This is a genomic window from Paracoccus thiocyanatus (genome assembly GCF_900156255.1).
Taxonomy (GTDB): domain Bacteria; phylum Pseudomonadota; class Alphaproteobacteria; order Rhodobacterales; family Rhodobacteraceae; genus Paracoccus; species Paracoccus thiocyanatus.
Genome location: NZ_FTMK01000002.1, coordinates 225045 through 280896, shown reverse-complemented (window position 1 = coordinate 280896; position 55852 = coordinate 225045). Strand labels below are relative to the sequence as shown.

Below are 55852 nucleotides of genomic sequence, written 5' to 3'. Positions count from 1 at the left end.
TTCACCATCCTGCGCCCGCCGGACAAGATGGATGCCGTCCCGGTGGACGAGATGTCGCTGATCGCATTTCCCACCCACGAACTGTTCATGGAGCGGATCCGGGATTTCGACCTGATCATCTTTGACCGCTACCGGGTGCGGGGCATCCTGCTGCCGCAATATTACGACAATATCCGCCGCTATGTCGAAGAGGGGGGCGCGATCCTGGTTTCGGCGGGACCCGAGATGTCCTCGGTGGAAAGCCTGAACCTGTCGCCCCTGGGCGCGATCCTGCCCGCGCGTCCGACCGGGCGGATCTATGCCGAACCCTTCCTGCCCCGCCTGACCGAGGATGGCGCGCGTCATCCCGTCACCGCCGGCCTGCCCGGCGCCCCGGCCGAGGGCTCTGACAGCCATTGGGGCCGCTGGCTGCGCATGTCGCAGGTGATCCCGGATCCCCGCGCGCAGGTGGTGCTGAGCGGCGCGCAGGACCAGCCGCTTTTGCTGTTCAGCCGCGTCGGCAAGGGACGGGTGGCGATGCTGACCTCGGACCAGGTCTGGCTCTGGGGCCGCGGCTTCGAGGGCGGCGGGCCGCAGCTCGAACTGCTGCGCCGCATCGCGCATTGGTCGATGCAGGAGCCGGAATTGGAAGAAGAGGCGCTGCTGGCCGATGTCGGCGGCGAGCTGACGGTGACGATCACCCGCCGCACCATGAACCCGACCGCCGGCCCGGTGACGATCACCCGCCCCGATGGCCGGACCGAAGAGGTGGCGCTGGCCGAGGCCGGCCCCGGCCGCTTCACCGCGCGCTGGACCGCGCCGGGGCCGGGCCTCTACCGGCTGGCGGATGGCGAGATCAGCCGGGTGCTGGCGCTCGGCCCCGCCGCGCCGCGGGAGTTCGAGGAAACCGTCGCCTCGGGTGCCGTGCTGGGCCCCTTGGCCCAGGCGACGCAGGGCGCGGTGCTGCCGCTTTCCGACGGCATGCCCGGCCTGCGCACGGTGCGCGAGGGGCGGCCGGCACATGGCCAGGGCGTGGGCGGGCCGTGGATCGCCATCACCCCGCGCAATGCGGCCTCGGTCAGCGGCATGACCCATCGCCCGCTGCTGCCCGGCTGGGCATGGCTTGCGCTGATCGCCGGGCTGGCGCTGGCCGGCTGGCTGGCCGAAGGCCGCGGCCGGCTGCGCGCCCAGGCGGCGGCAGGGGGCTGACGCGCGAAACTTGCCAAGATCGCGCGCCGTTGCTAGGCAAATGAAAACATTCCAAGAGGACCGCATGGCCGCCGCCCCGAACGATGACCAGACCGCCTATATCCCGCCGACCGAAGTCGATCTGGCGATGGTCAAGCGCATCCTGCCGCATCGCTATCCCTTCCTGCTGGTGGACAGGGTGCGCGACATCGTGCCGGGCGAAAGCTGCGTCGGCGTCAAGAACGTGACCTCGAACGAGCCGCATTTCGAAGGCCATTTCCCGCAGGAGCCGGTGATGCCCGGCGTGCTGATCATCGAGGCCATGGCGCAATCGGCCGCGGTGCTGGTCGGTGTCACGCTGGACCTCGCCGACAAGGGCATGGGCACCTATTTCATGTCCATCGACAAATGCCGCTTTCGCCAGAAGGTGGTGCCGGGCGACGTGCTGGAGCTGCACATGAAGACCCTGCGCGGCGGCGGCAAGATCTGGAAATTCGAGGGCCGCGCCCTGGTGAACGGCCAGCTCGCCGCCGAGGCCGAGGTCATGGCCATGCTGAACCGTGGCGAGAATGGCTGAGACCCGCATCCATCCCTCGGCCGTCGTGGACCCCGCCGCGAAGATCGGCGCGGGATGCGAGATCGGCCCCTTCTGCGTCCTCGGTCCCGAGGTCAGCCTCGGCCGGGGCGTGGTGCTGAAATCGCATGTCGTGGTGGCGGGTGAAACCGCGATCGGCGACGAAACGGTGGTTTTCCCCTTCGCCTCGCTGGGCGAGGTGCCGCAGGACCTGAAGTTCCGCGGCGAACGCACCCGGCTGGACATCGGCGCCCGCAACCGCATCCGCGAATATGTGACGATGAACCCCGGCACCGAGGGTGGCGGCGGCGTGACCCGCATCGGCGATGACGGGCTTTTCATGGCCGGCAGCCATGTCGCGCATGATTGCCGCATCGGCGACCGGGTGATCCTGGTCAACAACGCCTCGGTCGCCGGCCATTGCGTGCTCGAGGACGACGTGATCGTCGGCGGCCTGTCGGGCGTGCACCAGTTCGTGCGCATCGGCCGCGGCGCGATGATCGGCGCGGTGACCATGGTGACGGCCGACGTGATCCCCTTTGGCCTGGTGCAGGGGCCGCGCGGCCACCTGGACGGGCTGAACCTGGTGGGGCTGAAGCGCCGCGGCGCCTCGCGCGAGGAAATCCACGCGCTGCGCGACACGCTGGCGCAGTTGGGGCGCGGCAGCTTCCGCGACACCGCCCGGCATCTGGCCGAGGCCGAGAACGGGCCGATGGTGCGCGAGGTGCTGGACTTCATCCTCGGCCCCTCGGACCGCAGCTTCCTGGCGCCCCATCCATGAGCCGCATCGCCCTGATCGCCGGCGAAGGCAGCCTGGCCCCCGCCATCGCCGCAGCCCTAGACCAGCCGCTGGTCTATGCGCTGGACAATCTCGATCCGCAGGTCGAGGCGAAACCCTTTCGCCTGGAACGGCTGGTGCCTTTCCTGGACGAGCTGGCCGACCAGGGCGTGACGCAGGCGGTCTTCGCCGGCGCCATTCGCCGCCCCAAGATCGAACCCGATCTGTTCGACCCGCGCACCCTGGCCATCGTGCCGCGCATCCTCATGGGAATGCAGTCAGGCGATGACGCCGCCCTGCGCGCCGTCCTCGATGTTTTCGAGGAATTCGGAATATCCATCTGTTCCGTCGACCAGATCCTGCCCGACCTGGTTCCAGGCGAAGGCGTCCTGGCCGGCGAGCCAAGCCCGCGCGACCAGAAGGACGCGGCCCGCGCCGCCGAGATCGTCGCCGGGCTCGGCGCCCTGGACATCGGCCAGGGCGCGGTGGTGGCGCAGGGGCTTTGCCTTGCGGTCGAGGCGCTGCCGGGCACCCAGGCCATGCTGGAATTCGCCCGCCTCCATGCCGGGCTGAAACCCGATCCCAAGGGGGCGGGCGGCGTGCTCTACAAGGCGCCGAAACCCGGCCAGGACCGGCGCATCGACCTGCCGACCGTCGGCCCCGACACCGTGACCCAGGCCGCCGGGGCCGGGCTGGCCGGGATCGCCTGGGAAGCGGGCAGCGTCATCTTGCTGGACCGGGCCGAGACGATCCGCCGCGCCGAAGCCGCGGGGCTGTTTCTTTGGGCGCGGGTGACATGAGTATTTGAAAAACGGTGAAAGAGGCTTGCTTCACCGTTTCCCAAATACTCAAGTGACGGTGCCGCGAAAGCGGCGGGAGGGTATTTTGGGAACGAAGAAGTCCGGTTTGCTTCTTGGTTCTTCAACTACCCATGTCGGGGCATGGCAAGCGGAGCGGCGCGATGAAATTCTTCCTGATCGCGGGCGAACCTTCGGGCGACAATCTGGGCGGCGCCCTGATGGCCGGGTTGAAGAGCCTTGATCCGGCGGCCCGGTTCATGGGCGTCGGCGGTCCTGCCATGGCGGCCCAGGGGCTGGAGAGCCGCTTTCCCATGGAAGAGCTGAGCCTGATGGGCATCTGGGAGGTGCTACCGAAATATCGTGCGCTCAAGGCCCGGATCGCCGAGACCGCCCGCGCCGTGGCCGAGGCCCGGCCCGATGCGCTGATCACCATCGACAGCCCGGATTTCTGCCTGCGGGTCGCGCGCCAGGCGCGGGCGCTGCATCCCGGCCTGCGCACCATCCATTATGTCGCGCCCTCGGTCTGGGCCTGGCGGCCGGGGCGGGCCGCGAAGATGGCCGAGGTGATCGACCATGTGCTGGCGATCCTGCCCTTTGAGCCGCCCTTGATGCGCGCCGCTGGCATGAGCTGCGATTTCGTCGGCCATCCCATCGTGGCCGAGCCGCTGGCCGGCACAGCCGAGGCGGCCGCCTTTCGCGACCGGCACGGCATCGCGCCGGATGCGACCCTGGTGCTGAGCCTGCCCGGATCGCGCCGGACCGAGGTGGGCCGGCTTGGTCCCCGCTTCGACGAGGCCCTGATCCGGCTGCGCGACCGGGTGCCCGAGATCCGGGTGGTGGTCCCGACGGTGCGCGGCGTCTCGAACCTTGTGCGCGACATGGCGCGGCGCTGGCCGACCGCGCCGGTGGTGGTGGAAAGCCCCGAGGAGCGGCGCGCGGCCTTTGCCGCCGCCGATCTGGCCCTGGCCGCATCGGGCACCGTAAGCCTGGACCTGGCCGCGAACGGCGTGCCCATGGTCATCGGCTATGACGTGGCGCCGCTTAGCCGGCTGGTCATCGGGATGCTGCTGAAGACCGATACCGTGACGCTGGTCAACCTGGTCAGCGAAACCCGCGCCGTCCCGGAATACCTGGGCCGCAACTGTCAGCCGGGGCCGATGTCGCAGGCGCTTTTCCGGCTGGTCGAGGACGGCGATGATCGTGCCGAGCAACTGGCCGCGATGGCGCTGACCATGGAGCGGCTGGGGCGCGGCGGCGAGGCTCCGGGCCTGCGCGCCGCGCGTTCGGTGATGGCGGCGATCAGTTCTGCGCCGCGGTCACGATGATCTCGACCTTGTAATCGGGCGTCGCCAGCGCCGATTCGCCGGTGGCGCGGGCCGGGGCATGGCCGGGGGCGACCCAGCCGTCCCACACCGCGTTCATCTGGGCGAAATCGCCCATGTCGGCCAGCCAGACCTGCGCCGACAGGATGCGGGTCTTGTCCGAGCCGCATTCCGCCAGCAGCCGGTCGATCTGGGCCAGAACCTCGCGGGTCTGCTCGGCCACGGGGTCGCCGGGCGTGCCGACCTGGCCGGCCAGGTAGACGGTGCCGTTATGGATGACCGCCTGGCTCATGCGGGGGCCGGTTTCGATGCGTGTGATATCGGACATGGGAATCCTTTCGGGTTGGGCCGGCGTCAGAAAAGCCGCCAGAAGAACAGCGCCGTCATGCCAAAGCCCACGGCCGCGATCAATGCCCGCAACGCGCCGACCGGGATGCGCCGCGCCACCGGCGCGCCCAGATAGCCGCCCAGGATGGTGCCCGCGCTCATCAGCGCCGCCGGCCCCCAGGCGACCTGGCCGCCCGCCGCGAAGATCGCGAAAGAGATCATCGAAAGCGCGAAGGACAGCCAGTTCTTCAACCCGTTCATCTGGTTCAACTGCGTCATGCCCCACAGCGCGAACAGCGCCAGAAGCACGATCCCCAGCCCGCCGTTGAAATAGCCGCCATAAACCGCGACCGGCAGCATGGTTCCGGCGCCGAAGGGCGCCACCGCATTGCGGTGCCGGCCGGCCCATTCCCTGACCTGCGCCCCCCAGATGAAGACCGAGGTCGCGCCGAGCAGCAGGAAAGGCACCAGAAGCGCAAAGGCCTTGTTGGACGAGACGAGCAGCAGGCACGAGCCGACGACCCCGCCGGCCAGCGTCCACAGCGTCAGCCGCAGCACCAGCGCGCGCTCGATCTGGGCGATCTCGTGGCGAAACCCCAGCACCGAGGCCAGATAGCCGGGCAGGGCGGCGACCGTGCTGGTGGCATTGGCCGAAACCACCGGCACGCCGCTGGCCACCAGGGCGGGAAAGGTGATGAAGGTGCCGCCACCGGCCACGGCGTTCAGCATTCCGCCCAGAAATCCGGCGGCAAGCATCAGCAAGGTGTCGGTCATCGGCGCGGCTCCTGATCCTGGCGGGGGCCCACGTTTAGCCTTGCGGCTGCGGGGCGTCCAGCCATGGCGGCGCCAGCGAGGGGAAACACCCGGCAAGATCGAAACGCCCGGAGGGATCCCTCCGGGCGCTGCGCTTGGCGGTGTGCCTGACTGGTCAGAAGATGCCGGTCAGATACAGCAGGATGATCACGAAGATCGGAACGCCGAGAAGCCAGGCGACGATGCCCTTCATTTGCTATACCCCCTTGTTTTACTGGTCGCTAGCGGAACGCGACCTGGCGGGGTTGGTTCCCCGCCGCGATGCGGCCGCACGGGCGTCCGACACCGTCCGAAGGCCGCCCCCGCTGGCGCGCATCAGCCGGTGCGGCGCAAGCGGGCTTTCAGATAGGCGGTCAGGTTCTTCTTCCAAAGCGACAGGGAATATGTCGGCTTATCGGCAAAGCCGTCCTGCTGCGCGATCAAGCCGATTTCCGGCAGCAGCCGGCAGATATTGCCCAAGGGAAGCCTGGAAAGGGTGTCGTGGGGCATGTCCCACCAGCGCGACGCCAGCAGTTCGGCCCTGATCGCGCCGGAAAACCGATATCTAAGCGGAACGGACGACGATCCCGCCATTACCGCATAGGGTTCGACGTCGCGACGGACGATGGTATTCGCGCCGATAACGGCGCCGGTGCCTATCCTGACCCCCGGAAAGATGACGGCTCCGTCGCCGATCCAGACGTCGCTTTCGATGATCGTGGGCATGTCGATCCGGTGCGGGCGCGCCCCGATCCGCTCCAGCTCGCTGGCGGTATAGGTGCCGTCCTGGCCGCGCTTTGCAAGCCTTGGGCTGGTCGTCAGGCCGGTCATGTCATGGGCGGCGGCGCCGATGGACACCCTTCTGCCGATGCTGCAATAGCGGCCGACGAAGACCTGGCCATGCAGATAGCCGCCAGCGTTGATATAGCTATAGGCGCCGAAGAATATCCGGTTGCCGGGGCCGACCGCGCCCGAGTCGATGCTGACGCGTTCCTCAAACAGCAGATGCTTCAGATGCGCCGGCCGGCGGATCCCGATCTTTCGCAGAGCCCCTGGCGACAGCGGCTGGTCGGCTTGCAGCGTCCGGGCGATAAAGCGTTCGAGCTTGGCAGAAAGCATGTTCCCCGTCACGATCACGGCAGGCCGCTTGTCCGTGACGGCCGGCGTCCAGTTTCTATCCGACCGTTTGGAAAGCGATGCCGGTTCGCGCGGCCAGGCGCGCCGGGCCATGCTGCTGGCAAAAGATCGGGAAAATGGTGCTGTGAGAGAGGATTGAACTCTCGACCTCTCCCTTACCAAGGGAGTGCTCTACCACTGAGCTACCACAGCGTCGTGGACGGGGCTTTAGACCGACTGTGCGGGGGGTGCAAGGGGGGAAGTTGGAAAAAATCCGCCTTCGCCATTCATCGCCGACGGGGGCGGGCGCGACCGCGCCGCCGCTGGACGCAAGCCGGCCGGGGCGCTAACAGGGGGCATGACGAAAACGCCCCGAGATCCTCAGGACGACACACGCGAAGCGCGGCTGAAAGCCGCGCTGCGGGCCAATCTGGCGCGGCGCAAGGCGCAGGGCCGCGCGCGGGCGCAGACGGGCGAAGACAACGAGCAGCACGGGCCAGAGACGCCGCCAAACGGACAGCCGCCCGGAAACGAGGACTAGATGGATCAGATCATTGTAAGGGGGAACGGGCCGCTCAGGGGCGAGATCCCGATCACCGGCGCCAAGAATGCCTGCCTGGCGCTGATGCCGGCGACGCTGCTGACCGACCAGCCGCTGACGCTGACCAATGCGCCGCGGCTGTCGGACATCCGCACCATGACCGCGCTTGTGCAATCGCTGGGGGCCGAGGTCGCCAGCCTTCAGGACGGGCAGGTGCTGGCGCTGTCCAGCCACGACCTGACCAGCCACCGCGCCGATTACGATATCGTGCGCAAGATGCGCGCCTCGATCCTGGTGCTGGGGCCGATGCTGGCGCGCGACGGCCATGCCGTCGTGTCGCTGCCCGGCGGCTGCGCCATCGGGGCGCGTCCGGTGGACCTGCACCTGCGCGCGCTGGAGGCGATGGGGGCGGAACTCGACCTGCGCGACGGCTATGTCCATGCCAAGGCGCCCGCGGGCGGGCTGAAAGGCGCGGTGATCGACTTTCCGCTGGTCTCGGTCGGGGCGACCGAGAACGCGCTGATGGCGGCGACGCTGGCGCGCGGCACCACCGTCCTCAACAACGCCGCGCGCGAGCCCGAGATCGTCGACCTGGCGGAATGCCTGCGCCGCATGGGCGCGCAGATCGAGGGCGAGGGAACATCGACCATCACCATCGAGGGCGTGCAGACGCTGGGTGGCGCCACGCATCCGGTGGTGACGGACCGGATCGAGCTGGGCACCTATATGCTGGCCCCGGCGATCTGCGGCGGCGAGGTCGAATGCCTGGGCGGCCGCATCGACCTGGTCGCCGCCTTTTGCGAAAAGCTGGACGAGGCCGGCATCGAGGTGGTCGAGACGGCGCGCGGGCTGAAGGTCTCGCGCAAGAACGGCCGGGTGCGCGCGGTGGACGTGGTGACGGAACCCTTCCCCGGCTTCCCGACCGATCTTCAGGCGCAGATGATGGCGCTGCTCTGCACCGCAGAGGGCACGTCGGTCCTGGAGGAGCGGATCTTCGAGAACCGCTTCATGCATGCGCCGGAACTGACGCGCATGGGCGCCCGGATCGAGGTCCATGGCGGCCACGCCACCGTCCACGGCGTCGAAAAGCTGCGCGGCGCGCCGGTGATGGCGACCGACCTGCGCGCCTCGGTCAGCCTGATCCTGGCCGGGCTTGCCGCCGAGGGCGAAACCATCATCAGCCGCGTCTATCACCTGGATCGTGGTTATGAGAAGGTGGTGCGCAAGCTGCGCGGCGTCGGCGCCGATATCGAACGCATCAAGGAGACCCCTGTCGATGGCTGACGCCCGTTTCACCGACGCCGATCCCGCGCCGCTGGCGCTGCTGGCCAGCGATGCCGACGATCTGACCGTGATCTCGGCGCTGGTGCAGGACGCGGTCCTGCCTGTGACCGAGATCGCCTATGACAGCCGGCACCGGCAGTTGGCGCTGCTCTTGAACCGCTTTCGCTGGGAGGATGCCGAACTCGCCCGCCGCGACGGCCGCCCTTATGAGCGGGTGCAGGCGGTGCTGCTGGTCTCGGACGTGCAGCGGGTGCAAAGTGACGGGATCGCCCGCCAGGACAAGGACCTGGTCCTGGAACTGCTGACCCTGGCATGGCAGCCGGGCGAGGACGGCACCGGCCGGCTGCTGCTGGAATTTTCCGGCGACGGCACGCTGGCGGTCGATGCGGAATGCCTGAATGTCGAGCTGCGCGACGTGACCAGGCCCTATGTCGCCCCCTCGCGCCGCGCCCCCCGGCATCCCGACAGCTGATCTCGCGGCGCCCCTTCCCGAACGGAGCGAGGATTGCGCGGCTGCGTGAGTATTTGAAAAACGGTGAAGCGCCAGGTTTGCTGGTCTGGGAAGCGTTTTCACCGTTTCAAAAATACTCGAATCCGGCCTTGCATCCCGCGCTGAACGGGCAGGTTCAGCGGCGCCATAGCCGCTTGAGCCCCCTGTCCGCAGCGGCTAACAAGGGCGCGTCATTGAAGGCCCAAGCCATGCCCATCCATCTTTCGACCGCCCAGCCCGATTTCGCCGAACGCTTCGCCGCACTTCTTTCGATGAAGCGCGAGGATGCGGCGGACGTGAACGATGCGGTGGCGGCGATCATCGCGGATGTGCGCGCCCGCGGCGACGATGCGCTGGTCGAGCTGACCGAACGTTTCGACCGCTTGGCGCTGACGCCGGAAACGCTGGCCTTCTCGCGCGAGGAGATCGCCGCGCAGACGGCCAAGGTCTCGCCCGAGGATCGCGCGGCTCTGGCCACGGCCGCAAGCCGCATCCGCGCCTATCACGCCCGGCAGATGCCCGACAACCTGAGCTGGACCGATCCCGAGGGCGCGACGCTGGGCTGGCGCTGGACGCCGGTTTCGGCCGCCGGGCTTTATGTGCCGGGCGGGCAGGCGAGCTATCCCTCGTCGGTGCTGATGAATGCCATTCCCGCGCGGGTGGCGGGGGTCGAGCGGCTGGTGGTCTGCGTGCCGACCCCCGGCGGCGTGGTGAACCCGCTGGTGCTGCTGGCGGCCGAGCTTGCCGGGGTGGACGAGATCTATCGCATCGGCGGGGCGCAGGCGATCGCCGCCATGGCTTACGGCACCCCGACCATCCGGCCGGTGGACAAGATAACCGGACCCGGCAATGCCTATGTCGCGGCGGCCAAGCGCCAGGTCTTCGGCCGTGTCGGCATCGACATGATCGCCGGCCCTTCCGAGGTGCTGATCATCGCCCAGGGGGTGCAGAACCCGGAATGGCTGGCGCTGGACCTGCTGGCGCAGGCCGAACATGACGCCGATGCCCAGTCGATCCTGGTCACCCCCGACGCTGGCCTGGCCCGCGCCGTGGCGGCCGAGGTCGAGCGCATCCTGCCGACCCTGCCGCGGGCGGCGGTGGCGGGGGCAAGCTGGCGCGATTATGGCACGGTGATCGTGACGCGCGACCTGGACGAGGCGGCGGCGCTTTCCGACCGGCTTGCCCCCGAACATCTGGAGCTTTGCGTCGACGATCCCGAGGCGCTGGCGGAAAAGACCCGCCATGCCGGGGCGATCTTCCTGGGCGGCTGGACGCCCGAGGCGGTGGGCGATTATGTCAGCGGTCCGAACCACGTCCTGCCGACGGCGCGTTCGGCGCGGTTCTCGTCCGGCCTGTCGGTCATGGATTTCCTTAAGCGCACCACCCTGGCGCGGCTTTCGCCCGAGGCGCTGGGGGCCATCGGCCCCGCCGCGGTGCGGCTGGCGCAATCCGAGGGGCTGTCGGCGCATGGCCGCTCGGTCGCGGCGCGGCTGGCAATGCTGAACGGGGAGCAGGGATGAGCGATTCCCCGAACCGGCTGTGTCGGATCGACATCGACGACAGCGCGCTGCCGCCCCCTTCGCCCGAGATCGAGCAGGAGCGCCGGGTCGCGGTCTTCGACCTGCTGGAAGACAACAGCTTCACCCTGCCGGGCCGCGATGGGGTCGAGGTGCCGCCCGGACCCTATGCCCTGGCGCTGGCGGTGCGCGAAAAGCGGCTGGTTTTCGACATCGCCGACGAGGCGGGGGGCAAGGTGGCCGAGTTCCACCTGTCGCTGGGCCCGTTCCGGCAGACGGTCAAGGATTACTTTCAGATCTGCGCCAGCTATTTCGATGCGGTCAAGCGCCTGCCGCCGGCGCAGATCGAGGCGATCGACATGGCGCGGCGCGGCATCCACAACGAGGGTGCCCGCACCCTGCAAGAGCGGTTGGAGGGCAAGGCCCTGGTCGATATCGACACCGCCCGGCGCCTGTTCACCCTGATCTGCGCCTTGATTCCGGGGTGATTCGTGGCCGGACCGATTCCCCCTTCGGTGCTGTTTTGCTGCGACCACAACGCCATCCGCTCTCCCATGGCCGAGGGGATGATGAAGAAATTCTACGGTCGCGCCGCCTATGTGCAGTCGGCCGGGGTCAAGAACGACATGGAGATCGACGGCTTCGCCATCGCCGTCTGCAACGAGATCGGCGTCGAGCTTTCGACCCATCGCGCCCGGTCTTTCGAAGAGATGAAAGCCTGGGGCGACGACCTGACCAGCTTTGACCTGGTGATCGCGCTTTCACCGGCCAGCCAAAGGCAAGCCCTTGAACTGACGCGGGTTTCGCATCTGGACGTTGAATATTGGCCGATCATGGACCCCAGCGGCCTGGCCGAGGGCCGAGAGGCCAGGCTGGCGCTTTACCGCACGGTGCGCGACCAGATCCGCGAGCGGATGATCCAACGCTTCGGCCCGCCGACAGAGGCATGAGAAATCCGCGCCCGCTAACGGAATCTTAGCCTATTGGCGCGATGCTGCCTGAAATCCCTTGGCAGGAGCGTCCGGCATGACCCAAATCCAGCGGCTTCACCACGATCTTGAATGGGCCGCGCAGGCGATGGGCTCGCATCGCGCGGTGCTTGTCCTGGATCTAGCGGGCCATATCGTAGCGGTGAACGACAGCTATCTGGGCATGTGCGGCTATCGGCGGCAGGAATTGATCGGCCGGCCGGTCGCGATGCTTCTGGACCCGTCGGAAAAGGGGCCGGGCCAGCTTTCGCGGATGCTGGACGCGCCGGATGGCGGTCCCGCGCTGCTGCACGGATTGGTGCAGCTTGCCAAGTCGGGCAGGCGCTTTCGGGCCGACGGGCGCATCTGCCCGGTGCGCGACGGCGAAGGGCAAATGTGCCTGAATGTGGTGTTCCTGCGCGAATCGGCCGGAGAGGCCGGGCCGCCGCGTCTTGCCGGGCCGGCATGGGCGCCGGTGCTTCGCCTGCCTGAGCCTAAGGCCAAAGCAGCGGGGCAAGATGGCTGGCGAAACCATCGCACTGCGCCATGGCCCTGGTCCGGGCGCGCGCCGTGACAGAGCAAACGGCGCAGCCCTGTCCTAGACAACCACCGCAGCGCCTTCGGTTGCCGGTCCGACATATTGGCGAAAGGCGGCGAAAAGCTCTCGGCCCAAGCCGTGTGACGAAGCCGAGGGGTCGTGGGCGACGGGGGCGCGATCCTCGAAGCCGGGAGCAAGACAGGTCAGCGTGCCCGCCACCGCGTCAAGCCGGATGGGATCGCCGTCGCGCAGCCGCGCCAAGGGTCCGCCATCGGCCGCCTCGGGCGAGATATGGATCGCGGCCGGGACCTTGCCCGAGGCGCCGGACATGCGGCCATCGGTGATCAAGGCCACCCGCAGCCCGCGATCTTGCAGCACGGCCAGGGTGGGGGTCAGCGAATGCAGTTCGGGCATGCCATTGGCGCGGGGGCCCTGGAAGCGGACGACGACGACCACGTCCTGGGTGAACTCGCCGCGCTTGAAGGCGGCCTTCACCTCTTCCTGGTCGGCAAAGATGCGGGCCGGGGCCTCGATCACATGGCGTTCCGGCGCCACGGCCGAGACCTTGATGACGCCGCGGCCCAGATTGCCCGAAAGCTGCTTCAGCCCGCCGGTCGGGGCAAAGGCATTGGCGGCCGGGCGCAGGATCTTGTCGTTCAGCGTCTCGCGCGCGCCGCCGACCCATTCGACCCGGCCGTCCCTCAGTTGCGGCTCGCTGGCATAGGCGTCCAGCCCGCTGCCGGCGATGGTGCGCACGTCCTCGTGCAGCAGCCCCGCCTCCAGCAGCTGGCCGATCATGAAGCCAAGGCCGCCCGCGGCATGGAAATGGTTCACGTCGGCCAGGCCGTTGGGATAGACGCGGGCCATCAGCGGCACGGTTTCGGACAGGTCGTGGAAATCCTCCAGGTCCAGGATCACCCCGGCCGCGCGCGCCATCGCCGGCAGGTGCAGCACCAGGTTGGTCGACCCCCCCGTCGCCATCAGCCCGACGATGCCGTTGACGAAGGCGCGTTCGTCCAGCACCTCGCCCGCCGGCAGGTAGTCGTTGCCCAGACGGGTGATCGCGGCCGCGCGCTGCACCGCCGCGGCCGTCAGCGCCTCGCGCAGGGGGGTGTTCGGGTTGACGAAGCTTGACCCCGGCAGGTGCAGGCCCATGAACTCCATCAGCATCTGGTTGGTGTTCGCCGTGCCGTAGAATGTGCAGGTGCCCGGCGCGTGATAGCTGGCCATCTCGGCCGCCATCAATTCCTCGCGCCCGATCTCTCCGGTGGCGAATTTCTGCCGGATCTTGGATTTTTCGTCATTGGGCAGGCCCGAGGGCATGGGGCCGGCCGGCACGAAGACCGCCGGCACATGGCCAAAGGTGGCGGCGGCGATGATCAGCCCCGGCACGATCTTGTCGCACACCCCAAGGTAAAGCGCCGCATCGAAGGTGTCATGGCTTAGCGCCACGCCCGAGGCGAGCGCGATCACGTCGCGGGAAAACAGCGACAATTCCATCCCCGGCCGGCCCTGGGTCACGCCATCGCACATCGCGGGCACCCCGCCCGCGACTTGGGCCGTGGCGCCGGCGGCATGGGCGGCCTGCCGGATCAGGTCGGGATAACGCTCATAGGGCTGGTGGGCCGACAGCATGTCGTTATAGGCGGTGACGATGCCAAGATTGGGCTTGCGCGTCTGGGCGAAATCCTGCTTGTCGGGCATGGCGGCATAGGCATGGGCCTGGTTGCCGCAGGACAGGTGGGCGCGGCGCGGCCCCTCTTCGGCGGCTTGGGCGATCCTGGCCAGATAGGCGCTGCGGCTGTGGGTCGAACGCTCGCGGATGCGGTCGGTCACCCGGTCGATGGTGGCGTGCAGGGTCATGGCTGGCGTCTCCTTTGCTGCCAATGTAGCCTGTTAGCGATAACAGTTCAACCGGCCCGCTCTTGCCGGCGCCGGCGCATCGTGGCAATCCTGCGCCGTTTTGCACGAGGCCGCCATGACCGCCGATCTGCCCATCATCCGACTGCGCCCGAAATCCAAGCCCCAGGCGATCCGCCACGGCTTTCCCTGGGTCTTTGCCGACGAGCTTGTGACCGACCGTCGCACGCGCGCCATCCCGCCCGGCAGCTTCGCCCTGCTGGAGGATGCCGAGCGCCGCCCGCTGGGACTGGTCACGGTAAACCCCGAATCGAAGATCATTGCCCGCATGATGGACCCCGACCCGCAGGCGCGGATCACCCGCGACTGGATCGCGGCGCGGCTGGTCCGGGCCTTGGCGCTGCGAGAGCGGCTGTTCGACCGGCCGTTTTACCGGCTGGTCCATGCCGAGGCCGACGGCCTGCCCGGCACCATCATCGACCGTTTCGGCGATGCCGCGGTCATCCAGCCCAACGCCGCCTGGGCCGAGCGCATGATCGGCGACATCGCCGCGGCGCTTGGCGACGTCACGGGGGTTTCGACGGTGATCCTGAACGGCCAGGGCCGGGCGCGGACGCTGGAGGGGCTGGATGAGCGGACCGAGATCCTGTCGGGCACCCTCGACGGCCCCATCGAGGTGCCGATGAACGGCGCGATCTACCTGGCCGACCTGGCGCAGGGGCAAAAGACCGGGCTGTTCTATGACCAGCGCCCGAACCATGCCTTTGCGCAGCGGCTGGCGCAGGGGCAGCGCGTGCTGGACGTGTTCTCGCATGTCGGCGGCTTTGGCCTGGCCGCGCTGGCGGCGGGGGCGGCCCATGCCACCTGTGTCGACGGCTCGGCCGCCGCGCTGGCGCTGGCGCAGGGCGGGGCGCGCGCCATGGGTGCCGAATCGCGGCTGGCCACCCGTCGCGGCGACGCTTTTGAGCAGATGGAGGCGCTGGCCGGCGAAGGGGCGCAGTTCGACCTGGTGATCTGCGACCCGCCGGCCTTTGCGCCCTCGAAACCGGCGCTGGAGGCGGGCTTGCGCGCCTATGAGCGGGTGGCGCGGCTGGCCGCGCCGCTGGTCGCGCCGGGCGGCTATCTGGGCCTGTGTTCTTGCAGCCATGCCGCCGATCTTGGGGCTTTTCGCAATGCCAGCGCCCGCGGCATCGGCCGCGGCGGGCGGCGGATGCAGTTGATCCATACCGGCCAGGCCGGGCCGGACCATCCCACCTTGCCGCAACTGGCCGAGACCGGCTATCTCAAGGCGCTGTTCTTCCGGCTGGACGGATGAAGGCGGTCCTGGACGCCTGCGTGCTGTTTCCGACCGTGCTGCGGGAAATCCTGCTGGACACGGCGGCGGCGGGGCTGTTCCAGCCGCTTTGGTCGCGCCGCATCCTGGACGAATGGCGCCATGCCGCAACCCGGCAGGGCATCGATGCCGGGGTCGAGATCGCGCTGCTGGAATCGCGTTTCCCGCTGGCTCTGGTCGGGCCGGGGCAGGGGGTCTTTGGGCTGGACCTGCCCGATCCGGCCGACCGCCATGTCGTGGAATGCGCGCTGGCCGCCGGCGCCCAGGCGATCGTCACCGCCAATCTGCGCGATTTTCCGCATCGCGCGCTGGCCCCGGTCGGGCTGCGGGCGATCCATCCCGACGAGTTCCTGCGCGACCTGTATCTGCGCGCCCCCGATCCGGTGCTGGCCGCGGTCGGCGCGACCCAGGCCCGCGCCCGCGCCGCAGGCGGCGACATGACCCGCAAGGAACTGATGCGCCGCGCCCGCCTGCCGCGCCTGGCCAAGGCCATGGCGCGTCTTGACGCAACCGGAACCGCGCCTTTTCCGTTGCATGGCGCAACCCCGCGGGAACAGGACTGAGAGGGGACGGAACTTGAAGGACTTGATGTTATCGCTAACAAACGCTAATCGGCAGGCCTGCGATAAGGAGGCAGCGATGGTTTCACGCATCATTCCGGTCGAGGATTTCGATCTGGTGATCTTTGGCGCCACCGGCGACCTGGCCCGGCGCAAGATCGTGCCCGGTCTTTACCGCCGCTTCGTGGCCGGGCAGATGCCGGCCAGCGCCCGCATCATCGGCGCTGCCCGCACCCGCCAGGACGACGACGCTTTTCGTGCCGAGGTGCGCGCCGCCATCGAGGAAGTCGCCGGCCCCGATCAGGACCCTGCGCAGCTTTCCGCCTTTCTGGCCCTGCTGGGCTATGTCGCCATCGACGCGCGCGGCACCGAGGGTTGGGCCGAACTCAAGGCAAGGGTGCGGCCGGGTTCGGTGCATGCCTTTTATTTCTCGGTGGCGCCGGCGCTGTTTGGCGACATCGCCGAACGCCTGGCCGGCAACGGCATCGCCGATGCGGACAGCCGCATCGTGGTGGAAAAGCCATTCGGCCGCGACCTGGCCACCGCCCGCGCGCTGAATGCGACGCTGGCCCGGCATTTCGATGAAAACCAGATCTATCGCATCGACCATTACCTGGGCAAGGAAACCGTCCAGAACCTGATGGCGGTGCGCTTTGCCAATATCCTGTTCGAGCCGCTGTGGAACGCGCAATATGTGGACCATGTCCAGATCACCGTGGCCGAAACGGTGGGCGTCGGCGGGCGCGGCGAATATTACGACCATTCCGGCGCCATGCGGGACATGGTGCAAAACCACCTGATGCAGCTTCTGTGCCTGATCGCGATGGAGCCGCCCTATCATTTCGACCCCGATGCGGTGCGCGACGAAAAGCTAAAGGTGATCCGGGCGCTGGAACCGCTCGCGTCCCAGGACATCGTGCGCGGGCAATACCTGGCCGGCCCCGACGGCCCCGGCTATCTGGAGGATGCCGAGAACCCGGCCTCGCGCACCGAAAGCTTCGTGGCGCTCAAGGTGCGGATCGCCAATTGGCGCTGGACCGGCACGCCCTTCTACCTGCGCACCGGCAAGCGGCTGCGCGCCCGCACCAGCGAGATCGTCGTGACCTTCAAGGAGCCGCCGCATTCGATCTTCGACGACGGCGGCACGCATAAGGCCAACCAGCTTGTCATCAAGCTGCAACCCAACGAAGGCATGCACCTGACCGTGATGATCAAGGAGCCGGGGCCGGGCGGCATGCGCCTGGTGCAGGTGCCGCTGGACATGAGCTTTGCCGTCGCATTGGGGGCCGAGGGTTCGGACATGCCCGACGCCTATGAGCGGCTGATCATGGATGTGATCCGCGGCAACCAGACCCTGTTCATGCGCGGCGACGAGGTCGAGGCTGCCTGGGCCTGGACCGACCCGATCATCGCCGCCTGGGAAGCCGCCTCGCGGCGCCCCGAGCCCTACGATGCCGGCTCAAGCGGCCCCGAAGAGGCGCTACGCCTGCTGCATCGCGACAACCGCCGCTGGAGGGAGATCCGGCCATGACCCTGGAATTCATCGAATATCCCGACCGCGAGATGCTGTTTCTGTCGCTGGCCGACCGGCTGGCGGGCCAACTGTCGCAGCATCTGCGGGTCAATGACAGCGCCAGCCTTTGCGTGCCGGGCGGCACCACGCCGGCGCCGCTTTACGACTATCTTTCGGGCAGCGAGATCGACTGGCCGCGCGTCACCGTGCTGCTGAACGACGAACGCTGGGTGGATGGCGAGCATCGGCGCTCGAACGGCCGGCTGTTGCGCCGCCACCTGCTCAAGGACAAGGCGGCGGGGGCGCATTACCTCGACCTTTATACCGGCGACGAAGGCCCCGAAGACGCGGTGTCGGCCCTGGCCGAGGCGATCGCCCCGCATCTGCCGCTGACCGTGCTGCTTTTGGGCATGGGCACCGACATGCATACGGCCAGCTTGTTCCCCGCGGCTTCCGAAACCGTGCGGGCGCTGGCGCCCGATGCGCCGCCGGTGATGGCGGTGGCCAGCGTCAAGGACGAACCGCGCATCACCCTGACCGCCTCGGCGCTGAAGGGCGCGATCAACACCCATCTGCTGATCGCCGGCGCCGACAAGCGCGACGCGTTCGAACGCGCGCAGGGCCTCGACCCGACCGAGGCGCCAATCCGCGCCTTCCTGGGCGACATCACCGTGCATTGGGCCAAGTGACATGAGCGCCTGGACCCGCTTGCAGGACCACCGCAAGGCACAGGGCGCGCTGCGGATCGAGGCGCTGTTCGATGCCGATCCCGCCCGCGCCACCGCCTTCTCGACCAGCGCCGACGGGCTGGTGCTGGACTGGTCCAAGACCACGATCGACGCGGGCGCGCGCGCGTTGCTGCTGGAACTGGCCGCCCCCGTGCCCCAGCGCCGCGAAGCCATGTTCGCCGGCGCGCGCATCAACGAGACCGAAGACCGCGCCGTCCTGCACACCGCATTGCGCAACCTGGACGGCAGCGTCCTGCTGGACGGCCAGGACGTGATGCCCGAACTGCGCCGCACCCATCGGCGGATGTGCGATTTCGCCACCGCCATCCGCGACGGCCGCTTCGCGGGGCAGGGCGGCCGCATCACCGACGTGATCAACATCGGCATCGGCGGCTCGGACCTTGGCCCCGCCATGGCCACGCGGGCGCTGTCGCCCTGGCATGACGGGCCGCGGGTGCATTTCGTCTCGAACGTGGACGGGGCGGACATCGCCGATACGCTCCAGGGGCTCGACCCGGCGACCACGCTGGTCATCGTCGCCTCCAAGACCTTCACCACCATCGAGACGATGACCAACGCCAAGACCGCGCTGGACTGGATGGCAAGGACGGTGGCGCAGCCGGCGGCGCAATTCGCCGCCCTCTCCTCGGCGACCGGGCGCACCGCGGAATGGGGCATCGACGCGGACCGCGTCTTCGGATTCGAGGATTGGGTCGGCGGGCGCTATTCCATGTGGGGCCCCATCGGCCTGTCGCTGATGATCGCCATCGGGCCCGAAAATTTCGACCGCTTCCTCGCCGGCGGCGCGGCCATGGACCGGCATTTCCGCCAGGCGCCGCTGGCGGAAAACCTGCCGGTGATCCTGGCCCTGGTCGGCATCTGGCACCACCAGGTCTGCGGCTACGGCACCCGCGCCGTCCTGCCCTATGACAACCGCCTGGCGCGGCTGCCAGCCTATCTGCAACAGCTGGAAATGGAATCGAACGGCAAGCGCGTCGCCATGGACGGCAGCGACTTGGTGCTGCCCTCGGGTCCGGTGGTATGGGGCGAGCCGGGGACGAACGGCCAGCACGCCTTCTACCAGTTGATCCACCAGGGCACCGCGGTGGTGCCTTGCGAATTCATCATCGCCGCCCGCGGCCACGAACCCGAACTGGCGCATCACCACCTGCTCTTGATCGCCAATTGCCTGGCGCAGTCCCAGGCGCTGATGCGCGGCCGCTCGCTCGACGAGGCGCGCGCGCTGATGCGGGCCAAGGGCCTCGCGGGCGCGGAACTGGAACGCCAGGCCCGCCACCGGGTCTTTCCGGGCAACCGCCCCTCGACCACGTTGCTGATCCCGCAGCTCGACCCTTTTACGCTGGGCCAGATCGTCGCGCTTTACGAACACCGCGTCTTTGCCGAAGGGGTGATGCTGGGCATCAACAGCTTCGACCAATGGGGCGTGGAACTTGGCAAGGAACTGGCGCTGAAACTGGCGCCGCTGCTTCAGGGCAAGCCCGCCCCCGGCCACGACCCCTCGACCCGGCATCTCGCGGAGCTGATCCGCGACGCGCGCGGCTGAACGCTTCACCGTTTCCCAAATACTCATGGGACGGCGCCACCCGCGCCGCCCCCGCCGATTTGATCCCGATGCGCATTCCGGGATTGACCCCCGGCGCATCCCGGCTAGCCTTGACCTCGCGCAGACAGGAAGGAAAGCCATGGATCTTCTCGCCAGGGCGACGGCCGCCATCGGCGGCGCGATGGTGCTGATGCGGCGGATCGGCGCGCCGCGCACGGCGGCCTTCGGGCCAAGCCCCGCCATCCCCGAGGCCAGGAAACAGGGCGTCATGACGCTGAAGATGCCCACCGCCCGCGGCTGGGCGCCCGGCCAGCGCCCCATCGCCGCGCCGCGCCTGCGCGTCGATGCCTTTGCCCGCGACCTGCGCCCTCCGCGCTGGATCGAGGTTCTGCCCAATGGCGACGTGCTGGTGGCCGAGGCGCGGCAAGAGGCCAGCCCGCCGAAATCGCTGCTCGACCGCGCGGCCCAGGCCACCATGCGCCGCGCCCGCGCGCTGGGAAGCAGCGCCAACCGCATCACCTTGTTGCGGGACGGCGATGGCGACGGCGTGGCCGAAACGCGCGAGGTCTTCCTGGAAGGCCAGCGTCAGCCCTTCGGCATGGCCCTGGTCGGCGACACCTTCCATGTCGGTAATACCGACGGCATCGTCGCCTTTCCCTACACGCCCGGCGCCACGCGGCTTGAGGGGCCGGGCCGCCGGCTGCTCAAGCTCAAGCCCGGCGGGCATTGGACGCGCAGCCTGATCGCCTCGCCCGACGGCAAGCGGCTTTATTGCGGCGTAGGCTCGCTGAGCAATATCGCCGACGAGGGCATGGAGGCAGAGCAAGGCCGCGCCGCGATCTGGGAACTGGAGCTGAAGACCGGCCAGGCCCGTATCTTTGCCTCGGGCCTGCGCAACCCGGTGGGCATGGCGTGGGAACCGGCGACGGGTGCGCTTTGGACGGTGGTGAACGAACGCGACGGCTTGGGGGACGAGACGCCGCCCGACTACCTGACCTCGGTGCAGCAGGGCGGCTTTTACGGCTGGCCCTGGTGCTATTGGGGGCAGATCGTCGACGACCGCGTGCCCCAGGACCCGGCCGAGGTCGCCCGCGCCATCACCCCCGATTACGCGCTTGGCGGCCATACCGCCTCGCTTGGCCTGTGCTGGATGCCCGAAGGAACGCTGCCGGGCTTTCCGGCCGGCATGGCGATCGGCCAGCACGGGTCCTGGAACCGCTCGACGCTGTCGGGCTACAAGCTGATCTTCGTGCCCTTTCGCGATGGCAGGCCGTCGGGGCCGCCGCGGGACATCCTGTCGGGCTTTCTGTCCCCGGACGAGCGATATTCCTATGGCCGCCCGGTCGGCGTGGCCGTGGGCCCTGACGGCAGATCGCTTCTGATGGCTGATGACGTGGGCGACGTGATCTGGCGGGTCGCGGCCGCCTGATCGGGCCGGGTCAGAACCACTGGCCCGGTTCCATCAGCCCCAGGTCCATCAACTGCTGCGCGTTCCAGCGGAAAGGGTGCGAATTGCGCCAGCGAAAGCCGCGGATATGCCCGCGCGATCCGGGATTGCGGGCCAGGGCCTTGGCCACCCGGAACGAGGCGATGGCTGCGGTCAGGTTGTTGTGCCAGGGACAGGAATAGGTGTTGTATTCCTCGACATTGAAGCGGTGGTCGGGCAGCAGCCGCAATCCGGGCTGGCTGCGGAACAGCGCAATGCGGTCGATGCGCCGCCGGTCGGCCGGCATATGTTCCTCGAAGCGCCAGCGCAGCCCGCCGTGGAAATCAAGCTGCCGCTCCTTGTAGCGGCCCTCGCGGTCCATGCGGCCAAGCGCGTAATAGCCGGTGCGGTCGAACATCGCCTCGTTCAGGCTGACGGCATCGGGAAACCGCTCCAGGTCCGGCGCGTAAAGGTCGATGACATAGGTCAGCATCGCCCGCCGCCGCTCTTCGGCGTGAAAGGCCAGCATCTCGCCCACCGTGCGGCTTTCCGAAAACGGGTGGAACAGGAACTCGGCATTATAGCCGTAATAGATCCAGGTGTCGGGCGGCGCCGCGTCGATCAGGGCGTTGACGCCCGCCACATGAGCCTGGCCGCGCCGGGCATCGTGGCGCAGGTTGACGATCCGCTTCTCGCCCCCCTCGGGCATGACATGGGCCGGCAGCGGTTCGGGCGACAGGGCCAGGATCAGCTTGAACCCGGCCCTGAGATGATGCGCCAGCGTCTGGTGCACCGCCGCCTCGTCCTCGATCAGCAAAAGCGCGATCGGCCCTTTTGCCAGCCGGTCGCGCGCCCCGGCAAGGAAATCGCCCAGGCTGGGAAAGCTCATGGCAGCGATGCCTTGATCCGCGCCAGGGCCGCCGCCCGCGCGGCCGGGTCCAGCGCCGCCTGGTCCAGCAGCGCCGCCAGCTCGGCCTTGCGCTGGGGCGAAAGCTGCGAATCGGCGATCATGGCGCGGAGTTTTTCGGCGTCGAAGCCTTGCGGGGTCAGGGCCGAATCGATCTCGACCGCCTCGCTCGTGGCGGTGCCGGCGGCGCGCGTGGCGCTGGCGGCCTCGCGGGCGGCGCTGCCGGCGGCGATGGCTGCGGCCTTAGCCTGTTCCGGGGTGGCCTCGGCCCTGGCGGCGGCGTCGGCGGCGCGATCCGCGGCGGCGATGGCTGCCTCGGCCGCCACTTCGGCCTGGTTGGCGGCCGCGTCCGCGGCGCCGACGGCGGCCTTTTGCGCCAGGGCCGTGGCTTCCGCGGCCGTGTCCGCCGCGATGGCTGCGGCATCGGCGGCGGCGTCGGCGGCGGCATTGGCGCTTTGCTGCGCCGGGGCCTGGTCCTGGTCCTGCTGGGCAGGACCTGCGGCAGGACCTGCGGCGGGGGCGGGCGCGTCGCTGGCCGGGCCGGTCGGGCCTGCGCCCTGCCATAGCCACAGCCCGCCGACTGCCAGGGCGAAAATCGCGATCACGGCCAGGATTTTTTGCATCGGTTTCTCCGTCGGGCTGCGGACTTTCGGCCCCTCTATGCCATGGCGCAACCGCAGGGAAAAGCGCCGTGGCATCGGGTGCCGAGGCCAAGCCCGCCGCGGCCCGCGCGCAGGCGCCGCGAAACCGCGCAACCGGCCGCCAAACCTGCGCCCACCTTATCGAATCCAGTTGAAAAACCGCCTGCGCAGGACTATCTAACCGCCCGGAACCCCCGGCAACACAAGGATGACAGCCATAGCCCGCAGACCGCATAACGCTCCGCCCACCCGTGACACCGGCCCCCGCGTCAACGATCGCATCCGAGTCGCCGAAATCCGCCTGATCGGCGCAGATGGCGAAAATGTCGGCGTCGTGTCCCCCGCCCGCGGTCTGGAGCTTGCACAGGAAGCCGGGCTGGATCTTGTCGAGATCTCGCCGAACGCCACGCCCCCGGTCTGCAAGATCATGGACCTGGGCAAGTTCAAATACGAACAGCAAAAGCGTGAGGCCGAGGCCCGCAAGAAGCAGAAGACCATCGAGATCAAGGAGATCAAGTTCCGTCCGGGGACCGATAGCCACGATTACGACGTCAAGATGCGCTCGGTCCTGAAATTCCTGGCCGAAGGCGACAAGGTCAAGATCACCCTGCGCTTCCGCGGCCGCGAGATGGCCCACCAGCAGATCGGCATGGAGCTGTTGAACCGTGTCGCCGCCGATGTCGGCGAGGCGGGCAAGATCGAATCGATGCCCCGGCTGGAAGGGCGGCAGATGGTCATGATGATCTCGCCAAGATAAGGGGTCGTGGGGCATGGCGGCCGAGGTGACGATACTGGTTCTGCGCGAACCGGGCGCCGACCCGGCGCTGCCCCTGCCCGAATACCAGACGCAAGGTGCGGCCGGCGCCGACCTGCGGGCCGACCTGGGCGGGGCCGAACTGGTGCTGGAACCCGGTCGGATCCGCCTGGTGCCCACCGGGCTGCGGGTCCAGATCCCCCCAGGATACGAGATGCAGATCCGTCCCCGCTCCAGCCTGGCGCTGAAGCATGGGGTGACGCTGCCCAATACCCCCGGCACCATCGACAGCGATTATCGCGGTCCGCTGGGGGTCATCATGATCAACCTGGGGACCGAACCCTATGCCATCCGGCATGGCGAGCGCATTGCCCAGGCCGTGGTCGCCCCGGTGGTCCGCGCCCGCTACATGGCGGCCCCGATGCTGGAGGGCACGGCGCGCGGGGATGGCGGCTTCGGCTCGACCGGGCGGGACTAGCGTGCTGATCCTGGCCTTCATGCTTGCGGTGCTGATTGCGGCGCGCCTGCTGGGCTGGCCGCAATGGCGCGGCTGGGCGGCGGTGGCCGCTCTGTGGCTGGCCGCCATCGCGGTGCTGGCCCTGTCACCCGAAAGCGCCGCTGCGCGGCTGGTCGGCGGCGATCCGCGGGTCTGGGCCTTGCTGGGCGGCGCCGCGGCGCTGGTGCTGGGCTATCGGCTGCTGCTGGGCCAGTTGCACCGCCGGGCGGTAAGGCCGCCGCAGCCCGCCCCGGCCACCACCGCCGCCGCACCGCTATCCGACCCCGAACTGGACCGCTATGCCCGCCATATCGTCCTGCGCGAATTGGGCGGGCCGGGACAGGCGGCGCTGCGGCGCGCCCGCGTGCTGGTGGTGGGCGCAGGCGGCCTTGGCGCGCCGGTCTGTCTTTATCTTGCCGCGGCCGGGGTCGGGCGGATCACGCTTGCCGATGACGACCGGGTCGGGCTGTCCAACTTGCAACGCCAGGTGATCTTTCGCAGCGCCGATGACGGCCGGCCCAAGGCCCAGGCCGCGCGCGACGCCATGCTGGCGCTGAACCCGCATGTCGAGATCGCGGCGCTGGACCGCCGCATCGGGGCCGAGGATGTCGCGCTGGTCGCCGAACATGACCTGGTGCTTGACGGCACCGACAGCTTTGCCTCGCGCCGGGCGGTGAATGCGGCCTGTGTCGCCGCAGGCGTGCCGCTGATCGCCGGCTCGATCGCCCAGTGGGAGGGGCAGGTGACGGTCTGGGACCCGTCCAGCGCCGCGCCCTGCATGGCCTGCATCTTTCCCGAACCGCCCGCCCCCGGACTTGCGCCTGCCTGCGCCGAAGCTGGTGTCGTCGGCCCCTTGCCGGGCGTCGTCGGCAGCATGATGGCGCTGGAGGCGATCAAGCTGATCGCCGGTGCGGGCCAGCCCCTGCGCGGGCGCATGCTGATCTTTGACGGGCTTTATGGCGAGAACCGGGTGATGAAAATCGCGCGGCGCGCGGATTGCCCGGTTTGCGGCTCTGGACATTCCCGCGCCGGCTGAAACACTCCCGCCCGAAAAAAGGAGGCGCGCATGAACCCCGAACTGACGCATTGGACCGGCCCCTTGGGCCTGCCGCGTTTCGACCTGATCCGCGACGAGGATTTCGACCCCGCCTTCGACGCCTGCCTGAAACTGGCCGAGGAGGCGGTCGAGGCCATCGCCGCCAATCCCGCCCCGCCCAGCTTTGCCAATACCGTCGCCGCGCTGGAGACGGCCGAGGAAGCGCTGGACCGGCTTTGCGCCATCTTCTTCACCCTGGCCGCCGTCGAGTCCAACCCCGCGCGCGAGGATTTGCAGCGCCGCATCGCCCCGCGCCTGGCCGCGCATGGCAGCAAGGTCAGCATGGACCCGCGGCTTTTCGACCGGGTCGAGGCGGTGATGCAGGATGCGGACGAGCTGGCCCCCCAGGACCGGCGCCTGACCGAACTGACCCTGCGCGGGCTGCGCCGGGCGGGCGCGGGGCTGACCGGCGCGGCGCGCGAGCGCATGGCCGCGATCCGCGAGCGGCTGGCGGTGCTGTCCACCGATTTCGCCCAGAACGTGCTGACGGACGAGCGCGACTTTGTCATGGCCGTGGCCGATGACCAGTTGGCCGGCCTGCCGGATTGGCTGCTCCGCGCCATGCGGGCGGCGGCGCGCGAGCGCGGGATGCCGGGGCAGGTGGTGACGCTGAACCGCTCGCTGATCGTGCCCTTCCTGGAATATGCCGAGGATCGCGCCCTGCGCGAGGTGGCCTGGCGGGCCTGGACGGCGCGCGGCTCGGGGGCGGGGGCTGGCGGGGCTGCGACCGACAACCGCGCCATCGCCGCCGAGATCCTGCAATTGCGCCACGAACGCGCCCGGCTCTTGGGTTATGCGGATTTCGCCAGCTACAAGCTGGAGCCCGAAATGGCCCGCAGCGCCGAGAATGTCGAGGCGCTGCTGACCCAGGTCTGGGCGGCGGCCAAGGCGCGGGCCGAGGCCGATGCCGAGCGCCTAACCACCATGCTGCGCGAGGACGGGGTGAACGGCGCGCTGGAGCCCTGGGACTGGCGCTTTTATGCGGGACGCCGGCGCCGCGCCGAACACGACCTGGACGAGGCCGAGGTCAAGCCCTACCTGACGCTGGATGCGATGCTGGGCGCGGTCTTCGACACCGCGCAGCGCCTGTTCGGCATCGAGATGCGCGCCATCGACGCGCCGCTTTGGTCGCCCGATGCCCGCGCCTGGCAGGTGACGCGGGACGGCCGGCACCTGGCGGTGTTCGTCGGCGATTACTTCGCCCGGCCCGGCAAGCGGTCGGGGGCCTGGTGTTCGTCGCTGCAACAGCAGCACGGGATCGGGCAGGGGCAGCGGCCGATCGTCACCAATATCTGCAATTTCACCCCGCCCGAGGCCGAGGGTGCGCCGGCCTATCTGTCCTGGGACGATGCGCATACGCTGTTCCATGAATTCGGCCATGCGCTGCATCACATCCTGTCGGACGTCTCCTGGCCGTCGATCTCGGGCACCTCGGTGGCGCGGGATTTCGTCGAATTGCCGAGCCAGCTTTTCGAGCATTGGCTGGAACAGCCCGCAGTGCTGGACCGCCACGCCCGCCATGCCGAGACCGGGGCGCCGCTGCCTGCCGCGCTGCGCGACCGTATCCTGGCGGCGGGGAATGCGGACCAGGGTTTTGCCACCGTCGAATATCTGGAAAGCGCGCTGGTCGACCTGGCCTTTCACCGCGGCGCGCCGCCCGCCGATCCGATGGCGCGGCAGGCCGAGGTTCTGGCAGAACTGGGCGCGCCCGCCGCGATCCCCATGCGCCATGCCACGCCGCATTTCGCGCATGTGTTTTCCGGCGACGGCTATTCCTCGGGTTATTACAGCTACATGTGGTCCGAGGTGATGGATGCCGACGCCTTCGCGGCGTTCATGGAAACCGGCGATGCCTTCGACCCGGAAACCGCGGCACGGCTGGAACGGTGCATCCTGTCCAAGGGCGATTCCCAACCGGCCGACGAGCTTTGGCAAGAGTTCCGGGGACGCAAGCCCGGCGTCGAGGCGCTGCTGAAGGGCCGCGGCCTGGCGGCCGAGCCGGGCTGAGGGCGGCCGCGGGCGCCGCGATTCGCCCTTGCACCTTGGGCGGGGGCGGCAAGAGCGGTGGCTTGGACGGGGCTTTTCACAACCCTGGCGGGCGGCCGGCCGTGCGATGTCGCGGCGCGGTCGGTGTCCGGCCGGTCTATTCCGGCAGGTCGGCGCGATTTCCTTGATGGTGGGCGCGGGCGCGCCCTATCCTTGGGCGGCGGGTCTGGACGGGGTTTTCAGCGATCTGCCAAGGGGGGGAAATGCGCGTTTCCGATACGGCGGCGATGAAAAGCGTCGATGAGGTGCCGATCGACAAGATGGCGCTTCGCCACTATTTCGAGAATTACGAGACATATCTGGGCCCCATCCGCACGGCGCCGCTGCGCTTTCTGGAACTGGGGGTGGCGCGGGGGGATTCGCTGAAATACTGGGAATCCTGGCTGCCGAATGCACAGATCACCGGGCTGGACATCAATCCCTGCCCGGCCCGGTTCGACAGCGGCAGGGTGCGCTGCTATGTCGGCGAACAGCAGGACAAGGCGGTCCTGGACCGCATGGCGGCGGAACGCGCGCCGCAGGGCTTTGACGTGATCATCGACGACGCCTCGCATGTGGGGCAACTGTCGCGCCTAAGCTTCTGGCATCTTTTCGAGAACCACCTGAAGCCGGGCGGATATTACTTCATCGAGGATTGGGGCACCGGCTATTGGCGGCAATATCCCGACGGCAAATCCTATCGCCCGCAGCCCCCGGCGCTTTCGCCGCACGAAAAGCTGCTGGACCGGCTGCATCGGTCTGGCCTGGTGCAGGCGGTCTATCCGCTGCGCAAGCTGACCGGCTGGATGCGCTGGAACCTGGTGCGGCGGCGGTTCCATGGCCATGACCGCGGCATGGTCGGCTTTGTCAAGGAACTGATCGACGAATGCGGGGCCGAGGACATGACCCATCCCGATTTCGGTGTCGGCGCGCCGCGCGCCTCGCGCTTCGACTGGATGCGGGTGTCGCTGGGCCATGTGGTGATCCGCAAGGCCGCCGGCTAGGCGCGGCGCGCCCTAGTCGCGGATCTCGTCCGGCTCGACCCCCCAGATCGCGGTCTTGGGCACCCAGCCCTTTTCGCCCCCGCCCGACACGCGGCACCAATCAAGCGTGCATTCGTGCAGGCGCACGATCGCGCCGGCCTCGGCCCGCGCCATGACGTCGGCGCGCGGCTCGGGGCGGGCCAGCAGGTCCAGCATGTCCTGGGTGACGATGGCGGTGCGCACCCCCGACAGCAGCGAATAATGCACCCAGCCGCCGGCGCCGTCCTGATCCTCGACCCGGCGCCAATGGCCGAACTCGGCCACCACGCGCAGCGGCATGCCGGCATGGCGGAATACCCAGTCGATGCGATGCGACAGGCTGGGGCCGCGGCGGGCATTGCCCTCGCCCCCCTTCAGGCTGACATAGCGCGGCAGCGGCAGGTTCGTCACCGGACCCCGGTCGGGGTCGCGGCCGCCTTCCTGATGGCGACTGATCGTCGCATCCGCCGACAGGCCGGGAATGGGCCGGGCGTCCAGCGTTTCCCCCGGATCGGCCGCCTGCGCCAGCGCCGCCCCCGCGAAACACGTTGCGCCCGCCAGTATCGCGGCGCCAAGCCAGACCCGTCCTTGCTTCATCTGCCCGTCCTGTTTTTCGGGGTCTTGTGCCTGCCCCGCATCGCGGGCACTTTGCCAAAAGCCCGCCGGCTTTGGAAGAGAGGAGCGACCATGCCCGCCGTCCACGCGACCGATCCGACCCGTTCGCGCCTTAAAGTTACCGTGACCCGTCGCTTGCCCGAGGCGGTCGAGACCCGCATGTCGGAACTTTTCGACATCTCGCTGAATGCCGACGACCACCGGATGAGCCGCGAGGAGCTGGTCGCCGCCATGCGCGTGTCGGACGTCCTGGTGCCGACGCTTACCGACCAGATCGACGCCTCCATGCTGGCCCAGGCCGGCGACCGGCTGAAGCTGATCGCCAATTACGGCGCGGGCGTGGATCATGTGGACGTGCATTCCGCCCGCCAGCGCGGCATCCTGGTCAGCAACACGCCGGGCGTCGTCACCGACGACACCGCCGACATGGTCATGGCGCTGATCCTGGGCGTCACCCGCCGCCTGCCCGAAGGCATGGCCGAAATGCAGGCCGGGCGCTGGCATGGCTGGTCGCCGACCGCGCATCTGGGCGGGCGGCTGGGTGGACGGCGGCTGGGCATCCTGGGCATGGGCCGCATCGGCCAGGCGGTGGCGCGCCGCGCGAATGTCTTCGGCATGCAGGTCCATTACCACAACCGCCGCCGCCTGCGCCCCGAGGTCGAGGCGGAGTTGCAGGCGACCTGGTGGGAAAGCCTGGACCAGATGCTGGCGCGCATGGACATCGTCTCGGTCAATGCGCCGCATACGCCCTCGACCTTTCACCTGCTCAATGCGCGGCGGCTGAAGCTGATGAAGCCCTCGGCCGTGGTCATCAACACCTCGCGCGGCGAGGTGATCGACGAAAACGCCCTGACGCGGATGCTGCGCGCGGGCGAGATCGCCGGCGCCGGCCTTGACGTTTTCGAACATGGGCACGAGATCAACCCGCGGCTGCGCGAACTGTCCAATGTGGTGCTGCTGCCGCATATGGGTTCGGCCACGATCGAGGGGCGGATCGAGATGGGCGAGAAAGTCCTTATCAACATCAAGACCTTTGCCGATGGCCACCGGCCGCCAGATCTGGTGGTGCCCTCGATGCTGTAACGCCGCGCCCCGGTTCTGCGGGGCGTTTGCATCTGGCGGCGCCGCGGCGCGGCCATGTCGTTTTTGACCCAGAACATGTCGCGGAGCATAGGGGCGCGGCGCCATGGCTGTGGCACTAATCCGATCAGTTGGCCTGATGCGCGGGATAAGGAGTCGCTTGCCATGAAAACCCATGTGAAGGCCCTGGTGGTCGGAGGCGGCGCGGTCGGCTGCGCCGTGGCGCTGCATCTGGCGCGCGCCGGCTGGGACACGCTGCTGGTCGAACGCGACGAGCTGACGGCCGGCTCGACCTGGCACGCGGCGGGCCTGCTGCCGCTGTTCAACATGGGCTATGCGACCAGCCATATCCACGACTATTCGGTCAAGCTTTATGCCGGGCTGGAGGCCGAGACCGGGCTGAACGCGGGCTTTACCCGCTGCGGCAACCTACGCATGGCCCAGACCGATGCGCGGATGGACGAATACATGCTTTATTCCGCCACCGCCGAGACCATGGGGATCGAGCATGAGTTCCTGACGCCGGCGCAGATCAAGGACCGCTGGCCCTTGCTGCGCTGCGAGGATCTGAAGGGGGCGCTGTTCCATCCGACCGACGGCTATATCAACCCGGCCGACGTGACCCAGGCCATGGCGCGGGCCGCGCGCCTGGCTGGCGCCGCCATTGAGCGCAAGGTTCAGGTCAACGGCTATGCCTGGACCGGCGAGGAATGGATCGTCACCTGCGAGAAGATGGCCGAACGGGGCGGCAACCTGGTGCCGTCAGGCGAGGTGTTCGAGATCCGCGCCGAACATGTCGTGACCGCGACCGGCAACCATGCGCAGCGCACCGCCCGGCTGTTGGGCATCAAGATCCCGGCCATCCCGGTCGAGCACCAGTATATCGTCACCGAGCCCGACCCGGCGCTGGTCGCCTGGCGCGCCCAGGGCAACCCGGAACACCCGGTGCTGCGCGACGCCGACGCGAAATGGTATGTCCGCGAGGAACGCGGCGGCTGGATCCTGGGCCCCTATGAGCGCAATGCCCCGGCGCGCTTTCTCTACGACGTGCCGGAAAGTTTCCGCGCCGACCTGTTCCCGCTGGACCTGGAACGGATCGAGGAAGAATACATGTCGATGATCCACCGGATTCCCAGTTCGGAAACCGTGGGGCTCAAGGACGATTTCAACGGCCCGATCTGCTATACGCCCGACGGCAACCCGCTGGTCGGCCCGGCGCCCGGCCTGCGCAACATGTGGCTGGCCGAGGGTTTTTCCTTTGGCATCACCGCCGCCGGCGGCACCGGCCATTACCTGGCGCAGATGATGACCGAGGGCGAGGCCGAGATCGACATGGCCAGCCTCGACCCCCGCCGCTTCGGTGGCTGGATGACCACCGAATATGCCGCCCGCAAGAACGAAGAGGCTTACGAGCATGTCTTCGTCCTGCACCACCCGGACGAAGAGCGCGAAGCCTGCCGCCCGCTGCGCACCACCCCCGCCTATGACCGCCAGAAGGATGCCGGGGCGCAATTCGGCCAGGTGAACGGTTGGGAGCGGCCGAACTATTACGCGCCGGCCGGTTTCGACGACCATGCAAGCCGCAGTTTCCGCCGCGGCGGCTGGTGGCACTATGCCAGGGCCGAGGCTGAGGCGGTCCGGGGCGCCGCCGGGCTGATCGACGCCTCGGCCTTTGCCAAGCATCGCGTCCATGGTCCCGGCGCCACCGCCTTTCTGGACTGGTTCACCACCAACCGCCTGCCCAAGGTCGGCCGCATCAACCTGACCTATGCCCTGACCGAGACCGGCACCACGCGCACCGAATATACCATCGTGCGGCTGGCCGAGGACGATTATTACCTGATCTCGGCCGGGGCATGGGCGGATTACGACGGCGACCACCTGCGCCGGGCGGCCGAGGCGATGCAGGCCGAGTTCGGGCCGGTGATCGTGCAGGACATCACCACGCAATGGGGCGTTTTCGCCCTGGCCGGGCCGAACAGCCGCGCCATCCTGCGCGACCTGGTGCGCGACGCCGACCCCGACACGGTCCTGGGCAACAAGCGGTTTCCCTGGCTCTCGATGCGCCATATCGAACTGGGCATGTGCCCGGTCCGCGCCATCCGCGTCGCCTATACCGGCGAGCTGGGCTGGGAGCTGCATCACCCGATCGAGTTCGGCCGCTACCTGTGGGACCAACTGGTCGCGGCGGGCGAGAAGCACGGGCTGAAGCTGGTCGGCGCGCGGGCGCAGAACTGGCTGCGGCAAGAGAAAAGCTATCGCGCCTTCGGCACCGAGCTGGGCCGCGACGCGACGCCGCTTGAAGCCGGGCTGGACCGTTTCGTCGATCTGGACAAGGCGTTCAACGGCAAGCAGGCGATGCTGGCCAAGGGCATCCGCAGCAAATGCGTGACCTTGCTGATCGACGGGCCGGCGGACGCCGATCCCTGGGGCCGCGAGGCGCTATACCTGCCCGATGGCGCGGCCCGGATCGGGCGGCTGACCTCGGGCGGCTGGTCGGCGGCTTTCGACAAATCCATTGCCATGGGCTATGTCCGCCCCGACCTGGCCGCGCCGGGGACGCGGCTGAAAGTGCGGATGCAGCGCGAATTATGGGATGCCGAGGTCACGGTGGACAGCCCCTTTGACCCCGAAAATGCCCGTATTCGGGTGGATGGGTGAAACAGCCTATTGCGCGCCGCAATGCCGCGCCAACGGGGATCCGCGCCGGAAAGGGGGGCGGGAAAGGAAACTGTAACGAATTGTCTTGAATCTCTGCTTTGTCCCAGAGGTTCTCCGTGCTAGCAGGCATCCCCATTCCTCAAGCCAGTGAGTAACCAGTATGAAGATTTTCCAGGTCCTAGGCCTTTGCCTGCCGCTTGCCATCGCCGCCGGCCATGCCCAGGCACAGGACGACAGCCAGCAGGGCACGACGCTGCGCAACACCTTTTACATCGGGGCGGGCGCGGCCAATGACGATGGGCCGCTGGAAAATGACGATACGCCGTTCTCCTTCGGTTTCCTGCACCAGCGGCCGGACAGCAAATTGATCCTGGGCTTCGATATCGGCCGCGAAGGAACGATGCTCGATTCGACCTGGGGCATGGATGACCGGCCGAAGCAGGCGACCTCTTACAACTTCCTGATCGGCGGCAATCTGATGGATAACGGGCGTTTCCGGACCGATGCCGCCCTTTTGCTGGGGGTGCGCGAATCCTTTGCCGATTGCGCCGATTCCTACTTGGGTTTTCAGTGCTATGCCGATGAAGAACCCGACACCGACTATAAGGGCAATTTCGGCGCGGTCGTGACCCTGTCCGTGGACAAGTTCACCCTGGGCCTGCGGGCCACCGGCGAAAGCACCCAGATTTTGGCCGGGTTCCGTTTCTGACCCGCACCTGGTCCTGAACAGGCAGCGTCGCGCACGGATCCGCGGCGCCGCTTGTGCAGCCTTGGGCCGTCGCAGTCCGCCGCGTCGCATCCGATTTGCCAAGCCGGCGGGTGGCGGCCTTAGCGCCGCAGCCCGGCCAGGCGCCGCTCCAATTCGTCCCGCAGCGCCACCCGCTCTTCCGGTGACAGGAATGCGCCCAATTCGACCTCGCGCTGGCCGTCGGTCAGGACAAGGTAATCCTCGACCGGGCCGCCGGGGCGCAGGCCGACGCGCACCCAATAGGGGTTGGTCCGCCAGGTCCGGTCGGGCCGGCCCGGATCGCTGCGCAGCAGTTCCAGCCGATCCCGCGACAGCCACATGACCTCGTGCGGGGTGCCGTAGCTGCGGGCGATTCCCTGCCACAACCCCCAGACCGCCAGCAGCGCAAAGGGCAAAAGCCCCCAGACCACCGCCGAGCCAAGCAGGGCCAGAAGCGGCAGCGCCAATCCGCCGGCAGTCAGGCCGATCACCCAGACGAAACCCTGGCGCGACAGCGAGCGATGCGGCCAAAGCTTGAGCTGAAAACAGACGGCCCCGGATTCCTCCGGGGCCGTGTCGTGCCAGACATAAGGCATCTGCTTGATGCGCGATCAATGCGCCCGGACGTGGTCCCAGTCCTCGCGCTTGGGCAGCGTCTCGAACGTGTGTTCGGGCGGCGGCGAGGGCAGGGTCCATTCCAGCGTATCCGCGTGCTCGTTCCAGTAGTTCGGAACATTCACCCGCCGGCCCGCGAACAGCGTGTAGAACACGATGCCGATGAAGAACAGGAACGAGGCAAAGGAAAGATAGGCGCCAAGCGACGAGATATTGTTCCAATAGGCGAACTCGACCGGGTAGTCGATATAGCGGCGCGGCATGCCCTGGCGGCCCAGGAAGTGCTGCGGGAAGAAGATCAGGTTCGAGCCGATGAACATCATCCAGAAATGCAGCTTGCCGGCCCATTCCGGGTATTGCCGGCCCGACATCTTGCCGATCCAGTAATAGACCCCGGCGAAGATCGCAAAGACCGCGCCCAGGCTCATCACATAGTGGAAATGCGCCACGATATAATAGGTATCGTGATAGACCCGGTCCAAGGGCGCCTGGCTGACCACCACGCCGGTCACGCCGCCGACGGTGAACAGGAACAGGAAGCCAAAGGCCCAAAGCATCGGCGTCTTGAACTCGATCGAGCCGCCCCACATGGTGGCGATCCATGAAAAAACCTTGATGCCGGTGGGCACCGCGATGGTCATGGTGGCCAGCATGAAATAAGCCTGCTGGGTCAGCGACATGCCGGCCGTGTACATGTGGTGCGCCCAGACCACGAAGCCCAGGATGCCGATCGCGGCCATGGCCAGGACCATCGGCAGGTAGCCGAAGATCGGCTTCCTGGCGAAGGTCGAGATGACATGGCTGATGATGCCGAAACCCGGCAGGATGATCATGTAGACCTCGGGATGGCCGAAGAACCACAGGATATGCTGGTAAAGCACCGGGTCGCCGCCGCCGGCCGCGTCGAAGAACTGCGTGCCGAAGTTGCGGTCCATCAGCAGCATGGTGATGCCGCCCGCCAGCACCGGCAGCGACAGCAGGATCAGCCAGGCGGTGATGAAGACCGACCAGGCAAACAGCGGCACCTTGAACAAGGTCATGCCGGGCGCGCGCATGTTCAGGAAGGTGGTGATGATGTTGATCGCGCCCAGGATCGAACTGGCGCCCGAGACGTGGACGGCAAAGATCGCCAGGTCCATGGAATAGCCGGCCTCGGTGGTCGAGAGCGGCGGGTAAAGCACCCAGCCCACGCCCGAGCCCATTTGGTCGTTGCCGCCCGGCGCCAGAAGCGAGGCGATGCCCAGGGCGACGCCGCAGACATACATCCAGTAGGACAGGTTGTTCAGCCGCGGAAAGGCCATGTCCGGCGCGCCGAGATGCAGCGGCATGAAATAGTTGCCGAAACCGCCGAACAGTGCCGGGATGACGACGAAGAACATCATGAGCACCCCGTGATAGGTGATCATGACGTTCCACAGATGCCCGTTCGGCGTGCATTCCGCCGATGCATCGGCGATGAAGCGCGCGCCTTCCTGGCACATGTATTGGACGCCGGGATGCTGCAACTCCATCCGCATGTAAACGGTGAAGCATACCGAGATCAGGCCGACGATGCCGGCCGTGAACAGGTAAAGGATACCGATATCCTTGTGGTTTGTTGACATGAACCAGCGGGTGAAGAACCCGCGGGTGTCATGATGGTCACCGTGGCCGTGAACGGCTGCGTCTGCCATAAGTGGACTCCCTAGACATGCGGCTGGTCGGCGGCAAAGGCCGACGGACTCGCCTGTTTCTAGTCCACAATCCTATCCCTCGCAATGCGAAGAAGGGACTAAAAGCCGCACCCCTGCGCGCTTTTGCCGCAGGGGTGCGGCTGTCGCGGGCTTGCCGCCCGCGCAGGTCAGTTCGCTTCGGCTTCGGCCGGGGCGGCTTCGGCCTCTGCGCCCGCGTCGGGCGAGTGCTTGGCCAGGAACGCGGCCACGTCGGCCTGATTCTTGCCCAGCTTGAAGGTCATCTTGGTCTTGGCCGCCGAATCGCCGGTCTGTTCGACCAGCCAGGGCTTGGGATCGGTCATGTATTCGACCAGGGCTTCCTCGGTCCAAACCATGTCCGGGTTCTTTTCGGCCACTTCAAGAATGCCGTCGCCGTATTTGAAGCCTTCGACCGAGGCGATCTTGCGGCCCACGACGCCGTAAAGGTTCGGGCCGGTCTTGCCCCCCTTGACGACATTGGTGCCGTCAGGCGCCTGAACCATGTGGCAAGCCTTGCACTTGTTGAATTCCTTCTCTCCCTTGGTGGCGTCGCCAGCGTCCTGGGCCATGGCCGGCAGGGCGAGGGACAGGGAGGCGAGAGTGGCATAGATGCTGATCTTCATCGCGGTTCCTCTTGGGTATCGCTCTTTGCGCGGGGAACGGACCTCTCCGCTACCCGCGTAACAGGGCTATCATGCGTCCAGCCGTCCGAATACCGTAAAAAAGTCGCAGAGCAAAGCCCGGTGAATATGTCGCAACGCAGAAAAGCCGCGCAGTCAGCCGGGCAGGGGCGGGAAGTTGGCGGCGAAGTTCAGGCGCAGCGCCAGGTCCAGATCGGCCATGCCCACCGGCAGGCCCATGTCGACCAGGCTGGTGACGCCATGACCCTGGATGCCGCAGGGCACGATGCCGTCGTAATGGTCCAGGTCCGGCTCGACATTGATGGCAAGGCCGTGAAAGCTGACCCAGCGGCGCAGCTTGACGCCGATGGCGGCGATCTTGTCCTCGCGCATGGTGCCGTCGGGCAGGGGGGCCTTGTCGGGCCGGGCGATCCAGACGCCGACGCGGCCGTCGCGGATTTCGCCGCGCAGGTTGAATTCGGCCAGCGTGTCGATGACCCAGGATTCCAGCGCCCTGACAAAGGCGCGCACGTCGCGGCCGCGCCGGTTCAGGTCCAGCATGACATAGACCACGCGCTGTCCGGGGCCGTGATAGGTATATTGCCCGCCGCGCCCGGTCTGGTGCACCGCAAAGCGGGGGGCAAGCAGGTCCGCCGGCCTGGCCGAGGTGCCGGCGGTGTAGAGCGGCGGGTGTTCGACCAGCCAGACCAGCTCGTCCGCCCGGCCCTGGGCGATGGCGGCCGCGCGCGCCTCCATGAAGGCCGTGGCTTCCTGGTAGTCGGTCAGGCCGGGGGCGGTGATCCATTCGGTCATGGGCGCCAGATAGGACCGGACGGGCATCCTGGGCAAGGGCCGGTTTGCGTCGCGGGCGGCGGTGGGGGCTGTCTGCCCCCACACCCCCGAGGATATTTCCGCACGAAAGAAGGAAATGGCCGGGGCGGTCATGAATTCCGTGCAAGATCATTCTGCGGATGTTGAATTTCCCTAATCGGCGATCTGCGGCTATAGAACACATTCCATAAAGCGCGGACCGAACCATGACCTTGCCCCTTTCCCCCGTCTTCGACGCCCTGCGCGCGGCTGCGCGCGACCGCATCCTGATCCTGGACGGCGCGATGGGAACGCAGATCCAGCAGCTTGGCCTGGGCGAGGCGGATTTCGCCGGCCATGGCGCGGGCTGCGCCTGCGGCTGCCATCCGCCAGCGCCGGGGGAGCATCCGCAGCAGGGCAACAACGACCTGCTGAACCTGACCCAACCCCAGGCGATCGAAGAGATCCATTACCGCTATGCCAAGGCGGGGGCGGATATCGTCGAGACCAACACCTTTTCCTCGACCTCGATCGCGCAGGCCGATTACGGCATGGAGGCGGCGGTCCATGACCTGAATTTCCACGGCGCCCGCCTTGCGCGGCAGGCGCTGGACCGCGCCACGGCCGAAGACGGGCGGCTGCGCTGGGTCGCGGGCGCGCTGGGGCCGACCAACCGCACCGCATCCATCAGCCCCGACGTGAACAATCCAGGCTATCGCGCCGTCACCTTCGACGATCTGCGCATCGCCTATACCCAACAGCTTCGCGGGCTGATCGAGGGCGGCGCCGACCTGATCCTGATCGAGACCATTTTCGACACGCTGAACGCCAAGGCCGCGATCTTCGCCTGCGAGGAGGTGTTCGAGGAAAAGGGCCTGCGCCTGCCGGTGATGATTTCCGGCACCATCACCGACCTGTCGGGACGCACCCTGTCGGGCCAGACGCCGACCGCCTTTTGGCACTCCATGTCCCATGCCGCGCCGATCACCGTGGGCCTGAACTGCGCGCTTGGCGCCGCCGCCATGCGCCCGCACCTGGCCGAGCTTTCGACCGTCGCCGATACGCTGATCTGCGCCTATCCCAATGCCGGCCTGCCCAACGAGATGGGCCAATATGACGAATCGCCCGCCGATATGGCGGCGCAGGTCGCCGAGTTTGCCCGCGAGGGGTTGGTGAACGTGGTCGGCGGCTGCTGCGGTTCGACCCCGGACCATATCGCCGCCATCGCCCGCGCCGTGGCCGATCTGCCGCCGCGCCAGGTGCCGGAGATCGAGCCGCGCCTGCGCCTGTCGGGGCTGGAGCCTTTCGTCAAGACCGACGACATTCCCTTTGTCAACGTGGGCGAGCGCACCAACGTCACCGGCTCGGCGCGGTTTCGCAAGCTGATCACCAATGGCGACTATGCCGCAGCGCTGGACGTGGCCCGCGACCAGGTGGAAAACGGCGCCCAGATCATCGACGTCAACATGGACGAGGGGCTGATCGATTCGAAACAGGCGATGATCGACTATCTGAACCTGATCGCCGCCGAGCCCGACATCGCCCGCGTGCCGGTGATGATCGACAGCTCCAAATGGGAGGTGATCGAGGCCGGGCTGAAATGCGTGCAGGGCAAGGCCATCGTGAACTCGATCAGCCTAAAGGAGGGCGAGGAGAGCTTCCTGGCGCAGGCCCGGCTTTGCCGCCGCTATGGCGCGGCCGTGGTGGTCATGGCCTTCGACGAGACCGGCCAGGCCGATACCGAGAACCGCAAGGTCGAGATCTGCACCCGCGCCTATGAGCTTTTGGTGAACAAGGTCGGCTTCCCGCCCCAGGACATCATCTTTGACCCGAACGTCTTTGCCATCGCCACCGGCATCGAGGAGCATGACAATTACGGCGTCGATTTCATCGGCGCGACGCGGCGCATCATGCAAAGCCTGCCGCATGTGCATATCTCGGGGGGGGTGTCGAACCTTTCCTTCAGCTTCCGCGGCAACGAGCCGGTGCGCGAGGCGATGCATGCCGTGTTCCTGTATCACGCCATCCAGGCGGGCATGGACATGGGCATCGTCAACGCGGGCCAGCTTGCGGTCTATGACCAGATCGACGAGGGCCTGCGCGAAGCCTGCGAGGATGTGGTGCTGAACCGCCGGCCCGCCAATGGCGGCACCGCGACCGAAAACATGCTGGAGCTCGCCGAGCGCTTCCGCGGCGAAGGCGGGGCCAAGGCGCGCGAAAAGGACCTGACCTGGCGCACATGGCCGGTCGAGAAGCGGCTGGAACATGCGCTGGTCAACGGCATCACCGAATATATCGACCAGGATACCGAAGAGGCGCGGCTGGCCGCCACCCGCCCGCTGCACGTCATCGAGGGGCCGCTGATGGCTGGGATGAACGTGGTGGGCGACCTGTTCGGCTCGGGCAAGATGTTCTTGCCGCAGGTGGTGAAATCGGCCCGCGTGATGAAGCAGGCGGTGGCGCATCTTCTGCCCTTCATGGAAGCCGAAAAGGCCGCGGCGGGGGGCTTGGGCGGTTCCTCCAGCGCCGGCAAGGTGCTGATGGCGACGGTCAAGGGCGATGTCCACGACATCGGCAAGAACATCGTCGGCGTCGTGCTGGCCTGCAACAATTACGAGATCATCGACCTGGGGGTGATGGTCCCCGCGACCAGGATCCTGGAAACCGCCAAGGCCGAAAACGTGGACATCATCGGCCTGTCCGGCCTGATCACCCCGTCGCTGGACGAAATGGTGCATGTCGCCAGCGAGATGGAGCGCGAGGGCTTTGACATCCCGCTGCTGATCGGCGGCGCGACCACCTCGCGCGTGCATACCGCGGTCAAGATCCATCCGCGCTATGCCAAGGGCCAGGCGGTCTATGTCACCGACGCCAGCCGCGCGGTGGGCGTGGTGGGCAGCCTGCTGTCGGGTCAGAAAACCGCCTATGTCGAGAATGTCCGCAGCGAATACATGGAGGTCGCGAACAAGCACGCCCGCGCCGAGGCCGATAAGAAGCGCCTGCCGCTGGCCGTGGCCCGCGACAATGCCCTGCGCATCGACTGGTCGGAGTTCGAGGCCAGGACGCCCGCGTTCCTGGGGCCCCGCGTGATCGACGATTTCGACCTGGCCGAGATCGCGCGCTATATCGACTGGACCCCCTTCTTCCAGACCTGGGAGCTGAAGGGCGTCTATCCGCGCATCCTGGACGACGAAAAGCAGGGCGAGGTGGCGCGCCAGCTTTTCGCCGATGCGCAGGCCATGCTGGCGCGGATCATCGACGAGCAATGGTTCCGGCCGCGCGCGGTCATCGGCTTCTGGCCGGCGAACCGGGTCGGCGACGATATCCGGCTTTACACCGGCGAGGACCGGGGCGCGGAACTGGCCAGCCTGCACACGCTGCGCCAGCAGGTGACAAAGCGCGACGGCCGCCCGAACGTGGCGCTGGCCGATTTCGTGGCCCCCGAGGGGCGGCGGGACTATGTCGGCGGCTTCGTGGTTACGGCGGGCGGCGAAGAGCAGCAGATCGCCGACCGTTTCAAGGCCGCGCATGACGATTTCTCGGCCATCCTGGTGCAGGCCCTGGCCGACCGCTTTGCCGAGGCGCTGGCCGAGATGATGCACGAGCGGGTGCGCCGGCAATACTGGGGCTATGCCGATGAAAGCTTCACCCCTCAGGAGCTGATCGCCGAACCCTATGCCGGCATCCGCCCGGCCCCCGGCTATCCGGCCCAGCCCGACCATACCGAAAAGGTGACGCTGTTTGACCTGCTGGACGCGACCGCAGCGACGGGGGTGGAACTGACCGAGTCGATGGCGATGTGGCCCGGCGCCTCGGTCTCGGGGCTTTATATCGGCCATCCCGAGGCCTATTATTTCGGCGTCGCCAAGGTCGAACATGACCAGGTCCTGGACTATGCCGAACGCAAGGGGATGACCGTCGCCGAGGTCGAGCGCTGGCTGTCGCCGATCCTGAATTACACCCCCCAGGCGGCTGTCGCGGCCGAGTGAAAAGAAACGCGCGGCGGGCGAAAAATGCCCTTTTCATCCGCCGCGCAAGCGTCTATGAGACCCGAGCCTACGAAAGTGCGGTCGTGGCGGAATTGGTAGACGCGCAGCGTTGAGGTCGCTGTTCCTTAACCGGAGTGGAAGTTCGAGTCTTCTCGACCGCACCAACATCACGCCCGTGGCGATCCCCTAACTGCAAGTGAACCCGATATCCCAAGCCTTTTCGAGGCTGCGGGATTTGCGCGTCCCCCGGACCAATTCTATCCAGGCGCGGCAATGGCCGCGGATGGATAGATCCGATCACCCTTGAAGCATTGCTGCGCCGGCTTACGGCTCGGCCTGCGCGACGAGTTGCTGCAAGCCGACATAGGCCCCGGCGCAGATGGCCAGCAGCGTGACGGGCCCGGACCAGGACAGGGTTGCCGTCGCGGTCAGCCCCTGTCCGATGGTACAGCCGGCGGCGATCGCGCCCCCCGCGCCCATCAGCGCCGCGCCGCATAGCTGCCGGCCGAACTCGCGCACATCGTCGCAGGATTCCCAATAAAGCTCGCCGCGGAAAAAGCACACGATGAAAGCCCCAAGGATGGTGCCGAAAACCGCCCCTACGGAATAGCTGGGGACCGTTCCCGTCGAGGTCATCACATATAGGATGGTTCTGCCGACGGGGGCGGTAAAGGCCGGACCCTCGACATAAATCGCGGCGGCGCTGTTGTCGTGAATCACCGAGGTGCCGATCAGGCTGAGCGCGACCGCAAGCCCGACGCCGACCGAGCCGCAGATCGCGGCCGGCGAGCGTGAAATCGCCGGACGGGTAATGCCCCAAAGGATGAATGCAAGGCCAAGCAGAAGGCCCAGAAAATCCGCAGGCAACCCGGTCAGTTTCCCGACCGCGACCCCAAATCCGTTCGGCTCGGTTTCCTCCCATTGGGGAAAGATCGCTATCCGCAAAGGGGCCAGGGGTCCGGACAGGGTGACATAGGACGAAACTCCGATCACCCCCAGCAGGATGAAGGACCGGATATCGCCGCTTCCGGCCTTGACCGCGGCGCCGAAGCCGCAATTCCCGGCCAAGGCCATGCCATAACCAAAGACAAGGCCGCCGGATATGCTGGCGACGGGGTTCCAGATCACCGAATGATAAATCGTCCGCTGAAGATCGACAAAGCCGGCGCGGACACCGATCTGGGTTCCGACGATCGCCACGCCCAGCGCGACCGCCCAGATATGCAATCGGCGAAAGTCCCGGCCCAGCATTGCCGTTTCCAACGCGCCCAAAGAGCAGAAATCCGTGACGCGCGATGCGCCGCCCAGCAGGGCGCCGCATAACAGGCCAACCAGGGCAAGCTGCACCGCAACTTCGCCTTCTCCTCCCATCGTTTCCCCCCGTTTAACGTGTCCCGCCGAACGCCTGGTGCTGGTGGACCACAAACGCACGAAGCAGGTCGGCAATCCGCTTGTCGCCGATCGAATAATAGATGGTATGGCCTTCGCGGCGGGCGAGCACCAATTGATCCGCCTTGAGCCGGGCCAGGTGCTGGCTGACCACGGATTGTCTGGCGTCGATCAGGTTCTCAAGCTCCGACACGCTGCATTCGCGCACCGCCAGGTGGCACAGGATCCGAAGCCGCCCTTCGTGCCCCAGCGCCTTGAACACCCCGGCGGCCGACGAGACGGCGCGCTGCTGTTCGCGGGGAGTGGAAAACGGGTTCAGCACCAGCCGGTCCTCGCCCGCGGCCAGGACCAGATCCATCAACGTAAAGGGCGCGATTTGCTGCATTCGGCGGCCTCGGGTTCAGTGGCTGGGCCCGCAGCAAGACGCTGCAACATTATCTGCAATGTCGCATGAGACCCGCCTTGGTCGCAACCCCGCAATACGGCACGAAAACAATTGATAAACGTAAATGCGTATTATCGAAACTATAACATCACGTTTTTTTAATATTAATTGTTGCGCGATTTTAGATGTCATCCTATGGTCTGATTCGTGGCGGCCAAACCAACCGTTCACGGGCCGGCATCGGCAGAAGCAGTAACCTGAGATTCCTGTATAGACCGGGTGTTCATCCCGGATATCGTTTCGCGGCGTGTGGCTACATCGCAGCGGCTTATCAATCCAGATGATATCGGAACGGCGGCCATTGGCCGTTGTGCTTTCCGGGCTTGCGCCCGGAATACCGAAAGGGGGGAGTGAAATGCATGATAAACATCCGACCGGAGTTGATAAAACTCCGGCGCCTGTAGGGACGCGGTTTCTTTCGCGAGCCGGGGTCGTTGCGGCTTTTGTCGGAATGACCATGGCGCTGCCGGTCTATGCTGCCGGGGATGACGGTTCATTTCCGGCGGCCGAGGAAGTCGGCGGCGAGGTATTCCCAGCGGGCCTTCAGCCGGGCGACGAATTTCCCATGGACGTGCAGCTTTTCGATCTTGAGGGAAAGGAACTGACGCTGGGCGACATTGCATCGGGCAAGCCCACGCTGCTGACCTTTTTCATCAGCGCGGCGCCCGCCTCGGTTGCCGAATTGAGCAATATCGAGAAGTTTGCCGCCGGCAAGGATTTGAACATCGTCTTTGCCAATTCGGATTCCGTCGGTACTGCCTTGCTTGGCGGTCCCGAGGCGCAAATTCCCGAAACGGTGCGCACCGTCAATATCATCAAGGCCGAAGAGAAACTTGATACGCCGATGTATGTGGCGCCAAACAACGTCTTCACGCCCGAAGGCCTGTCGAACCGGCTTGGTTTCCGGGGCCTGCCGACATCGTACCTGATCGACGCAGAAGGAAAGGTCGTTCGGACCTTTGTCGGACAGCGGGATTGGATGGACGGCGATCTCGAACTTATCAGCGCAGCACAACAGGGAAACTGATACCATGATCAACAGGCGCAATTATCTTCGTGGATCTTTGGCCGCGGGTGCCGGTCTTGTCATGGGCGGCGGGGTCGCCGGCAAGGCGCTGTCGGCGGTGCATGACGCGACCGGAGAGGGCACCTATGAACTGTTCAAGAAGTTCAAGGGCAACGTCCTGCTGCTGCCGGGCAAGTATAGCGGCACGGTATCCGCGCTTGACCTGAGCGTGCCGGAAACGCTGGCGTGGTATAACTACGGCCGCGCGGGCGTCGACCTGCCCATTCCGCACCATATCGCGGCCATGCCGTCGGCGGACCCCTATAAGGGCTTCGATTTCTACCAGACGATGCAGCCTCCGGGCGCGCCCTATGTCAACGAGAACTCGCCCGAATGGCGCGACCGCGGCGATTTCAAGATGTACAAGATGCGCTATGACGGGTCGGGGACGCAGAACTCGATCTCGGTCGTCAACGACATCTCGGCGACCACGGGAATGGCGCTTGGCGTGCACGTCTCGATCGGGGTGGGGCCGAACGCTGAAAAATACGTGGCCTTTGCCGATGGGCAGAAGGACATGGTGCTGATCACCACCATCGACGACGATCCCAAGATCGTCAAAGCGTTCCGCGCCGACTATGATCCGAACGCGCGCGAGTTGACGATCCAGCATATCTTCCCTGACGCATCGACCGGGCGCTTCGACTATGAAGGCCGCAAGGGGATGAAGACCAGCCACGAGGCGATGCTGGGCGAAGAGCTGATGCCGGCCGATCCCACGGCGGTGTTCGTCGATGCCTGGACCTGGCACCCCAAGCTTCCGCTGGGGGCGATCCTGATCCGTCGGCACGGGTGCTGCGTCATCGTCAACACCGAGACATGGGAGCCGCTGGCCCTGCTTTCGACCGCCAAGGGCGCGCCGGACCATTTCGAACTGGTGCGCCAGCAGGGGACAAGCTGGACCTATTCGATCCCCTCGGTGCTGACGCCGCTGCACGAGGCGGGCTTCATCACCTCGGGCGAATTCTTCCTGGCCTGCAACAACGTGCTGCAAAACAATATCGCGGTATACCGCTCGGAAGACCCGGACCCGATGAAATGGAAGAAAGAGGCCTTTGTCGAAGGCTTCGGCGACAAATACCTGCCCTTGCACATGGGCAACGTCCCGGATTCGCGATGGGTGTTCTTTACCATCTGGGCGCGCAAGCCCAATAACGGCTTCATCTGCAAGGTCGATCCAAAGACCTGGAAGGTCGTCGCCCAATGGGACACGGGGCCGGACCCGCATACATGCGACTGCACGACGGACGGAAAATACATCACGACGGTATATTCCGGAAACCAGTCGGGCCAGTCGGGTCTGGTGGTGATTGACGCGGATACCGACGAGATCGTGGCCCGGCTTCCAAGCCCCGCCGGCCACCACGACCACGTGGTCGTCCCCGAAAGCTGGGAGGGGCTCAAGGCCTCGCGCAGCACTTCGGTCTGACGAAAGAGCGCCGCCGGCCGCGTCCTCCCTTTGGCGTCCGGCGGCGCCCATCCTATCCCACAGGAGCTAGTTCCATGATCCGCTTTCACGCTGGCCGCCTTGCCGCGGCAGCCCTGCTGGCTGCCTTTGCCGGTGCGATCCTGCCGGTGGCCGCCCATGCCCATGGCGACGAATCCCACGAGACCGCCGCCGGTCCCAACGGCGGGCTTTTCGCAAGCGCCGGTGACTACCATGTCGAGCTTCTGGCCTCTGACGGCGCGATCACCGTCTGGCTGACCGATATGGGCGGCGAGCCGGTTTCCACCGAAGGGATGGCCGCCACGGTCGCGCTGTATCGCGCGGAGGAGCGCGTCGATCTGGGGCTTGCACCGGCCGGCGGGCACAGCCTGGCGGTCGAGGACCCGCGCATTCAGCCCGCCGAGGGGGGGCGGCTGGTGCTTCAGGCCACCGCGCCGGACGGCGAGCCGATCGAGGCGCGTTTCGACCTTGGATCGCACGGGCACTGACATGCTGGGATGCAGAGCCGTCAGGACGCCCCCATCGCGCGCCTTTCAATGGCGGGACCTGGTGCCGCTTGCTTGCATCGCAAGCGCCGCCACGGTCTGGGGCGTATTGGCCGGCGGCGACGCGGCCGCGGGCGAAGCAGAGGTGCAGCGCCTGCGCGACCAGCAGGTCTGCCGCGGCTGCGATCTGGCCGGGGCCGATCTGACCGCCATCAGCATGATGCATGTCGATCTGCGCGACGCCGATCTTGGCGGCGCGCGGCTTTCCGGTGTCAGCCTGATCGGAAGCGACCTTAGCAATGCCCGCCTTGTCGGGGCCGATCTGTCGGGGGCGACCCTGGGCGGCGTCATTCTGACCGGGGCCGACCTGACCGACGCCCGGCTGTCTGGGGCGGTGCTGATCATGGCCCGGCTGGGAAATGCGCGGCTGGACGGCGCGGACATGTCGGACATCCATGCCGCCAATGCGGATTTCGAAGGTGCCTCGCTGCGCGATGCGCGGATGAATGGCGCCGATCTTTATGCCGCCAACCTGTTCTTTTCCGACCTGTCCGGCGCCGATTTGACCGGCGCCGACCTGAACGCCGCGACCTTGGACAATTCCGAGCTGGACGGCGTGATCACCGATGACAGCACCACCTGCCCGGATCTTTCCGCCGGGCCGTGCTGGCCCTAACCCAAGGAGGCAAGCGCCCGTGCCCGTTCCGCACCCGAACGATTTTCGCCCCGGTCCGTCCGCCGCCGGCTTGCGCCTTGGACGGCGTGGCTTTCTGCAACTGGTTGGCCTGGCCGCAGCGGTGGGACCGACCCTTGTCGGGCGCGCCCATGCCCAGGCGGCCGGCGCGGCCGCACCCCGGATGATGGACGATGGCAACCTGGCGTTGACCACCGGCTTCGTTTTTCCAGACGCGCCGCCGGACGCGCTGGCCGCGGCTTTCGATTCGGCGGACCCGGACCTGCCGCTTGCCGTGCCCTGCACGGTGCCGGTGCTGCGCCTGGGCGACCGGACCATCCTTTTCGACGCCGGCTCCGGCCCGATGTTCATGGACAGTGCCGGCAGGCTGGCGGCCTCGCTCGAGGCGGCCGGCATTTCACCGGCCGATGTCACCGATGTCATCTTTACCCATTTTCACCCCGATCACCTTTGGGGCGTGACCGATGATTTCGACGAGCTGACCTTTCCCGAAGCCCACTATCACATGGCCCAGGCCGAGTTCGATTTCTGGATGGCAGAGGATGCCGTGTCGAATGTGGACGCGGGGATGGAGACCTTTGTCGCCGGGGCCAGGTCGCGCCTGCCGCGCCTGGCCGAGCGCGGGCGTTTCTTCAAGGACGGCGACGAGCCGCTGCCCGGCATCGAGGTCGCCGCCACGCCGGGGCATTCGCCGGGGCATTGCAGCTTTCTGCTGCATCTGGGCGGCGATCCGCTGTTGATCACCGGGGACGTGTTCTCGCACCCGCTGACCATCGCCCATCCGCAATGGCGCTGGGGCACGGACCAGGATCACGACGCGGCGGCGGCGCAGCGGCACCGCATGATCGACCGGGCGATTTCGGAAAAACTGCGCCTTGCGGTCTTTCACATGCCCGCTCCGGGGCTTGGCCGGATCGAGCGCGGCGCCGAGGGCGCCCGCTGGGTGGTCGAGCCATGACCTGCCGGCGCTGGCTTCCGGCCGGTCTGGCCGCCCTGGTCCTGGGCCTGTCGCCGCTGGAAACCGCGGCGCATTCCGATGCCTCGTCCTTCAGCGGAACGGCAGGGGTTCACGATCACCCCGTCGAGACGATGGAGGACATCGTCCGCTATCCCGCCAGGGTGATCGTCGATCCGCGCAAGGTCGTGAACGTGACCATGCGGGTCAATGCGCGCATCACGGAAGTGACCAGCGGCGCGGTCGGCAGCCGGGTCCGGGCCGGCGACATTCTGGCCCATTTCACCAGCGCCGAGCTGAAGACCCTTCAGACCAGCTATATCGAATCCTGGCGGGCGCGCGACCTGATGCTGGCCGCCTCGGTCACGGCGCAGGCGAAATTGCTCGAGGCGCGGATGAATCTGCAATGGCGGGGCCTGTCCGAATCCGACATCGACCAGATCGAACTGACCCGGCGTCCGGTCGAGCAGATTGCGCTGGTCGCACCTGCCGACGGCTATCTGACGCAGGTGAATATCGGCACCAACAGCATCGTGAACGCCGGCACCCGCGCCGGGCTTTTCACCGCCGCCGGAACGCCGGTGTTCCAGATCGCCGACCTGGGGGCCAAGCTGATCCTTGCCGAACTTCCGGCCGAGGTGGCGGCCGGGATCGCGCCGGGCGATGAATTGCGGCTGATGGCGCCGGGGGCGTCGATCCCTGAACAGGCCGCCGCGCGGGTCGAAGCGGTGCTGCCCGTCGTTCCGGCGGGGCGGCCCTGGACCCGCACCGTCCGGCTTGTTCCCGGCGACGAGGTCGCGCGCCTGCTTCGTCCCGGACAGGCCGTGACCGTCCTGCCCCCGGACGCATCCGCACCGCATGAGGAGCATTCCCATGACTGACCGGCGGTTCATCCTGGGGGGCATCGGCCTGGCGCTGGCGCTGGCGGTTGCGGCATCGGCCGGACCGGCGGCGGCGCAGGCTTCGTCCTTTATCGTCTCGCGCGCGGTGTCGACGGCGCCGCCCGATCACCGCGTCCCGGCCTTTGGGCGGGTGATCCTGGACCCGCAGGGCCAGCTGGACATCAACGCCGCGATCAGCGGCCAGGTTGCCGAGGTGCTGGTCCTGCCCGGCAGCGCCGTCGCCAAGGGCGACCCGATCGCGACCGTCACCAGCCCCGATTTCGTCTTTACCCAGCGCAGCTATCTGGCACTGCTGGAAAATGACGAACAGCTCGAGATCCTGCGCGGCGAGGGGAACCTGCCGAACTATCTCAGCGATGCGCGCGACAACCTGCGCTGGTGGGGCATGACCGAGGCGCAGATCGACCGGCTGGTCCAGGAACGCAGGACCGTTGACCGCCTGAACCTGCTTGCGCCCGAGGACGGCATCATTACCGAGGTTCTGGTCCAGCCCGGCGACATGATCGACGCGGGCGACCGCACCATGCAGAATTTCATCGTGCTGGGGCGCGCCGTCGCGCGCATGCAGCGCGCGGCCACGCCGCTTGTGCTGGAGGTGGCGGTGTTTCCCGACCTGGACCTGGGCCCCGCCGACAGCCTGGTCGTGGTATCCGGTCCCGAAGGTGCGGCCGAGGATGCCGCGACCCCGCCCGGCGGCGGGCTGGTGGGCGATGATGACGAGCCCTCCCAACCGCCGGCGCCGTCTTCTGCCACAGGTGGGGCGTTGATGGACGGTTTCAACGCCCCGGTCGGCGCGCCGCCACCGCCCGCCGCGGATGCCACGATCACCGCGCGCCCACAGGCGCCCGGCGAGGACGCAGCAGGCGACGCGACAGCGGCGCAAACCCCGTCTGGTTCGGCACCGGCGGGGGACCACGCCGTTGCCGGCGCCGACCGGATCGCGCAGGCGGACGGACCGCCCGAGGCCGGCCCAGACGACCATGCCGCCGGAGCGGAGGACATGCCCGCGCCCGATGTCCGGGTCCGCCTGCCTTTCGGCGCCAAGGATGGCGGTCCGCTTACCTTGCCCGCGGCCCTTGTCGCGCCCGCCATCGACGCGGCAACGCAGCAGGCGACGGGGCTTGTCAGCCTTGACGGCGTGGCGGGCGATTTTCATCTGGGCCAGGTCCTGCCGGTCCAGATCGTCTGGCCGGCGTCGCCCGGCGTCTGGCTTCCCGCCGATGCCGTCTTGCGCCAGGATATCGACCCCGTCGCCTATGTCGACCTGGGCGAGGGGCGCTATGCCCGGCGAAAGCTGACCGTCCTTGAGCGCGCGGACGGCTGGTTCCGCGTCGAGGACGTCGCCGCCGACGCCAAGGTGGTCGTGCGCGGCAAGTCCTTGATCGAGGGCCAGTATCGCCGGACCGCCGGCGGCACCCGCGACCCCGACGATCACGACCACCACCATTAGCGCCGGGAAAGGGCCGCCACCATGTTCGACAGGATTATCCGGGCTTCGCTGCGCTTCCGCTTTACGGTGATCGTGCTTTATGCGGCGCTGATGATCGTGGCGGCCGCGGTGTTGCCGCGGATGCCGGTGGACGTGTTCCCGGAATTCGCGCCGCCCCAGATCCAGGTCCAGACCGAGGCCCCCGGCTTTCCCTCGGAAGACGTCGAGACGCTTGTCACCCGCCCGATCGAGACGGCCTTGCAAGGCATGCCGCTGGTCGAACAGCTACGCTCGGTGTCCAGCGTGGGGCTGTCGCGGGTGACGATCGTGTTCAAGCCGGGCATCGACATCTACGACGCGCGGATGCTGACGCAGGAACGGCTTCAGACCGCGATGACCCAATTGCCCGACGGGGTCGACCCCCCGCGGATGATGCCCATGACCTCGGCGGTAAGCTGGCTACAGAAATTCGCGCTGGTCGACTGGTCGCAGAACCCCGACCCGCTGCGGCTGCGCGCGCTTGCCGACTGGGATTTCCGCAACGCGCTGCTGGCGCAGCCGGGCGTGGCCGAAGTCGTGGCGCAAGGCGGCGGCGTCAAGCAATACCAGGTGCTTGTCGATGTCACGAAACTGCGCCGCTATGATTTGTCCTTCGACGATGTGGTGGCCGCCGCGCGCCAGGCGAACCTGATCCTGCCCGGAGCGTTCCTGGAGCCGTCGCGGGACGAGGAATATTTCCTGCGCGTGGACGGCCGCGCCCGCACCCCCGAAGAGATCGGCCGCACCCAGATCGCGCTGCGCGACGGCGTCCCCTTGTTGCTGGCCGATGTGGCCCAGGTCGTCAACGGGCCGGAAATCAAGCGCGGCGATGCGCAGATGGCGGGCGGCAGCGCGGTCATCGGCACGGTTTCCAAGCTGTGGGGCGCCGACACGCTGGACACCAGCCGCGCGGTGCAGTCGGCGCTGGACCGCCTGGCCCAGACGCTTCCGCCCGACATCCAGCTCATCCCCAACGTGTTCCGGCAGGCAAGCTCGATCGAGCGGTCCATCGAAAACCTGCGCGGCGCGATGATCGAGGCGGTGATCATCGTGGCGCTGATCCTTGCGCTGCTGATCGGGCGCTGGCGGCCGACCGTCATCAGCCTTGTCGCCATTCCGATCTCGCTGACCGTCGGCGCGCTGATCCTGTGGATGCTGGGGATCGGCATCAACGCCCTGACCCTGGGCGGGCTTATCTTCGCCGTCGGAGAGGTGGTGGACGACGCGATCATCGACGTCGAAAACATCATGCGCCGCGCGCGCGAGACGCGCAGCCAGGGCCAGCGGGTCCCCCTGCTGCAAACCGTGTTCGAAGGCAGTTCCGAAATCCGCAATTCCGTCGTCTTCGCCACCGGGATCGTGATCATCGCCTTTGTCCCGATCTTCTTTCTGTCGGAAATCGAGGGGCGGCTTTTCGCGCCCATGGCCATCGCCTATATCGCCGCGGTCCTGGGCTCGCTGTTCGTCGCGCTGTCGCTGGTGCCGGTGCTTAGCTATTTCGCCCTGCGCCGGGGCGGGGGGCGGGACCTGGAACCCAGCCGCGCGGCGCTGTGGCTGCATCGCGGCTATGGCCGGCTGATCGGCCGGGTGGTGGACCATGGCCGGCCGGCGATCATCCTCAGCCTGGCGGGGACCGTGGTCGCGGCGCTGCTTCTGGTCACGGCGGCGCGCGAATTCCTGCCCCAGCAGGCCGAAGGCAACGTCATCATCGCCACCACCGCCATGCCGGGCACCTCGCTGGCCGAGAACATGCGCCTGGGCACCCAGATCGAACGCATCGTGTCGGCGGTGCCGGGCGTCGTCAGCGTCAGCCAGCGGGCCGGCCGCTCGCGCCTGGACGAGGACGCCCAGCCGGTCAACTTTGCCGAATTCGACGTGACGCTTGATCCCGAACTGCGCGACGCCGCGGGCGCCATCGAACAGATCCGCACCGCGCTGGCGGATGTGCCCGGCGTGGCGGTGAACGTGTCGCAGTTCATCACCCACCGGATGCAGGAAATCCTGTCCGGCGTCCGCGCCCAGGTGGTGATCAAGGTCTTTGGCGCCGACCTGGCGACGCTGGAACATCTTCAGGGCGACATCATCCAGGCGGTGTCCGGGATTCCGGGCATCGTCGATTTGCAGCCCGAACCGCTGCTGCTGATCCCCGGATACGACATCCGGGTGGACCGGGCCAATGCCGCGGTCTACGGGCTGTCGCCGGGCGAGATCGTCCGCCAGGTCGGCCAGGCGCTGAACGGCATCGCGGTGTCGAAGGTGGTCGAGGGCGACCGCAGCTTCGACCTGGTGGTGCGCGGCGACGAAGCCTCGCGCAACACCGTCGAGGCCATCGCCAGGATGCCGCTGCGCAGCAGCGCCGGCGCCACGGTCCCGGTTTCGGCGGTGGCCAGCATCGCGCCGACCCAGGACCGCTATCAGATCGCGCATGAGGACGGGCAGCGCCGGGCGGTGGTGCAGTGGAACACCACCGGCGACCTGGGCCGGGTGATCGCCGCGGCCGAGGCCGCGATTGCCGAACAGGTCGCGCTGCCGCCGGGTTATCGCCTGGTCTTTGACGGCGACTGGGTCGGCCAGCAGCGGGCCTCGGCCAACCTGGCCTGGTCGGGAACGCTCAGCATCCTGATGATCCTGCTGCTTCTGGGCCTGGCCTTCCGCACGCCGGCCTTTGCGGCGCTGGTGGCGCTGAACGTGCCCTTTGCCCTGCTGGGCGGCGCGCTGGTGCTGCGGCTGGGCGGCGAAAGCCTGAACGTCGCCTCGACCGTCGGGCTGATCGCGCTGGCCGGGGTCGCGGCGCGCAACGGCATCCTGTTGCTGTCGCGCTACGAGGTTCTTGAAAGCGACACGTCGCTGTCGCCGCGCGAGATCGCGTTGCAGGGCGCGCGCGACCGGCTGTTGCCCATCGTGATGACGGCGCTGACTACGGCAATCGCGGTGATCCCGCTTATGCTCGGCGACCCGGTCGGCAAGGAATACCAGCGCGCCATCGCCCTGGTGCTGTTCGGCGGCATGATGAGTTCGCTGGTCCTGAACCTGCTGCTGGTGCCGCCGCTCTACCTAGCCTTGCGCCGCCGGATCCCGGTTTCGCAAACCCAAACCCCACCGCTTACCGCCTGATCGCGGGCGCACAAGAAAGGAAGCAGCATGTCGAACGCATCCATCCGCCACGGCGCCATCGCCCTTGCGATGCTCATGTCGGGCCCGGCCCTGGCCCATTCGACCGGATGGCATGCGGCGCTGCACGATGCCGCAGGCGCCCAGATGGGCAGCATCCATGCCGGCGAAATGCCCGCGGGCGGCGTCCATCTGCTGATCGAGCTGACCGACATGAAGCCGGGGGTGCGCGCCATCCACATCCACGAGACCGGCGATTGTTCGGCCGAAGGCTTCGTATCCGCCGGCGCGCATATGCCCGCGGCGACGGACGGCCCCGAACAGGCCTCTCATGCGTCCCACCAGCACGATCACGGGGCGCATGGCGGTGCTGCGGGCGATCTGCCGAACCTGCATGTCCCCGAAACCGGGACGCTGACGGTCGAATATTTCGTGCCCGGCCTTAGCCCCGCGATGCTGTCCGACGAAAACGGCGCCTCGGTCATCATCCATGCCGGGGCGGACGATTACAGCGGCGTGGCAGAACGCCAAGGGGGCGCGCGCGAGGTTTGCGGCGTGTTCGAACCCCACTGAATCGCGCCCTGCGACTGCGGCGCGGCCCATTTGCCTTTCAATTCAGGAGTGCGTCATGAACATAAACCTTGCCCCGGTTCTGGCCGTGCTGACCGCCCTGGCCGGCGGCACGGCCGCGGCCGCGGCCGAAACCCCGCCCGCGGCCACCGTCTTCGAAGAGGATGGCAGCATCGCGCAATCGCTGAGCGGTGCGCCCGGCGACCCCCAGGCGGGCCGGCAGACGATGGAGGCCCGCGGGCTGGGCAATTGCTACGCCTGCCACCTGGTCGAGGCGACGCCCGATATCCAGTTCATGGGCGATATCGGGCCCGCGCTCGACGGCGCGGGAAGCCGCTGGAGCGCCGCGCAACTGCGCGGGATCGTGGCGGACGCCAAGCACACATTCCCCGATTCCATGATGCCCAGCTTTTACAAGTCCGCCGGCTTCCTGCGACCCGGAGAGGGCTATACCGCCAAGCCCGCCACCGAACCCTTGCCGCCGCTTCTGACGGCCCAGCAGGTCGAAGACGTGGTGTCCTATCTGCTGAGCCTGAAGTGAGACGGGCTGACATACCGCCGGGCGATCGCCGGCCATTCTGCGCCCGGCAGCACGCCCTGCCAGTGCGCGACTGCCGCGATGTTGCAGTAAAAGGGAGGAAACGAGTGATGAATTACGCAATGGGGCTGGCTGCCGTCCTGTCGGCGGCTTTCGGACTGGCCGCGCCGCTTTACGCCGCAAGCGAGCCCGAGACCGTCGCGCCGATCTCGATCAACGAGGGCGAAATCGAACTTGCGACCGAGGCCGAGGCCCCGGCGCATCTGAACGGTGCGCTGCCGAAGATCTGGTCCGGCTGGCTGTTTCGCGACGCGACGACCCAGTCCATGCAGATGGACGATTTCGAAAACCCGGCCATGGTGTTCGTCGACCAGGGCCTGGACCTGTGGGACCAGCCGGATGGCGCCGAGGGCAAATCCTGCGCCGATTGCCATGGCAGCATCGACGACAGCATGAAAGGCGTGCGCGCCGCGATGCCGAAGATGTCCGAGGACGGCACCGACCTGTGGTCGCTTGAGAACTTCGTCAACAACTGCCGCACCACCCGCATGGGCGCCGAGGCATGGGGGTGGTCCAGCGCGCCGATGGAATCCATGACGCTGGCGATCTCGATGGCGTCGCGGGGAATGCCGGTCGATGTCGCCATCGATGGGCCGGCGCAAAGCTGGTGGGACAAGGGCAAGGAAATCTACTATAGTCGCTACGGGCAATTGCAGCTTTCCTGCGCCAACTGTCACGAGGATCACTATGGCGACTGGATCCGCGCCGATCACCTGAGCCAGGGTCAGATCAGCGGCTTTCCGGTCTATCGACTGAACGGAGCAGGCGTGGTCTCCATTCACGAACGTTTCTTCGGCTGTGTCCGCGACACGCGCGCGGAACCTTTTGCGCAGGGCAGCCCGGAATTTCGCGCGCTGGAGCTTTACGTCTCGTCTCGCGGCATGGGATTGCCGGTCGAGGGGGCGTCCGTCCGCCACTGAACAAGGTTCCCCGGCGGGTATCACAAACCGGGCCGGGAAGCCAAACGGGGGAAGGCGGATGATCGACTTGCGCATTCGGGCCGGCGGCGGCCCGGACCTTGCCACCCGGCCCGCGCCGCTGGGCCCGCTTTGCATATGAGGACCGATGTCTAACCCATCCCAACTTTCTGGTCCGGCAACAGGCCTGGGCGATCTATACCGCGCCGTGTGGCGCTGGCATTTCTATGCGGGGCTGCTGGTGCTGCCCTTCCTGATGACGCTTTCGATCACCGGCGCGGCCTATGTTTTCCGCGACGAGATCGACAATTGGTATCATGCGGATTTCAAGCGCGTGCAGGTGCAAGAGACGCAGCGCGTCTCGGCCTCGACGCTGGTCGCGCTGGCGGTCGATGCGGTGCCGGGGGCGGCGGTGAAATACACCGACCCGGCCGATCCCGGCGCGTCGGCCGAGGTGACGGTCGCCACCGACGATGGCAGGGTGGCGGTCTACGTCAACCCCTATAACGGGCTGGTGCTGGGGGCGATGCCGGACCAGACCACCTTGATGTGGACGATGCGCCACCTGCACAGCCTGAAATATTTCGGCACCTGGACCCGCTATCTTATCGAGATCGCGGCGGGCTGGTCGATCCTGCTGGTCGGCACCGGCCTTTACCTGTGGTGGCCGCGGGGACAAAGCGGCGGGGTCGTCTCGGTCCGGGGCACGGCGCAAAGGCGGGTGTTCTGGCGCGATCTTCACGCGGTGACGGGGCTGGGCGTGGGCTTCTTTGTCGTCTTCCTGGCCGTGACCGGGATGCCCTGGTCGGGGGTCTGGGGCGGCAAGGTGAACGAATGGGCCAATGGCAACAATTTCGG

The 55852-nt window shown here is 67.4% G+C and carries 53 protein-coding genes and 2 tRNA genes (2 of these 55 only partly in view); 41 read left to right on the top strand and 14 right to left on the bottom strand.

Annotated elements, in window-relative coordinates; genetic code table 11:
• The 5 genes from F3H32_RS02730 to lpxB form a co-directional block, all read left to right on the top strand.
• Positions 1–1188 carry the 3' portion of a hypothetical protein gene (locus tag F3H32_RS02730; RefSeq protein ID WP_149764177.1) on the top strand. The gene continues 930 nt to the left of window position 1, outside the view, so 1188 of the gene's 2118 nt are visible here — the last part of the coding sequence; the start codon falls outside the window, past its left edge; its stop codon occupies positions 1186–1188.
• A 127-nt stretch (positions 1189–1315) separates the two neighbouring features.
• A complete protein-coding gene (fabZ, locus tag F3H32_RS02725; RefSeq protein ID WP_370362694.1) occupies positions 1316–1744 on the top strand; it encodes a 3-hydroxyacyl-ACP dehydratase FabZ in 429 nt (142 codons plus the stop codon).
• Positions 1737–2522, top strand: a complete 786-nt coding sequence (gene lpxA, locus F3H32_RS02720) for an acyl-ACP--UDP-N-acetylglucosamine O-acyltransferase (protein ID WP_149764175.1) — start codon at positions 1737–1739, stop codon at positions 2520–2522. Before fabZ ends, lpxA begins: the two co-directional genes overlap by 8 nt.
• Positions 2519–3319, top strand: a complete 801-nt coding sequence (locus tag F3H32_RS02715; protein ID WP_149764173.1) for an LpxI family protein — start codon at positions 2519–2521, stop codon at positions 3317–3319. Before lpxA ends, F3H32_RS02715 begins: the two co-directional genes overlap by 4 nt.
• A 161-nt stretch (positions 3320–3480) precedes the next feature.
• A complete protein-coding gene (lpxB, locus tag F3H32_RS02710; protein ID WP_149764171.1) occupies positions 3481–4644 on the top strand; it encodes a lipid-A-disaccharide synthase in 1164 nt (387 codons plus the stop codon).
• Here the strand turns inward: lpxB and F3H32_RS02705 are convergent.
• The 3 genes from F3H32_RS02705 to F3H32_RS18140 form a co-directional block, all read right to left on the bottom strand.
• Positions 4619–4969: a RidA family protein gene (locus tag F3H32_RS02705; RefSeq protein ID WP_149764169.1), complete on the bottom strand. Its 351-nt coding sequence runs from the start codon at positions 4967–4969 to the stop codon at positions 4619–4621. The two genes, lpxB and F3H32_RS02705, sit on opposite strands and share 26 nt — an antisense overlap.
• Positions 4970–4995: 26 nt before the next feature.
• On the bottom strand, positions 4996–5742 hold the full coding sequence (locus tag F3H32_RS02700) for a sulfite exporter TauE/SafE family protein (RefSeq protein WP_149764168.1): 747 nt from the start codon (positions 5740–5742) through the stop codon (positions 4996–4998).
• Between the two features lie 354 nt (positions 5743–6096).
• Positions 6097–6879 carry a CatB-related O-acetyltransferase gene (locus tag F3H32_RS18140; RefSeq protein WP_316700690.1) on the bottom strand — a complete coding sequence of 261 codons (783 nt, stop codon included), beginning with the start codon at positions 6877–6879 and terminating at the stop codon, positions 6097–6099.
• On the opposite strand from F3H32_RS18140, the gene F3H32_RS17650 reads away from it, so the two are divergent.
• Positions 6878–7036, top strand: a complete 159-nt coding sequence (locus F3H32_RS17650) for a hypothetical protein (RefSeq protein WP_188128571.1) — start codon at positions 6878–6880, stop codon at positions 7034–7036. The two genes, F3H32_RS18140 and F3H32_RS17650, sit on opposite strands and share 2 nt — an antisense overlap.
• Here F3H32_RS17650 and F3H32_RS02690 read toward each other — a convergent pair.
• A tRNA-Thr gene (locus F3H32_RS02690) sits at positions 7015–7089 on the bottom strand. The genes F3H32_RS17650 and F3H32_RS02690 overlap by 22 nt on opposite strands.
• A 145-nt stretch (positions 7090–7234) precedes the next feature.
• Between F3H32_RS02690 and F3H32_RS02685 the strand changes: the two genes are divergently transcribed.
• The 7 genes from F3H32_RS02685 to F3H32_RS02655 all read left to right on the top strand — a co-directional run bounded on the left by F3H32_RS02685 (position 7235) and on the right by F3H32_RS02655 (position 12250).
• On the top strand, positions 7235–7417 hold the full coding sequence (locus F3H32_RS02685) for a hypothetical protein (protein ID WP_149764165.1): 183 nt from the start codon (positions 7235–7237) through the stop codon (positions 7415–7417).
• A complete protein-coding gene (murA, locus tag F3H32_RS02680) occupies positions 7418–8701 on the top strand; it encodes a UDP-N-acetylglucosamine 1-carboxyvinyltransferase (protein WP_149764163.1) in 1284 nt (427 codons plus the stop codon).
• A complete protein-coding gene (locus F3H32_RS02675; protein WP_149764161.1) occupies positions 8694–9173 on the top strand; it encodes a DUF2948 family protein in 480 nt (159 codons plus the stop codon). Before murA ends, F3H32_RS02675 begins: the two co-directional genes overlap by 8 nt.
• A 227-nt stretch (positions 9174–9400) precedes the next feature.
• Positions 9401–10711 (top strand): histidinol dehydrogenase, encoded by a 1311-nt coding sequence (gene hisD / locus F3H32_RS02670; RefSeq protein ID WP_149764159.1) that lies wholly within the window; start codon positions 9401–9403, stop codon positions 10709–10711.
• The gene (locus F3H32_RS02665; protein ID WP_149764157.1) at positions 10708–11196 is read left to right on the top strand and encodes a UPF0262 family protein; all 489 of its coding nucleotides are present in this window, start codon (positions 10708–10710) and stop codon (positions 11194–11196) included. The genes hisD and F3H32_RS02665 overlap by 4 nt, the downstream gene beginning before the upstream one ends.
• Before the next feature lie 3 nt (positions 11197–11199).
• Positions 11200–11658 carry an arsenate-mycothiol transferase ArsC gene (locus F3H32_RS02660; RefSeq protein WP_115756218.1) on the top strand — a complete coding sequence of 153 codons (459 nt, stop codon included), beginning with the start codon at positions 11200–11202 and terminating at the stop codon, positions 11656–11658.
• Positions 11659–11734: 76 nt separating this feature from the next.
• Positions 11735–12250 carry a PAS domain-containing protein gene (locus F3H32_RS02655; RefSeq protein ID WP_149764155.1) on the top strand — a complete coding sequence of 172 codons (516 nt, stop codon included), beginning with the start codon at positions 11735–11737 and terminating at the stop codon, positions 12248–12250.
• Positions 12251–12274: 24 nt separating this feature from the next.
• On the opposite strand, the gene edd is transcribed toward F3H32_RS02655, so the two are convergent.
• Entirely contained in the window at positions 12275–14077 is a 1803-nt protein-coding gene (edd, locus tag F3H32_RS02650; RefSeq protein WP_149764153.1) for a phosphogluconate dehydratase, read from the bottom strand.
• Between the two features lie 115 nt (positions 14078–14192).
• On the opposite strand from edd, the gene F3H32_RS02645 reads away from it, so the two are divergent.
• From F3H32_RS02645 to F3H32_RS02620, 6 genes are all read left to right on the top strand, one after another.
• Complete coding sequence (locus tag F3H32_RS02645) at positions 14193–15389, top strand: RSP_2647 family RNA methyltransferase (protein ID WP_149764152.1); 1197 nt, start codon at positions 14193–14195, stop codon at positions 15387–15389.
• Positions 15386–15970 carry an RSP_2648 family PIN domain-containing protein gene (locus F3H32_RS02640; RefSeq protein WP_149764149.1) on the top strand — a complete coding sequence of 195 codons (585 nt, stop codon included), beginning with the start codon at positions 15386–15388 and terminating at the stop codon, positions 15968–15970. The genes F3H32_RS02645 and F3H32_RS02640 overlap by 4 nt, the downstream gene beginning before the upstream one ends.
• A gap of 76 nt (positions 15971–16046) precedes the next feature.
• Positions 16047–17498: a glucose-6-phosphate dehydrogenase gene (gene zwf, locus F3H32_RS02635; protein ID WP_149764148.1), complete on the top strand. Its 1452-nt coding sequence runs from the start codon at positions 16047–16049 to the stop codon at positions 17496–17498.
• The gene (gene pgl, locus F3H32_RS02630) at positions 17495–18169 is read left to right on the top strand and encodes a 6-phosphogluconolactonase (RefSeq protein WP_149764146.1); all 675 of its coding nucleotides are present in this window, start codon (positions 17495–17497) and stop codon (positions 18167–18169) included. The genes zwf and pgl overlap by 4 nt, the downstream gene beginning before the upstream one ends.
• A 1-nt stretch (position 18170) precedes the next feature.
• A complete protein-coding gene (pgi, locus tag F3H32_RS02625) occupies positions 18171–19772 on the top strand; it encodes a glucose-6-phosphate isomerase (protein ID WP_149764144.1) in 1602 nt (533 codons plus the stop codon).
• Positions 19773–19911: 139 nt separating this feature from the next.
• On the top strand, positions 19912–21201 hold the full coding sequence (locus F3H32_RS02620; RefSeq protein ID WP_149764142.1) for a PQQ-dependent sugar dehydrogenase: 1290 nt from the start codon (positions 19912–19914) through the stop codon (positions 21199–21201).
• Between the two features lie 10 nt (positions 21202–21211).
• On the opposite strand, the gene F3H32_RS02615 is transcribed toward F3H32_RS02620, so the two are convergent.
• Entirely contained in the window at positions 21212–22087 is an 876-nt protein-coding gene (locus F3H32_RS02615; protein WP_149764140.1) for a glycosyltransferase family 2 protein, read from the bottom strand.
• On the bottom strand, positions 22084–22728 hold the full coding sequence (locus tag F3H32_RS02610) for a hypothetical protein (protein WP_149764138.1): 645 nt from the start codon (positions 22726–22728) through the stop codon (positions 22084–22086). The genes F3H32_RS02615 and F3H32_RS02610 overlap by 4 nt, the downstream gene beginning before the upstream one ends.
• A gap of 226 nt (positions 22729–22954) precedes the next feature.
• On the opposite strand from F3H32_RS02610, the gene infC reads away from it, so the two are divergent.
• The 5 genes from infC (at position 22955) to F3H32_RS02585 (ending at position 28121) form a co-directional block, all read left to right on the top strand.
• Positions 22955–23503: a translation initiation factor IF-3 gene (gene infC / locus F3H32_RS02605; RefSeq protein ID WP_188128570.1), complete on the top strand. Its 549-nt coding sequence runs from the start codon at positions 22955–22957 to the stop codon at positions 23501–23503.
• A gap of 13 nt (positions 23504–23516) precedes the next feature.
• Entirely contained in the window at positions 23517–23978 is a 462-nt protein-coding gene (gene dut / locus F3H32_RS02600) for a dUTP diphosphatase (RefSeq protein WP_149764136.1), read from the top strand.
• Position 23979: 1 nt separating this feature from the next.
• Positions 23980–25032 carry a HesA/MoeB/ThiF family protein gene (locus tag F3H32_RS02595; RefSeq protein ID WP_223191325.1) on the top strand — a complete coding sequence of 351 codons (1053 nt, stop codon included), beginning with the start codon at positions 23980–23982 and terminating at the stop codon, positions 25030–25032.
• A gap of 30 nt (positions 25033–25062) precedes the next feature.
• A complete protein-coding gene (locus F3H32_RS02590) occupies positions 25063–27099 on the top strand; it encodes a M3 family metallopeptidase (protein WP_149764134.1) in 2037 nt (678 codons plus the stop codon).
• A 242-nt stretch (positions 27100–27341) separates the two neighbouring features.
• Positions 27342–28121: a class I SAM-dependent methyltransferase gene (locus F3H32_RS02585; protein ID WP_149764132.1), complete on the top strand. Its 780-nt coding sequence runs from the start codon at positions 27342–27344 to the stop codon at positions 28119–28121.
• 12 nt (positions 28122–28133) lie between these two features.
• On the opposite strand, the gene F3H32_RS02580 is transcribed toward F3H32_RS02585, so the two are convergent.
• Positions 28134–28736, bottom strand: a complete 603-nt coding sequence (locus F3H32_RS02580) for an SH3 domain-containing protein (RefSeq protein WP_149764130.1) — start codon at positions 28734–28736, stop codon at positions 28134–28136.
• A 90-nt stretch (positions 28737–28826) separates the two neighbouring features.
• Here F3H32_RS02580 and F3H32_RS02575 point away from each other — a divergent pair, with 90 nt between their 5' ends.
• The 3 genes from F3H32_RS02575 (at position 28827) to F3H32_RS02565 (ending at position 33204) form a co-directional block, all read left to right on the top strand.
• On the top strand, positions 28827–29837 hold the full coding sequence (locus F3H32_RS02575; RefSeq protein WP_149764128.1) for a 2-hydroxyacid dehydrogenase: 1011 nt from the start codon (positions 28827–28829) through the stop codon (positions 29835–29837).
• Positions 29838–29999: 162 nt separating this feature from the next.
• Entirely contained in the window at positions 30000–32495 is a 2496-nt protein-coding gene (locus tag F3H32_RS02570; RefSeq protein WP_149764126.1) for a GcvT family protein, read from the top strand.
• A 160-nt stretch (positions 32496–32655) separates the two neighbouring features.
• Positions 32656–33204, top strand: coding sequence for a hypothetical protein (locus tag F3H32_RS02565; RefSeq protein WP_149764124.1), 549 nt, complete (start codon positions 32656–32658; stop codon positions 33202–33204).
• Positions 33205–33323: 119 nt separating this feature from the next.
• On the opposite strand, the gene F3H32_RS02560 is transcribed toward F3H32_RS02565, so the two are convergent.
• From F3H32_RS02560 to lipB, 4 genes are all read right to left on the bottom strand, one after another.
• Entirely contained in the window at positions 33324–33818 is a 495-nt protein-coding gene (locus tag F3H32_RS02560; RefSeq protein ID WP_149764122.1) for a DUF2244 domain-containing protein, read from the bottom strand.
• A gap of 15 nt (positions 33819–33833) precedes the next feature.
• A complete protein-coding gene (locus F3H32_RS02555) occupies positions 33834–35510 on the bottom strand; it encodes a cytochrome c oxidase subunit I (protein WP_149764119.1) in 1677 nt (558 codons plus the stop codon).
• A 167-nt stretch (positions 35511–35677) separates the two neighbouring features.
• A complete protein-coding gene (locus F3H32_RS02550; protein ID WP_149764117.1) occupies positions 35678–36151 on the bottom strand; it encodes a c-type cytochrome in 474 nt (157 codons plus the stop codon).
• Positions 36152–36304: 153 nt separating this feature from the next.
• Positions 36305–36961, bottom strand: a complete 657-nt coding sequence (lipB, locus tag F3H32_RS02545; protein WP_149764115.1) for a lipoyl(octanoyl) transferase LipB — start codon at positions 36959–36961, stop codon at positions 36305–36307.
• Between the two features lie 224 nt (positions 36962–37185).
• Here lipB and metH point away from each other — a divergent pair, with 224 nt between their 5' ends.
• Both metH and F3H32_RS02535 read left to right on the top strand, forming a co-directional pair.
• The gene (gene metH, locus F3H32_RS02540) at positions 37186–40947 is read left to right on the top strand and encodes a methionine synthase (protein WP_149764113.1); all 3762 of its coding nucleotides are present in this window, start codon (positions 37186–37188) and stop codon (positions 40945–40947) included.
• Between the two features lie 77 nt (positions 40948–41024).
• Positions 41025–41111 (top strand) — tRNA-Leu (locus tag F3H32_RS02535).
• 160 nt (positions 41112–41271) lie between these two features.
• On the opposite strand, the gene F3H32_RS02530 is transcribed toward F3H32_RS02535, so the two are convergent.
• Both F3H32_RS02530 and F3H32_RS02525 read right to left on the bottom strand, forming a co-directional pair.
• Entirely contained in the window at positions 41272–42318 is a 1047-nt protein-coding gene (locus tag F3H32_RS02530) for a YeeE/YedE family protein (protein ID WP_149764111.1), read from the bottom strand.
• Between the two features lie 13 nt (positions 42319–42331).
• Positions 42332–42694 (bottom strand): ArsR/SmtB family transcription factor, encoded by a 363-nt coding sequence (locus F3H32_RS02525; protein WP_149764109.1) that lies wholly within the window; start codon positions 42692–42694, stop codon positions 42332–42334.
• A gap of 442 nt (positions 42695–43136) precedes the next feature.
• Here F3H32_RS02525 and F3H32_RS02520 point away from each other — a divergent pair, with 442 nt between their 5' ends.
• From F3H32_RS02520 to F3H32_RS02465, 12 genes are all read left to right on the top strand, one after another.
• Complete coding sequence (locus tag F3H32_RS02520; protein WP_223191324.1) at positions 43137–43808, top strand: TlpA family protein disulfide reductase; 672 nt, start codon at positions 43137–43139, stop codon at positions 43806–43808.
• Positions 43809–43845: 37 nt separating this feature from the next.
• Complete coding sequence (locus F3H32_RS02515) at positions 43846–45276, top strand: hypothetical protein (RefSeq protein ID WP_223191323.1); 1431 nt, start codon at positions 43846–43848, stop codon at positions 45274–45276.
• A gap of 74 nt (positions 45277–45350) precedes the next feature.
• Positions 45351–45782: a hypothetical protein gene (locus tag F3H32_RS02510; protein WP_149764103.1), complete on the top strand. Its 432-nt coding sequence runs from the start codon at positions 45351–45353 to the stop codon at positions 45780–45782.
• A gap of 1 nt (position 45783) precedes the next feature.
• Positions 45784–46455: a pentapeptide repeat-containing protein gene (locus tag F3H32_RS02505; RefSeq protein ID WP_149764101.1), complete on the top strand. Its 672-nt coding sequence runs from the start codon at positions 45784–45786 to the stop codon at positions 46453–46455.
• A gap of 121 nt (positions 46456–46576) precedes the next feature.
• Complete coding sequence (locus tag F3H32_RS02500; protein ID WP_188128569.1) at positions 46577–47431, top strand: MBL fold metallo-hydrolase; 855 nt, start codon at positions 46577–46579, stop codon at positions 47429–47431.
• Positions 47428–48309, top strand: coding sequence for an efflux RND transporter periplasmic adaptor subunit (locus tag F3H32_RS02495; RefSeq protein WP_188128568.1), 882 nt, complete (start codon positions 47428–47430; stop codon positions 48307–48309). The genes F3H32_RS02500 and F3H32_RS02495 overlap by 4 nt, the downstream gene beginning before the upstream one ends.
• Positions 48302–49780, top strand: coding sequence for an efflux RND transporter periplasmic adaptor subunit (locus F3H32_RS02490; RefSeq protein WP_188128567.1), 1479 nt, complete (start codon positions 48302–48304; stop codon positions 49778–49780). The genes F3H32_RS02495 and F3H32_RS02490 overlap by 8 nt, the downstream gene beginning before the upstream one ends.
• A 21-nt stretch (positions 49781–49801) precedes the next feature.
• Positions 49802–52912, top strand: a complete 3111-nt coding sequence (locus F3H32_RS02485; protein WP_149764093.1) for an efflux RND transporter permease subunit — start codon at positions 49802–49804, stop codon at positions 52910–52912.
• A 27-nt stretch (positions 52913–52939) separates the two neighbouring features.
• Complete coding sequence (locus F3H32_RS02480) at positions 52940–53482, top strand: superoxide dismutase family protein (RefSeq protein ID WP_149764091.1); 543 nt, start codon at positions 52940–52942, stop codon at positions 53480–53482.
• Positions 53483–53537: 55 nt separating this feature from the next.
• Positions 53538–54020 (top strand): sulfur oxidation c-type cytochrome SoxX, encoded by a 483-nt coding sequence (soxX, locus tag F3H32_RS02475; RefSeq protein WP_149764089.1) that lies wholly within the window; start codon positions 53538–53540, stop codon positions 54018–54020.
• A gap of 107 nt (positions 54021–54127) precedes the next feature.
• Positions 54128–54997: a sulfur oxidation c-type cytochrome SoxA gene (gene soxA / locus F3H32_RS02470; protein WP_223191322.1), complete on the top strand. Its 870-nt coding sequence runs from the start codon at positions 54128–54130 to the stop codon at positions 54995–54997.
• Between the two features lie 145 nt (positions 54998–55142).
• Positions 55143–55852, top strand: partial view of a PepSY-associated TM helix domain-containing protein gene (locus F3H32_RS02465; RefSeq protein WP_149764087.1) — the 5' portion only. 652 nt of this gene lie beyond the right edge of the window; the window shows 710 of its 1362 coding nt (coding positions 1–710); it begins with the start codon at positions 55143–55145; its stop codon lies beyond the right edge, outside the window.

Bases quoted from the DNA above. Each gene is read 5' to 3' on its own strand.
- fabZ (WP_370362694.1), top strand. From the start codon at position 1,316: ATGGTCAAGCGCATCCTGCCGCATCGCTATCCCTTCCTGCTGGTGGAC.
- F3H32_RS02530 (WP_149764111.1), bottom strand. From the start codon at position 42,318: ATGGGAGGAGAAGGCGAAGTTGCGGTGCAGCTTGCCCTGGTTGGCCTG.
- F3H32_RS02665 (WP_149764157.1), top strand. From the start codon at position 10,708: ATGAGCGATTCCCCGAACCGGCTGTGTCGGATCGACATCGACGACAGC.
- soxA (WP_223191322.1), top strand. From the start codon at position 54,128: ATGAATTACGCAATGGGGCTGGCTGCCGTCCTGTCGGCGGCTTTCGGA.
- edd (WP_149764153.1), bottom strand. From the start codon at position 14,077: ATGACCCTGCACGCCACCATCGACCGGGTGACCGACCGCATCCGCGAG.
- soxX (WP_149764089.1), top strand. From the start codon at position 53,538: ATGAACATAAACCTTGCCCCGGTTCTGGCCGTGCTGACCGCCCTGGCC.
- F3H32_RS02575 (WP_149764128.1), top strand. From the start codon at position 28,827: ATGCCCGCCGTCCACGCGACCGATCCGACCCGTTCGCGCCTTAAAGTT.
- dut (WP_149764136.1), top strand. From the start codon at position 23,517: ATGGCGGCCGAGGTGACGATACTGGTTCTGCGCGAACCGGGCGCCGAC.
- F3H32_RS02555 (WP_149764119.1), bottom strand. From the start codon at position 35,510: ATGGCAGACGCAGCCGTTCACGGCCACGGTGACCATCATGACACCCGC.
- F3H32_RS02610 (WP_149764138.1), bottom strand. From the start codon at position 22,728: ATGCAAAAAATCCTGGCCGTGATCGCGATTTTCGCCCTGGCAGTCGGC.
- F3H32_RS02485 (WP_149764093.1), top strand. From the start codon at position 49,802: ATGTTCGACAGGATTATCCGGGCTTCGCTGCGCTTCCGCTTTACGGTG.
- F3H32_RS02715 (WP_149764173.1), top strand. From the start codon at position 2,519: ATGAGCCGCATCGCCCTGATCGCCGGCGAAGGCAGCCTGGCCCCCGCC.
- F3H32_RS02560 (WP_149764122.1), bottom strand. From the start codon at position 33,818: ATGCCTTATGTCTGGCACGACACGGCCCCGGAGGAATCCGGGGCCGTC.
- F3H32_RS02705 (WP_149764169.1), bottom strand. From the start codon at position 4,969: ATGTCCGATATCACACGCATCGAAACCGGCCCCCGCATGAGCCAGGCG.
- pgl (WP_149764146.1), top strand. From the start codon at position 17,495: ATGACCCTGGAATTCATCGAATATCCCGACCGCGAGATGCTGTTTCTG.
- F3H32_RS02510 (WP_149764103.1), top strand. From the start codon at position 45,351: ATGATCCGCTTTCACGCTGGCCGCCTTGCCGCGGCAGCCCTGCTGGCT.
- F3H32_RS02520 (WP_223191324.1), top strand. From the start codon at position 43,137: ATGCATGATAAACATCCGACCGGAGTTGATAAAACTCCGGCGCCTGTA.
- F3H32_RS02700 (WP_149764168.1), bottom strand. From the start codon at position 5,742: ATGACCGACACCTTGCTGATGCTTGCCGCCGGATTTCTGGGCGGAATG.
- F3H32_RS02550 (WP_149764117.1), bottom strand. From the start codon at position 36,151: ATGAAGATCAGCATCTATGCCACTCTCGCCTCCCTGTCCCTCGCCCTG.
- hisD (WP_149764159.1), top strand. From the start codon at position 9,401: ATGCCCATCCATCTTTCGACCGCCCAGCCCGATTTCGCCGAACGCTTC.
- F3H32_RS02645 (WP_149764152.1), top strand. From the start codon at position 14,193: ATGACCGCCGATCTGCCCATCATCCGACTGCGCCCGAAATCCAAGCCC.
- F3H32_RS02620 (WP_149764142.1), top strand. From the start codon at position 19,912: ATGGATCTTCTCGCCAGGGCGACGGCCGCCATCGGCGGCGCGATGGTG.
- infC (WP_188128570.1), top strand. From the start codon at position 22,955: ATGACAGCCATAGCCCGCAGACCGCATAACGCTCCGCCCACCCGTGAC.
- F3H32_RS02565 (WP_149764124.1), top strand. From the start codon at position 32,656: ATGAAGATTTTCCAGGTCCTAGGCCTTTGCCTGCCGCTTGCCATCGCC.
- F3H32_RS02590 (WP_149764134.1), top strand. From the start codon at position 25,063: ATGAACCCCGAACTGACGCATTGGACCGGCCCCTTGGGCCTGCCGCGT.
- F3H32_RS02570 (WP_149764126.1), top strand. From the start codon at position 30,000: ATGAAAACCCATGTGAAGGCCCTGGTGGTCGGAGGCGGCGCGGTCGGC.
- F3H32_RS02490 (WP_188128567.1), top strand. From the start codon at position 48,302: ATGACTGACCGGCGGTTCATCCTGGGGGGCATCGGCCTGGCGCTGGCG.
- zwf (WP_149764148.1), top strand. From the start codon at position 16,047: ATGGTTTCACGCATCATTCCGGTCGAGGATTTCGATCTGGTGATCTTT.
- murA (WP_149764163.1), top strand. From the start codon at position 7,418: ATGGATCAGATCATTGTAAGGGGGAACGGGCCGCTCAGGGGCGAGATC.
- F3H32_RS02585 (WP_149764132.1), top strand. From the start codon at position 27,342: ATGCGCGTTTCCGATACGGCGGCGATGAAAAGCGTCGATGAGGTGCCG.
- F3H32_RS02640 (WP_149764149.1), top strand. From the start codon at position 15,386: ATGAAGGCGGTCCTGGACGCCTGCGTGCTGTTTCCGACCGTGCTGCGG.
- F3H32_RS02580 (WP_149764130.1), bottom strand. From the start codon at position 28,736: ATGAAGCAAGGACGGGTCTGGCTTGGCGCCGCGATACTGGCGGGCGCA.
- F3H32_RS02495 (WP_188128568.1), top strand. From the start codon at position 47,428: ATGACCTGCCGGCGCTGGCTTCCGGCCGGTCTGGCCGCCCTGGTCCTG.
- F3H32_RS18140 (WP_316700690.1), bottom strand. From the start codon at position 6,879: ATGCTTTCTGCCAAGCTCGAACGCTTTATCGCCCGGACGCTGCAAGCC.
- F3H32_RS02525 (WP_149764109.1), bottom strand. From the start codon at position 42,694: ATGGATCTGGTCCTGGCCGCGGGCGAGGACCGGCTGGTGCTGAACCCG.
- F3H32_RS02655 (WP_149764155.1), top strand. From the start codon at position 11,735: ATGACCCAAATCCAGCGGCTTCACCACGATCTTGAATGGGCCGCGCAG.
- lpxB (WP_149764171.1), top strand. From the start codon at position 3,481: ATGAAATTCTTCCTGATCGCGGGCGAACCTTCGGGCGACAATCTGGGC.
- F3H32_RS02505 (WP_149764101.1), top strand. From the start codon at position 45,784: ATGCTGGGATGCAGAGCCGTCAGGACGCCCCCATCGCGCGCCTTTCAA.
- F3H32_RS02675 (WP_149764161.1), top strand. From the start codon at position 8,694: ATGGCTGACGCCCGTTTCACCGACGCCGATCCCGCGCCGCTGGCGCTG.
- F3H32_RS17650 (WP_188128571.1), top strand. From the start codon at position 6,878: ATGTTCCCCGTCACGATCACGGCAGGCCGCTTGTCCGTGACGGCCGGC.
- F3H32_RS02685 (WP_149764165.1), top strand. From the start codon at position 7,235: ATGACGAAAACGCCCCGAGATCCTCAGGACGACACACGCGAAGCGCGG.
- metH (WP_149764113.1), top strand. From the start codon at position 37,186: ATGACCTTGCCCCTTTCCCCCGTCTTCGACGCCCTGCGCGCGGCTGCG.
- pgi (WP_149764144.1), top strand. From the start codon at position 18,171: ATGAGCGCCTGGACCCGCTTGCAGGACCACCGCAAGGCACAGGGCGCG.
- F3H32_RS02480 (WP_149764091.1), top strand. From the start codon at position 52,940: ATGTCGAACGCATCCATCCGCCACGGCGCCATCGCCCTTGCGATGCTC.
- lpxA (WP_149764175.1), top strand. From the start codon at position 1,737: ATGGCTGAGACCCGCATCCATCCCTCGGCCGTCGTGGACCCCGCCGCG.
- F3H32_RS02615 (WP_149764140.1), bottom strand. From the start codon at position 22,087: ATGAGCTTTCCCAGCCTGGGCGATTTCCTTGCCGGGGCGCGCGACCGG.
- lipB (WP_149764115.1), bottom strand. From the start codon at position 36,961: ATGACCGAATGGATCACCGCCCCCGGCCTGACCGACTACCAGGAAGCC.